This is a genomic window from Stenotrophomonas sp. CS3K5 (genome assembly GCF_059515225.1).
The window spans coordinates 505,989-556,833 of the sequence record NZ_JCAKRX010000001.1 but is presented as its reverse complement, the minus strand read 5'-3'; the positions used below and the strand labels follow the sequence as shown (position 1 = coordinate 556,833).

The following is a 50,845-nucleotide window of genomic DNA, read 5'->3' as shown; positions in this document are numbered from 1 at the left end:
CCCGGTGGCAATGGACGAAGGTCTGCGCTTCGCCATCCGCGAAGGCGGCCGTACCGTCGGCGCCGGCGTGGTCTCGAAGATCATCGAGTAATCTGGTAGTATCTGCGCCCCGATGTTGCCTGGGTAGGGCATCGGGGCGTATCAAATGGGAAAGCAGGCACAGGATGTGCCTTGTGTTCCCCGGACCAGGAAGGGTCAATGCCATTCAGGCGGCGTCAACAGGCGACTGTTGACAGCTGCCTTGCGTGCCATTATGCTTCTACGTCTGGGCAGGCCTGGGAACGGGTCTGCCTACGTTTTTGAGGTCTACGGATTGACCTTGTCGGCCTGCAGGAGTGTGGGCCGTCCGTATTCAGGAATTTCATGGGACAAAGCAACCCAGAGGCTTTGTCTGTCGCTCTTTTAACGAAGGAACCTACCGCCATGGCGGACCAAAAGATCCGGATCCGGCTGAAAGCGTTCGATCATCGTCTGATCGACCGTTCGGCCAGCGAGATCGTTGAAACGGCAAAGCGGACCGGCGCGCAAGTGCGTGGCCCGATCCCGCTGCCGACCAAGATCGAGCGTTACACCGTTCTCGTCTCCCCGCACGTCGACAAGGACGCGCGTGACCAGTACGAGACCCGCACGCACAAGCGCGTGCTCGATATCGTTGACCCGAATGACAAGACCGTGGACGCGCTGATGAAGCTCGAACTGGCTGCCGGCGTCGACGTTCAGATCAAGCTGACCTGAGGACTACGACCATGACGAAGAAGTATTCGTTGGGCTTCGTGGGCCGCAAGGCCGGCATGAGCCGCGTGTTCACCGAAGATGGTCGTTCCATCCCGGTGACCCTGATCGAAGCAACCCCGAACCGCATCGCGCAGATCAAGACCGTCGAAACCGACGGCTACAGCGCCGTGCAGGTGACCGTCGGCGCGCGTCGCGCTGCCCTGGTCAACAAGCCGGAAGCCGGCCACTTCGCCAAGGCGAAGGTGGAAGCGGGTCGTGGCCTGTGGGAATTCCGCGTTGAAGACGCGCAGCTCGGCGATTTCGCCGTTGGCGGCGAAGTCAAGGCGGACATCTTCGAAGTCGGCCAGATCGTCGACGTCCAGGGTGTCACCAAGGGTAAGGGCTTCCAGGGCACCATCAAGCGCCACAACTTCCGTATGGGCGATGCAACCCACGGTAACTCGCTGTCGCATCGCGCGCCGGGTTCGCTGGGTCAGCGCCAGACCCCGGGTCGCGTTTTCCCGGGCAAGAAGATGTCGGGCCACATGGGCGCGGTGCAGCAGAGCACCCAGAACCTGGAAGTGGTCAAGGTCGACGTCGAGCGCGGTCTGATCGCGGTTCGCGGCGCCGTTCCGGGCGCGGCGGGTGGCGATGTGATCGTCCGTCCGGCGAGCAAGGCATAAGGAGAGATGACGATGGAACTCGTTATCACGGGTAGCAACAACAAGGTCTCGGTCTCCGAAGCCGTGTTCGGTCGCGATTTCAGCGAAGATCTGGTCCACCAGGTCGTCGTTGCTTACCGCAACGCCGGTCGCGCCGGCACCAAGGCACAGAAGACTCGCTCCGAAGTGGCTGGTACCACCAAGAAGTCGAAGAAGCAGAAGGGCGGCGGCGCGCGTCATGGCGCACTGACGGCTCCGATCTTCGTCGGCGGCGGTGTCACCTTCGCGGCCAAGCCGCGCAGCTTCGAGCAGAAGGTCAATCGTAAGCAGTACCGTGCCGCCATGTGCGCGATCCTGTCCGAGCTGAACCGTCAGGGCCGTCTGACCATCGTGGAGGCCTTCGATGTCGAAGCCACCAGCACGAAGGGTCTGATTGCCAAGCTGGCCGGCCTGGAAGTGGGCAAGCGCCCGCTGATCGTCACCGAAGATGCCTCCGAGCACCTGTACCTGTCCGCCCGCAATCTGCCGTACGTGCAGGTGCGTGACGTCCAGGGCCTGGATCCGGTGTCGCTGGTCGGTGCCGACACGGTCGTCATCACCGCTGACGCGGTCAAGAAGGTCGAGGAGTGGCTGGCATGAACAGCAACGAAAAAATCTTCAGCGTGCTGCGTGCCCCGCGTGTCTCCGAAAAGACCGCGCGCCTGCAGGAACTCTCCAACCAGTATGTCTTCGAAGTTTCGAACGAAGCCACCAAGGCCGATGTAAAGGCCGCGGTTGAGCAGCTGTTCGACGTCAAGGTCGAAGCCGTCAACGTGGTCAACGTCAAGGGCAAGAACAAGTCCTTCCGTAACCGTGCTGGCCGCCGCGGCGATTGGCGCAAGGCGTACGTTCGCCTGGCCGACGGCCAGTCGATCGATGTAACGGCCAAGGCCTGAGGTACATCCCATGCCATTGATGAAATTCAAGCCCACTTCCCCCGGTCGTCGTTCGGCCGTGCGCGTGGTCACGCCCGACCTGCACAAGGGTGCTCCGCACGCCGCACTGGTCGAGTCGCAGAGCCGCTCGGGTGGTCGTAACCACCACGGCCGCATCACCGTGCGTCACGTCGGTGGTGGTGCCAAGCAGCACTACCGCATCATCGACTTCAAGCGCAACAAGCTGGGCATCCCGGCGCGCGTGGAACGCATCGAATACGATCCGAACCGCACCGCCCACATCGCCCTGCTGTGCTACGTCGACGGTGAGCGCCGCTACATCATCGCCCCGAAGGGTCTGAAGGCTGGTGATCAGGTGATCGCTGGTTCGGACGCCCCGATCAAGGCCGGCAACACCCTGCCGCTGCGCAACATCCCGGTCGGTACCACCATCCACTGCATCGAACTGAAGCCCGGCAAGGGCGCTCAGATCGCCCGCGCCGCTGGTGCGGCCGTGCAGCTGGTGGCCCGTGAAGGCATCTACGCCACCCTGCGCCTGCGCTCGGGTGAAATGCGTAAGGTTCCGGTCGAGTGCTGCGCCACCATCGGCGAAGTCGGCAACGACGAGCACAGCCTGGAAAAGCTGGGCAAGGCCGGTGCCAAGCGCTGGCGCGGCGTCCGCCCGACCGTTCGTGGTGCTGCCATGAACCCGGTTGACCACCCGCACGGTGGTGGTGAGGCGAAGGCCGGCCAGGGTAACCCGCATCCGGTCACCCCGTGGGGTGTCCCGACCAAGGGTTACAAGACGCGCCATAACAAGCGCACTCAGCAGTTCATCGTCCGCGATCGTAGGGGCTAATCGACCATGGCACGTTCACTCAAGAAGGGCCCGTTCGTCGATCACCACCTCGTCAAGAAGGTGGAGGCCGCTGCGGGCAGCAAGAAGCCGATCAAGACCTGGTCGCGCCGTTCGATGATCCTGCCTGACATGGTAGGCATCACCATTGCCGTGCATAACGGCAAGAACCACATCCCGGTTCTCGTCAACGAGAACATGGTCGGCCACAAGCTCGGCGAATTTGCCATCACCCGGACCTTCAAGGGTCACGGTGGTGACAAGAAGTCGGGCAAGTAAGGAGAGATGACAATGGAAGCGAAAGCCATCCTGCGCACTGCGCGCATCTCCCCGCAGAAGGCTCGTCTGGTCGCTGACCAGGTGCGCGGTCTGCCGGCCGAGCGTGCGGTCAACCTGCTGAAGTTCTCGGACAAGAAGGCTGCCCACCTGATCAAGAAGGTGGTGGAGTCGGCTATTGCCAACGCCGAGAACAACCAGGGCGCCGACGTCGACGAGCTGAAGGTTCAGACCATCATGGTTGATGAAGGTCCGACCCTGAAGCGTTTCATGGCGCGGGCGAAAGGCCGCGGTACCCGCATCCTCAAGCGCACCAGCCACATCACTGTGGTTGTGGGCGCCGGCAAGTAAGCGGATAAGGAAAAGACCATGGGTCATAAAGTTCATCCGATTGGTATCCGTCTCGGTATTTCCAAGGACTGGAACTCCAAGTGGTACGCCAACAAGGCCGAGTTCGCTGGTTACCTGGCAGCCGACCTGAAAGTGCGCGAAATGCTGCGCAAGAAGCTGGCTCAGGCCGGCATCAGCAAGATCCTGATCGAGCGTCCGGCCAAGACCGCTCGCGTGACGATCCACACCGCCCGTCCGGGCGTGGTGATCGGCAAGCGCGGTGAGGACATCGAGAAGCTGCGCAAGGAAGTGAGCGAGATGATGGGCGTCCCGGCGCACATCAACGTCACCGAAGTGCGCAAGCCGGAACTGGACGCGCAGCTCGTTGCCGAGTCGATCGCCCAGCAGCTGGAGCGTCGCATCATGTTCCGCCGCGCCATGAAGCGCTCGGTCGGCAACGCGATGCGCCTGGGTGCCCTGGGCATCAAGGTCAACGTGGGTGGCCGCCTCAACGGTGCAGAAATCGCCCGTTCGGAGTGGTACCGCGAAGGCCGCGTGCCGCTGCACACCCTGCGTGCCGACATCGACTATGGCTTCGCTGAAGCCAAGACGACCTACGGCATCATCGGCATCAAGGTCTGGATCTACAAGGGCGAAGTCTTCGATTTCTCCCAGGTTGGCCAGGAAAAGCAGGACGACACCCCGTCGCGCAACGATCGTCACGATCGCGGCGACCGTGGTGACCGTCAGCGCCCGGCTCGTGAAGCGAGGTAACGACAATGTTGCAACCCAAGCGAACCAAGTACCGCAAGGTACACAAGGGCCGTAACGAAGGCCTGAGCTGGAGCGCCAACGCTGTCAGCTTCGGCGAATACGGCCTGAAGGCAACCGCACACGGTCAGCTGACCGCGCGTCAGATCGAAGCGGCCCGCCGCTCGATCAGCCGCTACGTCAAGCGCGGCGGCAAGATGTGGATCCGCGTGTTCCCCGACAAGCCCATCACCAAGAAGCCCATCGAAGTTCGAATGGGTTCGGGTAAGGGCAACGTGGAATACTGGGTGGCCCAGATCCAGCCCGGCCGCATGATCTATGAAATCGAGGGTGTTACCGAAGAAGTGGCACGCGAGGCGTTCCGCCTGGCCGCCGCCAAGCTCTCGGTCACCACCACTTTCGTGACCCGTACGGTGCGCTGATGGATATCAAAACTCTCCGTGAAAAGTCGGCTGACGAACTGAAGGCCCACCTGATCGACCTGCGTAAGGAACAGTTCTCTGTCCGTATGCAGCAGGTCACCGGCCAGCTGCCGAAGACCCACGACATCCGCCGGGTCCGTCGCGAGATTGCTCGCGTCAAGACCCTGCTCGGCAGCACGAAGTAAGGATGGCCGCTATGAGCGACAATACTGAAAACAAGACGCTGCGCACGGTCGAAGGCCGTGTCGTCAGCAACAAGATGGACAAGACGGTTACCGTCCTGGTTGAGCGTCAGGTCAAGCACGCGCTGTACGGCAAGTACATCAAGCGCTCGACCAAGCTGCACGCCCACGATGCCGACAACGCCTGCAAGGAAGGCGATGTCGTCCGCGTGACCGAGATCGCTCCGATGTCCAAGACCAAGAACTGGCGCGTGGTGGAAGTCATCACGCGTGCGGCTGAATAAGGAGTCTGAATCATGATCCAGATGCAGAGCTACCTTGACGTCGCGGACAATTCGGGTGCCAAGCAGGTGATGTGCTTCAAGGTGCTGGGTGGTTCCAAGCGCCGTTACGCCGGCATCGGCGACATCATCAAGGTCACCGTGAAGGATGCGATTCCGCGCGGCAAGGTCAAGAAGGGTGAAGTGTATGACGCCGTCGTGGTGCGTACCCGCAAGGGTGTGCGTCGCGCCGACGGCTCGCTGATCCGCTTCGACGGCAACGCTGCCGTTCTGCTGAACAGCAAGCAGGAGCCGATCGGCACCCGTATCTTCGGGCCGGTGACCCGTGAACTTCGTTCGGAGAAGTTCATGAAGATCGTCTCGCTCGCTCCCGAAGTGCTGTGAGCGACAGGAGATAATCATGGCTAACCGTATCAAGAAGGGCGACCAGGTCGTCGTCAACACCGGCAAGGACAAGGGCAAGCAGGGCGAAGTCGTCCGCGTCGACGGCGACCGCGTGGTCGTCGCCAACGTGAACATCGTCAAGCGCCACACCAAGCCGAACCCGCAGGCAGGCGTTGCCGGCGGCGTGGTCGAGCGTGAAGCTTCGATCCATATCTCCAACGTGAATGTGCTGAACCCGGCTTCGGGCAAGGGCGAACGCGTTGGCTTCAAGGTGCTGGAGGATGGACGCAAACTGCGTGTGTTCCGCTCCAGCGGTGAGGCGCTCGACGCCTGAGGAATGTGAAGATGACTTCCCGTCTCGAAAAGTTCTACAAGGAAGAAGTGGTGCCGGCGCTGATGAAGCAGTTCGGCTACACCAATCCGATGGAAGTGCCGAAGCTCGTCAAGGTCACCCTGAACATGGGTGTCGGCGAAGCGGCCACCAACAAGAAGATCCTGGAAAACGCCGTCGGCGACATGACCAAGATTTCCGGCCAGAAGCCGGTTGTCACCAAGTCGCGTATCTCGGTTGCGTCGTTCAAGATCCGTGATGGCTGGCCGATCGGCTGCAAGACCACGCTGCGTCGCCACAAGATGTACGAGTTCCTGGACCGCCTGATCAACATCTCGCTGCCGCGCGTGCGCGACTTCCGTGGTGTTTCCGGTCGTTCCTTCGACGGTCGCGGCAACTTCAACATGGGTGTGAAGGAACAGATCATCTTCCCGGAAATCGACTTCGACGCCGTCGACGCGATCCGCGGTATGGATATCGCCATCACCACCACTGCGAAGACCGACGCGGAAGCGAAGGCGCTGCTGGCAGCGTTCAAGTTCCCGTTCCGTAACTGATCTGTCGAGGAAACCGAAATGGCAAAGACCTCCATGGTCAACCGCGACATCAAGCGGGAAAAGCTGGCCAAGAAGTACGCTGACAAGCGTGCGGCTCTGAAGAAGATCGTGTCCTCGGTGGACGCGAGCTACGACGAGAAGATCGAAGCCGCTACCAAGCTGGCCAAGCTGCCGCGCGACTCGTCGCCGAGCCGCCAGCGCAACCGCTGCGAGCTGTCCGGCCGTCCGCGTGGCGTTTACAGCAAGTTCGGCCTCGGCCGCAACAAGCTGCGTGAAGCCACCATGCGTGGCGACGTCCCGGGCCTGCGCAAGGCCAGCTGGTAATCCCAGCCGGCCCTGCGATCAGGAGCCCCCCGTGGGCTCCTGAACCGGGGAGGGGAGGCATTCAGCTTCCCTTCTGCGAAAAAACCCGAAGAGCCCGACGCAAGTCGGGCTCTTTTGGCGTATACTCCCGCGTCTTGCCCTGTGCAAACCGGGTTTTAGGGCGGGCCACTGGCCTGCCGCAAGAAGGGACCTGGCCCGTTTCCAGGAGACAACAGATTTTCGCGAAAGCGGATATCGGTGCACTCAAAGGTACTCATATGAGCATGACTGATCCCATCGCCGACCTGCTGGTCCGCATCAAGAATGCGGCTGCGGTTGGCAAGCAGACGGTGAAAGCCCCGTCGTCCAAGATCAAGGTTGCGATCGCCCAGGTCCTGAAGGACGAGGGTTACATCACCGACCTGCGCGTGACCCAGCTGGAAAACAACAAGTCCGAGCTGGAAATCGTGCTGAAGTATTTCGAAGGCAAGCCGGTCATCGCGACCCTGAAGCGCTTCTCGCGTTCGGGCCTGCGCCAGTACCGCGGCAAGAGCGAGCTGCCGAAGGTCATGAACGGCCTGGGTATCTCCATCATTTCCACCTCCAAGGGCATCATGACTGATGCGCAGGCGCGCCAGCTGGGCGTCGGCGGCGAAGTCCTGTGCTTCGTGGCCTAAGGCGAAAGGAGTAGAACTATGTCCCGCGTAGCCAAGAAGCCCGTCGACCTGGGTAAGGTTGAACTGAACGTCCAGTCCGAATCCGTCACCGTCAAGGGCCCGAAGGGCACCCTGTCGCTGGCCAAGCCGGCCGGCATTGCCATCAACGTCGACAACGGCGTTGCCACCCTGAGCACCGAGAATGCTGAGCTGGTCGCGCTGACCGGTACCGTGCGTGCGATCCTGTCCAACATGGTCAAGGGCGTGTCCGAAGGCTTCGAGCGCAAGCTGGAGCTGGTCGGCGTGGGTTACCGCGCCGCCATGCAGGGCAAGGACCTGAGCCTGTCGCTGGGCTTCTCGCACCCGGTCGTGTTCGTGGCGCCGGAAGGCATCACGCTGTCGACCCCGACCCAGACCGAGATCCTGGTCCAGGGCGCTGACAAGCAGGTCGTCGGTGAAGTCGCCGCCAAGATCCGTGCGTTCCGCAAGCCGGAACCGTACAAGGGCAAGGGCGTGAAGTACTCCGACGAAGTCATCATCCGTAAGGAAGCCAAGAAGGCCTAATTAGGTCCTTCCGCTTTCAAGGGAAAAACAAAATGAACAAGAACATCGCCCGCCTGCGTCGCGCCAAGTCGACCCGCGCCCACATCCGTGAGCTCGGCGTTGCCCGTCTGTCGGTGCTGCGCACCGGTCAGCACCTGTACGCCCAGGTCTTCACTGCCGACGGTTCCAAGGTGCTGGCTGCTGCCAACACCACCCAGGCCGACATCAAGGAAGGCCTGAAGAACGGCAAGAACGCTGACGCCGCTGCCAAGGTTGGCCGCATCGTCGCTGAGCGCGCCAAGGCCGCCGGCGTCGAGAAGGTTGCCTTCGATCGTTCGGGCTACCGCTACCACGGCCGCATCAAGGCCCTGGCAGAAGCCGCCCGCGAAGCCGGCCTGCAGTTCTAAGGGATAAGGGCAGGGGACTTCGCGTCCTCTGCCCGCCTGCTCGCCAGCCTGAGTGAGGCTGGACGGCGCCGCTCTTCTGCAGCGGCCCACCGGAACGACGCGTCACTCCACAACCATAAGCGGCCTCGAGCCGTACATACCCAAACAACCAAGGAATCAACATGGCAGAAGAGCGTCAGCAGCGGGGTCGCGATCGCGACCGTAACCGCGAAGAGAAGATCGACGACGGCATGATCGAAAAGCTGGTCGCGGTCAACCGCGTCAGCAAGACCGTCAAAGGTGGCCGCCAGTTCACCTTCACCGCCCTGACCGTGGTCGGCGACGGCGAAGGCAAGGTCGGTTTCGGCTATGGCAAGGCCCGCGAAGTGCCGGTCGCCATCCAGAAGTCGATGGAGCAGGCTCGCAAGAACCTGGTCAGCGTTGACCTGAACAACGGCACCCTGTGGCACACCATCAAGGATGGTCACGGCGCAGCCCGCGTATTCATGCAGCCGGCTTCGGAAGGTACCGGCGTCATTGCCGGCGGTGCCATGCGTGCCGTGCTGGAAGCGGTTGGCGTGAAGAACGTGCTGGCCAAGGCCACCGGCTCGCGCAACCCGATCAACCTGGTGCGTGCCACCGTGAAGGGCCTGACTGCAGCGCAGTCGCCGGCTCGCATCGCGGCCAAGCGCGGCAAGAAGGTGGAGGAACTCAACCATGGCTAATGAGTCCAACAAGACTGTGAAGGTGCGCCTGGTGCGCGGCCTGCGTGGTGCTCAGTCGCGTCACCGCCTGTCGGTGCGTGCTCTGGGTCTGAACAAGCTCAACGATGTGCGTGAACTGAAGGACAGCCCGCAGGTCCGCGGCCTGATCAACACCGTTCACTACCTCGTCAAGGTTGAGGAGTAATCGATCATGACTCTGCGTCTCAATGAACTGAGCCCGGCACCGGGCGCCCGCACCGAGCGCACCCGCGTCGGTCGCGGTATCGGCTCGGGCCTGGGCAAGACTGCCGGCCGCGGCCACAAGGGTTCGTTCGCCCGCAAGGGTGGCGGCAAGATCAAGGCTGGCTTCGAAGGCGGCCAGACCCCCATGCAGCGTCGTCTGCCGAAGATCGGCTTCCGTTCGCCGATCGCCAAGGACACCGCTGAAGTGCTGCTGTACGCGCTGGACAAGCTGCCGGCCGGTGAGATCGACTTCGCCGCCCTGCGTGCTGCCAAGCTGGTCCCGAGCACTGCCAAGAAGGCCAAGGTCGTCGTCAAGGGCGAAGTGACCAAGGCATTCACCCTGAAGGGTATTGCTGCCACGGCTGGTGCCAAGGCCGCGATCGAAGCTGCCGGCGGCAGCGTAACGGAGTAAGAAAATCATGGCGCAAGCTGGCATCGGTAACCTCGCGGGCGGAATGGGCAAGTTCACTGAACTTCGCCAACGTTTGCTGTTCGTCGTCGGGGCTTTGATCGTCTATCGCATCGGCTGCTACGTGCCGGTGCCGGGCGTCAATCCCGATGCCATGCTTGCCATGATGCAACAGCAGGGCGGCGGCATCGTGGACATGTTCAACATGTTCTCGGGCGGCGCCCTGCACCGTTTCAGCATCTTCGCGCTGAACGTGATGCCGTACATCTCGGCATCGATCGTGATGCAGCTGGCCGTGCACATCTTCCCCGCCCTGAAGGCGATGCAGAAGGAAGGTGAGTCCGGTCGCCGCAAGATCACCCAGTATTCGCGCATCGGCGCCGTGCTGCTGGCAGTGGTGCAGGGCGGTTCGATCGCGCTGGCCCTGCAGGGCCAGGTCTCGCCGTCGGGCGCTCCGGTCGTGTACGCACCGGGCATGGGCTTCGTGCTCACCGCCGTGGTCGCGCTGACCGCCGGCACCATGTTCCTGATGTGGGTCGGTGAGCAGGTCACCGAGCGCGGCATCGGCAACGGCGTGTCGCTGATCATCTTCGCCGGTATCGTGGCGGGCCTACCGGGTGCGGTCATCCACACCTTCGACGCCTACCGCGACGGCAACATCCAGTTCATCCAGCTGCTGCTGATCGCCATCGTCGTGCTCGCCTTCACCTTCTTCGTGGTGTTCGTCGAGCGTGGCCAGCGCCGGATCACGGTCAATTACGCGCGCCGCCAGGGCGGTCGCAACGCGTACATGAACCAGACCTCGTTCCTGCCGCTGAAGCTCAACATGGCCGGCGTCATCCCGGCGATCTTCGCCTCGAGCCTGCTGGCCTTCCCGGCCACCCTGGCCATGTGGTCCGGCCAGGCGGCCAACCAGAGCAGCTTCGGCCAGGTTCTGCAGAAGGTCGCCAATGCCCTGGGCCCGGGCGAACCGCTGCACATGATCGTGTTCGCCGCACTGATCACCGGCTTTGCGTTCTTCTACACCGCGCTGGTGTTCAACTCGCAGGAAACCGCCGACAACCTGAAGAAGTCCGGCGCGCTGATTCCGGGCATCCGTCCGGGCAAGGCCACCGCCGACTACATCGACGGCGTGCTGACCCGCCTGACCGCGGCCGGCTCGGCCTACCTGGTGATCGTCTGCCTGCTGCCGGAACTGATGCGCACGCAGCTGAACGCCTCGTTCTACTTCGGCGGTACTTCGCTGCTGATCGTGGTGGTGGTGGTGATGGACTTCATCGCCCAGGTGCAGGCGCACCTGATGTCCCACCAGTACGAGAGCCTGCTGAAGAAGGCCAACCTGAAGGGCGGCAACCGCGGCGGCTTTGCCCGCGGCTGATTGGCCTGTTATACTTTCGTCTTCCTGACGTGATGGTCCCTCCGCTTCGCGGACTCCGGCCACACAAACGAAGGGCGGCCCCCGCAGCGGTTCCGGGTGGGGGTGTGATGAGGTGGTCCCGCGCTGGAGTAGCGCGGGCGGCTCCGGGGGAAACCCCAGGTCCAACCCCATCCGGCGCCGGAGCCTGGGCACACTCCCCAGGCCGGGTTCATGAAACCAATGGTTTCACGGGCTTCCATGTAAACCGGAACCTTGTTAGTATCGCTAGTTCACTTTTTTGATCCATCCTGCCGGATTGGCGTGCCAGAGGCGCGCTGTCGGCCATCACTCAGCTGGAGAACCGCGTCATGGCGCGTATTGCAGGCGTCAACCTGCCAGCCCAGAAGCATGTCTGGGTCGGGTTGCAAAGCATTTACGGCATCGGCCGTACCCGTTCGAAGAAGGTCTGCGAAGTCGCAGGCGTTGCTTCGACCACCAAGATCCGCGATCTGTCGGAGCCGGAAATCGAGCGCCTGCGCGCCGAAGTCGGCAAGTACATCGTGGAAGGCGATCTGCGTCGTGAGATCGGCATCGCGATCAAGCGCCTGATGGACCTGGGCTGCTACCGCGGCCTGCGTCACCGTCGTGGCCTCCCGCTGCGTGGCCAGCGCACCCGTACCAACGCCCGCACCCGCAAGGGTCCGCGCAAGGCGATCAAGAAGTAAGGGACTGAGAAATGGCTAAGCCCGCTGCTAAGACCAAGAAGAAGATCAAGCGCGTCGTCACTGACGGCGTTGCCCACGTCCACGCTTCGTTCAACAACACCATCGTCACCATCACCGACCGCCAGGGCAACGCTCTGTCGTGGGCGACTTCCGGTGGCGCTGGCTTCCGCGGTTCGCGCAAGTCGACCCCGTTCGCTGCCCAGGTGGCTGCTGAAAAGGCCGGTCGTGCTGCGCTGGACTACGGCGTGAAGTCGCTGGAAGTCCGCATCAAGGGCCCGGGTCCGGGCCGTGAGTCGGCCGTGCGTTCGTTGAACAACGTCGGCTACAAGATCACCAACATCATCGACGTGACGCCTATCCCGCACAACGGGTGCCGTCCGCCGAAGAAGCGTCGCGTCTAAAGGGAGCGATAAGAAATGGCTCGTTATATCGGTCCTACCTGTAAGCTCGCCCGTCGCGAAGGCGCCGACCTGTCCCTGAAGAGCCCGGCGCGTGCGCTGGACTCCAAGTGCAAGCTGGAGCAGAAGCCCGGCCAGCACGGCGCCACTGCCCGCAAGGGCAAGCTGTCCGACTACGCCACCCAGCTGCGTGAAAAGCAGAAGGTCAAGCGTATCTACGGCCTGCTGGAGCGTCAGTTCCGCAACTACTACAAGAAGGCCTCGACCAAGAAGGGCAACACCGGCGAGAACCTGCTGCAGCTGCTGGAAACCCGCCTGGACAACGTCGTCTACCGCATGGGCTTCGCCGTGACCCGTCCGGCTGCCCGTCAGCTGGTGTCGCACCGCGGCGTCACCGTGAATGGCAAGTCGGTCAACCTGGCTTCGTACCAGGTCAAGGCTGGCGACGCCATCGCTCTGTCTGAGAAGGCTGCCAAGCAGCTGCGCGTCCAGGAAGCCCTGACCGTCGCCGCCCAGCATGACCTGAGCCCGTCGTGGGTTGAAGTGGATTCCGGCAAGTTCACCGGCATCTTCAAGGCTGTTCCGGATCGTTCGGATCTGCCTGCGGACATCAACGAAGCGCTGATCGTCGAGCTGTATTCGAAGTAATTCACATTGGAGAGCCCCCGGCGACGGCCGGGGGTTCACTAGGAGAACCCGCAACATGACGGTTACCGCCAACCAGGTTCTGCGTCCTCGCGGTCCGCAGATCGAACGCCTTACCGACACCCGTGCAAAGGTCGTTATCGAACCTTTGGAGCGGGGTTACGGGCATACGCTGGGCAATGCCCTGCGTCGCGTGCTGCTGTCGTCCATCCCGGGCTTCGCCATCACGGAAGTCGAAATCGACGGCGTGTTGCATGAGTACACCACGGTCGAAGGTCTGCAGGAGGACGTGCTGGAAGTCCTGCTCAACCTGAAGGACGTGGCCATCCGTATGCACTCCGGCGACAGCGCCACCCTGTCCCTGTCCAAGCAGGGCCCGGGCGTTGTCACCGCTGCCGACATCAAGGTTGACCACAATGTGGAAATCTTGAACGGCGACCATGTGATCTGCCACCTGACCAAGGACACGGCAGTTAACATGCGTCTGAAGATCGAACGTGGTTTCGGCTACCAGCCGGCTGCCGCGCGTCGTCGTCCGGACGAAGAAACCCGTGCCATCGGCCGTCTGGTCCTGGATGCCTCGTTCTCGCCGGTCCGCCGCGTCGCCTATGCCGTGGAAGCGGCTCGCGTCGAGCAGCGCACCGACCTGGACAAGCTGGTCATCGATATCGAGACCAACGGCACCATCGATGCCGAGGAAGCCGTGCGCACCGCCGCCGACATCCTCAGCGACCAGCTGTCGGTGTTCGGTGACTTCACCCACCGCGACCGCGGTGCGGCCAAGCCGGCCAACAACGGCGTGGATCCGGTGCTGCTGCGCCCGATCGACGATCTGGAGCTGACCGTGCGTTCGGCCAACTGCCTGAAGGCCGAGAGCATCTACTACATCGGCGATCTGATCCAGAAGACCGAAGTGGAGCTGCTGAAGACCCCGAACCTGGGCAAGAAGTCGCTCACCGAGATCAAGGAAGTGCTGGCTCAGCGCGGCCTGTCGCTCGGCATGAAGCTGGAGAACTGGCCGCCGGCCGGTGTCGCCAGCCACGGCATGCTGGGCTGATATCGGTATTGCTTGAGGGCTCCACCGGCAACGGTGGAGCCTTCAACCGGTTTACCAAACATGCCACGACGAACCCCAGGTTCGCGGGCAGGGCGTCCAGGACGGGCGACCAGGACCATCCGCAGTCCACGCAGCAACGCCAGGATGGCGACAACGATCCGCACAGTCTCATCATTAACCAAGGAATATCACCATGCGTCACCAGAAGTCTGGCCGTAAGTTCAGCCGCACCAGCGCCCACCGCGAAGCGATGTTCAAGAACATGGCCGCCTCGCTGTTCAAGCACGAGCTGATCAAGACCACCCTGCCGAAGGCCAAGGAACTGCGCCGCGTTGCCGAGCCGCTGATCACCCTGGCCAAGGTCGACTCCGTCGCCAACCGCCGTCTGGCCTTCGCCCGTCTGCGCGACAACGAAGCCGTGGGCAACCTGTTCACCATCCTGGGCCCGCGCTACGCGAACCGTCCGGGCGGCTACCTGCGTCTGCTGAAGTGCGGCTTCCGCGCCGGCGACAACGCACCGATGGCCTACGTCGAGCTTGTTGACCGTCCGGCCGTGGCCGAGGAAGTGGCCGAGTAATCGGACCGCTCCAACGCGACATAGTGAAAGCCCGGCATCCGCCGGGCTTTTGCGTTTCTGCAGGGTCGGAACGCGTGCCGCAGGTACGGGCTCTGACCCCGCAATGCTGGGCGCTGGGCCAGAGCCCATTGCATTCGCAAGGGGATCTGACCCTCACCGTTCCGACAGGCGTCACCTGTGGCGGTTCGAAAGGCGCGCGCTCTCGGTTACGCTTGGCGCCTGATCACTTGAGCGTTGACGATGAATCCACTGCGCTGGCCCTTCCGCGCCCAGTTCTTCCTGGGCTTCCTGATCTGCGCGGGCCTGCTGGGCTACGCGATCTTCCTGCAGCTGAAGATGGGCCTGGAGCCGTGCCCGTTGTGCATCTTCCAGCGCCTGGCGTTCGCCGCCCTGGGCCTGTTGTTCCTGATCGGTGCGTTGCACGGTCCGTCCAACCGCCCTGGCCGGGCGACCTACGGCATCCTCGCCTTCATCGCTGCGGCGGTGGGCGTGGGCATCGCGGCGCGCCACGTCTATGTGCAGATGCTGCCGCCGGAGATGGGCGCGACCTGCGGCCCGCCGTTGAGCTTCCTGCGCGAGACGATGGGCCCGCTGGAGGTGTTCCGCACGGTGCTGACCGGCACCGGCAACTGCGGCAACATCGACTGGACGTTCCTGGGCCTGACCATGCCGATGTGGTCGGGCGTGTGGTTCGTGCTGCTGGCGCTGTGGGCGCTGGTGGTGTCGCTGCGCAGGGTCAAGCGCTGAACGTAGCCACGCATGGCGTGGCTCTACTGGGTAGTGCCGGCCGCTGGCCGGCACACCGTGCTAATGCCGGCCATCGGCCGGCACTACCTCAGAAGTCCTGCTGCAGGCTCAGGTAGGCGCCGCGACGCGGTCCCCACTGCGGGGCAAATACACCGACGCCGCCACCGTCGCGCAGCTGGTAGCTGCGATCAAGCGCGTTGATCACGGCCACCTGCACGTGCAGCGGATGCCCACTGTCGGCGTTGAAGTCATGCCCGGCGCTGAAGTTCACCTGCAGGTACGACGGCAGCTCGCCGCCGTTGGGCACGCCCTCGATATCCGAACGCAGGCCGCTGCCGAACACGTAGTTCGCACCGATCCGGTTGTGGCCGGCGAAGGCATAGCTGAGGCCACCGGACGAGGTCAGTTTCTGGTCGTGGTCCAGGTGGATCCAGTGGTCGGCGACGTAGGCCAGGGCGTCCGGGTCGAGGTTGTACTGGCCGGTGATGACCTGGGTGCCGAGGGCCTTGTTGTATGCCGCATTGAAGTAGGCGCTGAACGGGCCGTTGCTGTAGTCGGCACTGAACTCCAGGCCACGGATGTGGCCGCGGCCATAGTTGAAGGTCGAGTAGATGTACGCGGCGCCGAACTGGCCTTCGTCCTGGAGGCGTGCGACGCGACGGTCGTATGCGTCCAGGCCCAGGGTCAGGTGTTCGCCCAGCTGCTGCGAGACGCCGATGTCGTAATAGTCACTGCGCTCGGCCAGGGGCGTGGTGTTGCCGCCGCTGGGCTGCCGGTTGGTGGTGCCGTCGTACAGGGCGATGTCGCTGCTGGCGATCAGTTCGCTGGCCGGCGGCGTGAAGTAGCGTGAGTAGCCGGCGTGGACGGTGGTGCTGTTGCCGACATTCCAGACCACGCCCACGCGCGGGCTGAGCTGGCCTTCGCTGTGGCCGAAGGCCTTGTAGCGGTCGCCACGCAGGCCGTAGTTCACCGTCCAGTCGTCGCCGATCTTCCATTCGTCCTGCACGTACAGCGCCAGCGTGCTGGCATGGAAGGCGCTGCGGTCGGGGATCAGCCGCGGCGTGGTACTGGACTGCTGGCCGCTGTCGTCCACCGGGAACACCCAGCTGTTGTTGCTGGCCTGTGCGTTTTCGTAATTGCCATACAGGCCATAACGCAGCGTGTGGTCGTTGCCCAGTGGCGTGGAGAAATCGGCCTGCAGGGTGTTGGCGCGGTTGCTGCGCTGCACCTGCGAGGCGACGCCGCTGAATACCAGGTCGCCGACGACATCCGGATTGAACGCCACATCGCTGTAGCGCTGCCCGGCCGAGAGCTGATAGGCGGTGGTGCCGAGCGTTCCCTGCAGCACCAGCATGCCGAAGCGGGTGGTCTCGCGCTGGGTCTCGTCCAGCTGGCTGGAATCGAAGGTAGTGGTGTCGAGATAGCCGAACTGCGGCGTCTGGCCCGGATTGACCGGAATCTGGAAGCGGTTGTTGGCGAAGCCGGCAAACACACTCAGGCGCGTGCTGTCGTTGACCAGGTAGGTGAGGTCGGCGAACGCCTTGCCCTGATGGGTATCGTCATGCAACGGCCTGCGCGTGTTGGTGGGGTTCTCCAGGCCAACTTCGTTCTGGTCGTAGTTGCCGGTCAGGAACCAGCTCCAGCGCCCTTGGCTGCCCCACCAGGAGGCATTCGGGTTGAGCTTGCCGAATGATCCGGCGGTCAATCCGGCACTGCCGCCGTTGCCAAGCTCGGCGCCGCTGCGGGTGGTGATGTCGACCACCGCCGCCGTACGCTCGCCGAACTGTGCCGGCAGCGCGCCGTCCATCAGGCGGATGCTCTTGATGGTGCGGGCGTCCAGGGTCTGGCCGAAGCCGGAAATCGACTCGGGCAGCAGGACGCCGTTGATGCGGTACTGCAGATTGGCGTGGTCACCGCGGACATGTACGCCGCCGTAGGAGTCCTGCACCACGCCAGGCGCCTGCAGCAGCACCTGGCTGAGCGGCGCGGAGGCGCCCAGCGGCTGCTTCTGGATGTCCTCGGCGGTGATCTGGTACTGGCTGGCGCCGATGTCCGGCGACAGTGCATTGCGGGCCTGGTCGAGCTGGGCGTGGACGGTGACCGCGTCCAACTGGGTGACCGGCGCGGCCACATCATTGGCGGCAGCAGCGAAGGCAGGGAGGCTGGCCACGGCCAGGACGAGGTTGATGCCGGTAGCGAGAGGCGAGGGCTTCATGGGGAGGGGCGGAGCCTGGGGCGTAGGAGGGGCCGGTCCGTGACGTGTCAGTGTTACTCCGTAACAAATCATGCGCCTATTGGAGCCGCCATGGACATGCCGTGTCTGGCCGCTCGCGGTGCCCTTTCCCCGCCGTTCAGGCTGCCGGACGCCGCCCTGGCCCTTTGCGACAGCGGCTGGCTCTGCGACCATGACCGCCCCCCACCCCGGAAGTCTGCAATGAGCCTGTCCGCCGTTCCGCCCGTGTCCGATCCTGCCGCAGCCGCCGTTGGCGCCGCCTGGTCGCCGGAGAGCTGGCGTGGCAAGACCGCGCTGCAGATGCCGACCTATCCCGATCCGGTGGCGCTGGACGCGGCGCTGCACGAACTGAAGCGGCTGCCGCCGCTGGTCACCTCCTGGGAGATCCTGGCGCTGAAGCAGCAGCTGGCCGAGGCCCAGGAGGGCAAGCGCTTCCTGTTGCAGGGTGGCGACTGTGCGGAGAATTTCAGTGACTGTGAATCGGGCACCATCTCCAACCGCCTGAAGGTGCTGCTGCAGATGAGCCTGGTGCTGGTGCACGGCCTGCGCCAGCCGGTGATCCGCGTGGGCCGTTTCGCCGGCCAGTACGCCAAGCCGCGCTCGGCCGACACCGAGACCCGTGACGGCGTGACCCTGCCCAGCTACCGCGGCGATGTGATCAATGCGCCGGCGTTCACCGAAGCGGCGCGCCTGCCGGACCCGAAGCGGATGCTGCAGGCCCACGCGCATTCGGCGATGACGATGAACTTCGTGCGGGCGCTGATCGACGGCGGCTTCGCCGACCTGCACCATCCCGAGTACTGGAACCTGGAGTGGGTGCGGCATTCGCCGCTGGCCGCCGAGTACCAGAAGATGGTGGCCTCCATTGGTGATGCGGTGCACTTCATGGAAACCCTGGCCGGGGCCCGCGTGCACAACCTCAACCGCATCGATTTCTACACCTCGCACGAAGCGCTGCTGCTGCCCTACGAGCAGGCGTTGACCCGGCAGGTGCCGCGCCAGCAGGGCTGGCTGAACCTGAGCACGCATTACCCGTGGATCGGCATGCGCACCGCCGCGCTGGACGGTGCCCACGTCGAGTACCTGCGGGGTGTGCGCAACCCGATTGCGATCAAGGTCGGGCCGTCGGTGTCGCCGGACCAGCTGCTGCGCCTGATCGACGTGCTCAACCCGCACGACGAACCGGGCCGCCTGAGCTTCATACACCGCATGGGCGCGGCACAGATTGCCGAAAAGCTGCCGCCGCTGCTGGATGCGGTCAAGCGCGACGGCCGCCGCGTGCTGTGGGTGTGCGATGCGATGCATGGCAATACCGAAAGCACGGCCAATGGCTTCAAGACGCGCCGCTTCGACAACGTGCGTGGCGAAGTGGAGATGTCGTTCGATCTGCATGCGGCCGCAGGCACGCGCCTGGGTGGCGTGCATCTGGAGCTGACCGGCGAGGACGTGACCGAATGCACCGGTGGTGCGCGCGAACTGACCGAGCGTGACCTGGAGCGTGCGTACCGCTCGACGGTGGACCCGCGGTTGAACTACGAGCAGTCGCTGGAGATTGCGATGGCGATCGTGCGCAAGCAGGAACAGGTGCGGTAAGTGTGTTGCGGCAGGGCTTGCAGCCCTGCACCTGCTGCAATCAACGGCAACGGCAACGGCAACGGCAACGACAAAAGCCGAAGCGGCATTCCGTGGGGTGGCGGGACGGTGTGGGTAGTCAGGACACGCCGTAAACCCATCCATGGGGGCTCGATGGCGCCATCCATGGCGCCAACGGTCCTGCCTACCCACACCGTCCCACCTCTGACGGATTCCTGCGGCTGTGGGTAGGTGTCGACCTTGGTCGACACGGTGGATCCACGCCTTGCATGGATGAATCTCCATCGACATCGAATATTTCGATTTCGGAACGATTTGAGTCGAGCGTGGCTCGGCTCTACAGAAGAGCGGGCAGATCGCGGAAAACTGTCGAAGGCGGGGTGGGTCCGGTCGCGGGGGCGTGAGCCGCATGGGTGCGGCGACCGAGCCTCCATGGAGGGATTCACGGCGTCCCCCGCAACCGGACCCATCTCGCCATCCCACAGGATGCACGCTGTTGCTGCTGAGGTTGCCGGCCAGCGGCCGGCACTACCGCGGGTGCAGGGCGCAGCCCTGCCGAGCCCCACCTACATTCTGCTTACGAACGTCTGACATTGTGCTCATCCGTGCTGGGCCACGCTGTATATCTGCATGCAGAGCGACGGAGGTGGCAGCGGTGCACTGGCAAAGCGCGCAGGCCTACGCATGGCCGTTGGGATTGGCAGCATTGGTCGGCGGCATCGGTGCGTGGTTGATCCTGTGGATCTACCATCGATTGAAGGGACGTGATCGTCGGCGTGCGCGCATCGGGCGTGTGCTGGGGTTGCCGATGGCGACCGCCTGGCCGCTGCTGCTGCTGATCCCTGCATTGCAGGCCACGCCCCTGCAGGATCCGTTGCTGGGCCACCTGCAGCATGTGCTGCACATCGCACTTACGGCCTGCTTCATCTGGTTGCTGGTGCGTGCGGTGGCGGCCGGCGAGCGGGCGATCCTGCGCAGCCATCCCATCGATGTCGCCGACAATCTGGAAGCGCGCCGCATCCAGACCCAGACGCGGGTGCTCAGTCGCGTGTTGATGGGCGGCATCATCGTGCTCGGCGCATCGCTGGTGCTGTTGACCTTCCCGATGGTGCAGAAGATCGGCACCGCGCTGCTGGCGTCGGCGGGCCTGATCGGCCTGGTGGCGGGTATCGCGGCCAAGCCGGTGTTCGGCAACCTCATCGCCGGTCTGCAGATCGCGCTGACCCAGCCAATCCGGCTGGATGACGTGGTGATCGTCGAAGGTGAGTGGGGGCGTGTCGAGGAAATCGGCAGCAGCTATGTGGTGGTGCGGGTCTGGGACGAGCGGCGCATGGTGGTGCCCCTGACCTGGTTCATCGAGAATCCATTCCAGAACTGGACGCGACGCAGCGCGGATCTGCTGGGGACGGCATTGCTGTGGTTGGATTATCGCGCACCTATCGCGGCGATCCGCAGTGAGCTGGAGCGCATCTGCCGGGGTGAAGCGCTGTGGGATGGACGCGTCTGCGTGACCCAGGTAACCGAGACCAGTGAACGCGCGATCCAGGTACGCCTGCTGGTCAGCGCGCGCAGTTCCGGTGATGCGTTCGATCTGCGCTGCCTGGTGCGCGAACGCATGCTCGATTTCCTTGCGCGTGAGCATCCACAGTCATTGCCGCAGATTCGCGCACGCGTGCAGCACGATGACGAGCAGGACATGCCGCGTGGGCCGCGGGCGCGTACCGCGGATGTGCGCTCGCCGGGTGCGGAGGATGGCGAGGCGGCGATCGTGCCGGTGGAGGCGTTTGATCGGTAGTGCCGGCCGCTGGCCGGCAACGTCGGGATGATCGAGCAGCCGGCCAGCGGCCGGCACTACCGGAGGTCACGGCTCGTCGGCGTCGATCAGGGTGTCGGTATCAAAGTGCGGTGGCCGCCGCGCGCGCGTGCGTTGTTCATAGGCGTAGGCCATTTCGATCAGCTTCGGTTCGCTCCAGGCGGCGCCCATGAACAACAGGCCCACGGGCAGGCCGTTGATCTGGCCCATCGGCACGCTGAGGCTGGGATAGCCGGCCACGGCGGCGGCGCCATAGCTCTCGCCGGGGAAGTCGTCCCCTTCGCTTCGGATCGGCCAGGCCACACCGGTGGTCGGCGCCACCAGTGCATCCAGCTGGTGGGCGGCGAGGGCGGCATCGATGCCTTCCGGGCCGGCCAGCCGGCGCGCATCGCTGCGTGCACGGATGTAGGCGGGATCGGCCAGGCCGGCGGTGGCGTCGGCCTCCACCAGCAGCTCCTGGCCGAACAGGCCCAGCTCCTGCTTGTGGTGCGCCTGGTTGAAGGCGATCAGGTCGGCCAGGCGTCGCAGCGGCGCCCGGTGCGTGTTGAGGTAGCGCTCCAGGCCGGCCTTGAACTCGTACAGCAGCACCGTGCGCTCGGCCTCGGCCCACGCACCCTGGTTGGGCAGTTCCACCGGCACCACCACCGCACCAGCGCGGCGCAGTTCGGTGGCCGCCTGTTCCATCAGCGGCGGCATGCCCCGATAGGTCAGCAGCGGCGTCTGCAGCAGGCCGATGCGCTTGCCACGCAGGCCCTGCGGGTCCAGGCGTGCGGTGTAGTCATAGACCGCGCGGCCGGGCATGGTCGCGGTGGCCGGGTCGGCGTCGTCGCGGCCGGCGATCGCGGTCAGCACGGCCGCCGCGTCGGCCACGCTGCGCGTCATCGGCCCGGCGGTGTCCTGGCTGAAGGAGATCGGGATGATGCCGTCGCGGCTGACCAGCCCGACGGTGGGCTTCAGGCCAACAACCCCATTGATTGCGGCCGGGCAGACGATGCTGCCGTCGGTTTCGGTGCCGATGGCCACGCTGGCCAGGTTGGCCGCCATCGCCACCGCGCTGCCGCTGCTGGAGCCGCACGGGGAGTGGCTGAGGCGGTAGGGGTTACGGGTCTGGCCGCCGCGCGCACTCCAGCCGGAGATCGAGTCGTTGCCGCGGAAGTTGGCCCACTCGCTGAGATTGGTCTTGCCCAGCACCACGGCGCCGGCCTCGCGCAGGCGTCGCACCAGGTAGGCATCGTCAGGACGGAAGCCCTGCAGTGCCAGCGAGCCGGCCGTGGTGCTCATCGGGGCGGCGTTGATGTTGTCCTTCAGCAGCACGGGAATGCCGTGCAGGGCACCGCGCACGCGGCCGTCGCGGCGCTCGCGGTCGCGTGCGGCGGCTTCCTTCAGGGCATCGGGATTGAGTTCGATCACCGCGCGCAGGCGTGGCCCGGCACGGTCCAGGGTGGCGATGCGCTGCAGGTAGGCCTGGGTGAGGGTGGTGCTGTCCAGTTCGCCGGCGGTCATCCGCGCCTGCAAGTCGGCCACATCGGTTTCGGCATAGGGGAAGGGCACGTTGCGGCTCGCAGGTTCGGCGGCGTGCGCGCTGGACGCGGCCGGGCTGCAGCCAGCCGAAAACAGCGCAGGCAGCGCGCTGAGCAGGCAGATCAGCAGAGGCGGCAAGGACGGGCGCATGGGGCGGCTTGGTCGGCTCCAATCCCCAGTGTAGCCGGTGCTCAGCGGTGACGCTTGCGCAGGTCGCGGGCCAGCACGTAGACCACGATCAGGTTGATCGCCAGGATCGTCCAGGAGGGCCAGCCGGGGTGGCGGATGATCGCGAAGATATCGAAAGGCAGGTACAGCGAGGCGGTCAGGCAGCCCAGCCAGGAGGCCCAGGCCTTGGCCCGCCACAGGCCCCAGGCTTCGACCAGGTGCAGCAGGCCGTAGCCGATCATCCCCGCCGCGGCCAGGTGCACCGCGTCGGGGCTGATCATGTGCAGCAACGAGGGCAGGGTGCCATGGTCCGGATCCAGGCTGAAACGCCGGATCAGGACCATGATGCCGTGCCGTAGCGGCTGCGGTCCGAGCACTTCCAGCCCGGTGGCAGCCAACAGCGCCAGCATCGCCTTGCTCGCTTCGAGCAGGGCGATGACGTGGAGACCCGGATGCCGGTGCGGATCCGGGTTGTAACCGCTCGGGTTCACGGGGTGCTGGCTCAGCCGCCGCGCGAAGCCTTCTTGCGGTCGCTTTCGGTCAGGAACTTCTTGCGCAGGCGGATCTCCTTCGGGGTGATCTCGACCAGCTCGTCGTCTTCGATGAAGTCCAGGGCCTGCTCCAGCGAGTACTTGATCGCCGGGGTCAGCTGGATCGCATCGTCCTTGCCCGAAGCGCGCATGTTGGTCAGCGGCTTGGTCTTGATCGCGTTGACGGTCAGGTCGTTGTCCTTGGAGTGGATGCCGACCAGCTGACCTTCATACACATTGTCGCCTTCAGCAGCGAAGAGCTTGCCGCGCTCCTGCAGCGGGCCCAGCGAGTAGGCCGGCGTGGCACCCGGCGCATTGGCGATCATCACGCCGTTGATGCGCTTGGCGATCGCGCCCTGTTCCTTCGGACCGTAATGGTCGAACACGTGGAACAGCAGGCCCGAACCCTGGGTGAGGGTCTTGAACTCGTTCTGGAAGCCGATCAGGCCACGGGCCGGGATCTGGTATTCCAGGCGCACACGGCCCTTGCCGTCCGGCTCCATGTTCTTCAGCTGGCCCTTGCGGGTACCCAGCTTTTCCATCACGCCGCCCTGGTGCACTTCTTCGATGTCCACCACCAGCTGCTCGATCGGCTCCATCAGCTGGCCGTCGATTTCCTTGATGATCACTTCCGGGCGCGACACGGCCAGCTCGTAGCCTTCGCGACGCATGTTCTCGATCAGCACCGACAGGTGCAGTTCGCCACGGCCGGAGACCAGGAACTTGTCGGCGTCTTCCAGCTGTTCGACCTTCAGGGCCACGTTGTGGACCTTTTCACGGTCCAGGCGGTCCTTGATCTGGCGGCTGGTCAGGAACTTGCCACCGGACAGGTCCTTGTTGCCGGCGAACGGCGAGTTGTTGACCTGGAAGGTCATCGAGATGGTCGGCTCGTCGACGGTCAGCGCCGGCAGTGCTTCCGGGGTGTCCGGGGCGCAGAGGGTGTCGGAGATGGTCAGCTCCTGGATGCCGGAGATGGCCACGATGTCGCCGGCTTCGGCCGAGTCCTGCTCGATGCGCTCCAGGCCCAGGAAGCCCAGCACCTGCAGCACCTTGCCGTTGCGCTTCTTGCCTTCACGGTCGATGACCGCGACCTGCATGTTCTTCTTCAGGGTGCCGCGCTGGATGCGGCCGATGCCGATGACGCCCACGAAGTTGTTGTAGTCCAGCTGGCTGATGCGCATCTGGAACGCGCCTTCCGGGTCCACTTCCGGCTTCGGCGCGTGCTGCATGATCGCTTCGTACAGCGGGGTCATGTCGCCGTCGCGCACGGTGTCTTCCAGGCCGGCGTAGCCGTTCAGGGCCGAGGCGTAGACGATCGGGAAGTCCAGCTGCTCATTGGTCGCGCCGAGCTTGTCGAACAGGTCGAAGACCTGGTCGATCACCCACTCCGGACGCGCGCCCGGACGGTCGATCTTGTTGACCACCACGATCGGCTTGAAGCCCATCGCGAAGGCCTTCTGGGTGACGAAGCGGGTCTGCGGCATCGGGCCGTCCATCGCGTCGACCAGGATCAGCACGGTGTCGACCATCGACAGCACGCGCTCGACCTCACCGCCGAAGTCGGCGTGGCCGGGGGTGTCGACGATGTTGATGCGGTTCTTGACGCCGGTCCGCTTGTCTTCCCAGGTGATGGCCGTGTTCTTGGCCAGGATGGTGATGCCGCGTTCCTTTTCCTGGTCGTTGCTGTCCATCACGCGCTCGGCGAGGACGGTGCGCTCGGACAGGGTGCCGGACTGCTTCAGCAGCTGGTCGACCAGGGTGGTCTTGCCATGGTCGACGTGGGCGACGATGGCGATGTTGCGAAGATTTTCGATGGACATACGAAAGGGGGCCAGTCGGCGCCGGATTTGGAAAAAGAAGTCCAACATTATACGTCGAACTTGACGATTCGCGAAAAGGTGGATTTCACGCCCGGGCTGGCACCCATTCAGCTGGCTGCCCGCCGCTCCGGCCGAGGCCGCCAGGAGCCGTCGGCGCCGCTCCCCGTCCGGGGGCTGAAGCCGGGCTCTTCACCGATGGTCGAAGCCGCCGCCGACACGAGGCGGGTGTAAACTAGGTGGCTAGACGCATTCCCCTTTGTATCAAGGATCTTCATGTCCCTCATCGCCACTTTCGACACCACCCAGGGCCCGATCAAGGTCGAGCTGTTCGCCGACAAGGCGCCGCTGACCGTGGCCAACTTCGTGAACCTGGTCAAGCACGGCTTCTATGACGGCCTGATCTTCCACCGCGTGATCGCCGACTTCATGATCCAGGGCGGCTGCCCGCAGGGTCGTGGCACCGGCGGCCCGGGCTACAAGTTCGAAGACGAGAAGAATGGCGTGAAGCACGAGGTCGGCTCGCTGTCGATGGCCAACGCCGGCCCGAACACCAACGGCAGCCAGTTCTTCATCACCCACATCAAGACCGACTGGCTGGACGGCCGCCACACCGTCTTCGGCAAGGTCCTGGAAGGCCAGGCCATCGTCGATTCGGTCAAGCAGGGCGACGTGATCCACTCGATCACCCTGGAAGGCGACGTCGACGCCGTGCTGGCCGCCCAGGCCGACCGCGTCGCGGAGTGGAACAAGCACCTCGCCGCCTGATCCCCCTTCGAAACGGCCACCCACGGGTGGCCGTTTCCCTGTTCCCCGCCGCCCGCCAGGCCTGCGTGGCTCCGCCCGCGGCGTCCCATCAAACGCTTGCAAGCAAGAGGAAACCCCCATGAAAGCACCCGTTCGTGTTGCCGTGACCGGCGCCGCCGGCCAGATCGGTTATGCCCTGCTGTTCCGCATCGCCTCCGGCGAAATGCTGGGCAAGGACCAGCCGGTCATCCTGCAGCTGCTGGAACTGCCGGTGGACAAGGCCCAGGCCGCCCTGAAGGGCGTGATGATGGAGCTGGAAGACTGCGCCTTCCCGCTGCTGGCCGGCATGGTCGGCACCGATGACGCCGAAGTCGCGTTCAAGGACGCCGACATCGCCCTGCTGGTCGGCGCACGTCCGCGTGGCCCGGGCATGGAGCGCAAGGACCTGCTGCTGGAAAACGCCAAGATCTTCACCGCCCAGGGCGCGGCGCTGAACAAGGTCGCCAGTCGTGACGTGAAGGTGCTGGTGGTCGGCAACCCGGCCAACACCAATGCCTACATCGCCATGAAGTCGGCCCCGGACCTGAAGCCGGAGAACTTCACCGCCATGCTGCGCCTGGATCACAACCGCGCGCTGAGCCAGCTGTCGACCAAGCTCGGCAAGCCGGTCGGTGGCATGGAGAAGCTGGTGGTGTGGGGCAACCACAGCCCGACCATGTACCCGGACTACCGTTTTGCCACCGCCGATGGTGCGTCGATTGCCGATGCGATCAACGACCAGGAGTGGAACGCCAACACCTTCATCCCGACCGTGGGCAAGCGCGGCGCGGCGATCATCGAAGCCCGCGGCTCGTCCTCGGCGGCTTCGGCGGCCAACGCTGCCATCGACCACGTGCGTGACTGGGTGCTGGGCAGCAACGGCAAGTGGGTCACCATGGGCGTGCCGTCCGACGGTTCCTACGGCATTCCGGAAGGCGTGATCTTCGGTTTCGCGGTGACCACCGAGAACGGCAAGTACACCCTGGTGAAGGATCTGCCGATCGACGACTTCAGCCAGAAGTACATCGACAAGACCCTGGCCGAGCTGGAAGAAGAGCGCGCCGGCGTCGCCCACCTGCTGGGCTGATGCAGGCGGTACCGGCCTCGACCGGTACCTCCACCGCCACGGTGGGTACCGATCGTTGGTCGGTACGCTCACTGCAGAAGACGGGGAAGCTTCGGCTTCCCCGTTTTCGTTTGAACGGATACGCAAACCGATGATCCATCTGCACTACATCGACGACGCGCTGCTGGTGGCCGAGAAGCCGGCCGGCCTGCTGTCCGTGCCCGGCCGCAGCGAGGAAAACCAGGACTGCGTGGTCACACGCCTGCAGGCGGTGTACCCGGACGCGTTGACCGTGCACCGGCTGGATCAGGTGACCTCCGGCCTGTTGCTGCACGCGCGCGGCAAAGAGATGCAGGCCGCATTGTCGATGCAGTTCGAGCGGCGCCAGGTCGGCAAGTGCTACGAGGCCATCGTGCAGGGTTTGATCGAAGGCGAGGCCGGCGAAGTGGACCTGCCGCTGATCGTGGATTGGCCGAACCGACCGAAGCAGGTGGTCGACCGTGAGCGCGGCAAACCTGCTCTGACGCGCTGGCGCGTGATGGCACGTGATGTTGAAGCGCAGCGCACCCGCGTGGCGCTGGAACCGATCACTGGCCGCAGCCATCAGCTGCGCCTGCACATGGCCAGCCTCGGCCATCCCATTGTCGGTGACGTGCTGTACGACGCGGCACCGGCGCAGCGCGTGCACCTGCATGCACGCAGCCTGCGGTTTACCCACCCGGTGACGGGCGAAGCGCTCGCGTTCGAGTCTGCGGCTCCGTTCTAGGGGGTCGGCAGGGCTTGCAGCCCTGCACCTGCAGAATCAACGTCAACATCAACGTCAAAAGCGGGCTGTCCGTGGGTTGGCGGGGCGGTATGGGTAGGCAGGACACGCCGTAAACCCATCCATGGGGGCTCGATGGCGCCATCCATGGCGCCAACGGTCCTGCCCACCCACACCGCCCCGCCTCTGACAGATTCCCGCGGCTGTTGGCAACTGTGGCCGTTGTTCCGCACCGCTGTTGGTAGATGTCGACCTTGGTCGACACGATTTTTCTTTCAGATATCGAATGAGTCATCCGCGCATGGCGTGGATCAAGCGTGTCGACCAAGGTCGACACCTACCAGCGCAATCCGCCGTTCCGACAGATGGCAGGAAACTGTCGAAGGCGGGGTGGGTCCGGTGGCGGGAGTGTCCGCGGCATGGATGCCGCGGCCAAGCCCCCATGGACGGGTTTACGGCGTCTCCCGCCATCGGACACACCCCGCCAACCCTCAGGGAACCCGCTTCTGCTGTTGCTTCGGCTTCTGCAGGTGCAGGGCTGCAAGCCCTGCCGAACAAACCCACCCCCTACCAAGGTAGGGCGGCCCGCGCGGCAGCGCCGGACTATCCTCGAATCCATGACTTTGTCTGGGAGGGCTGCGTCATGAACTACGAGGAAACCTACCGTCGCTCGATCGACGAGCCCGAGGCCTTCTGGGGCGAGGAAGCCAAGCGCATCCATTGGCACAAGCCGCCACAGCAGGTGCTCGACTACAGCAATCCGCCGTTCCGGCGCTGGTTCGTCGGCGGTGAAACCAATCTCTGCTACAACGCTGTCGACCGCCATCTGGCCGACCGTTCCGACCAGCTCGCGCTGGTGGCCATCTCGACCGAAACCAACAGCACCCGCGAAATCACCTATCGCCAGCTGTATCGCGAAGTGAATGATTTCGCTGCCGTGCTCACGCATCTCGGCGTTGGCCACGGCGACCGCGTGGTGATCTACATGCCGAACATGGCCGAGGCCGTGTTCGCGATGCTCGCCTGTGCACGCATCGGTGCGGTGCATTCGGTGGTATTCGGCGGCTTTGCCGCACACAACCTGGCGCTGCGCATCGACGATGCCAGGCCCAAGCTGCTGATCGCCGCCGATGCCGGCATGCGCGGTGGCAAGCTGATTCCGTACAAGCCGATGGTCGATGCAGCCTGTGCAGAAGCCAGCGCGCCGCCACCGCACGTGTTGATCGTGTCGCGCGGACTGGATGCGGCCGAGCCGCGCGTGCCGGGCCGTGATGTGGAGTACGCCGCGCTGCGTGCGCAGATCGGGCAGGTCGATGTGCCGGTGCAGTGGCTGGAAGCCAGCGAGCCTAGCTACCTGCTGTACACCTCCGGCACCACCGGCAAGCCCAAGGGCGTGCAGCGCGATGTCGGCGGCTATGCGGTGGCGATGGCACAGTCGATGGAAACCGTTTTCGACTGCAGGCCCGGGCAGGTGATGTTCTCCACCTCCGATGTCGGCTGGGCCGTGGGCCATTCGTACAACGTGTACGGGCCGCTGATCGGGGGTTGCACCTCGCTGCTGTATGAAGGGCTGCCGACCAACCCCGATCCGGGCATCTGGTGGGCGCTGTGCGAACAGTACAACGTGCGCACGATGTTCTCTTCGCCCACCGCGATCCGCGTGCTGAAGAAGCATGATGCCGACTTCATCCATCGCCACGACCTGCGCGCGCTGAAGTACCTGTTCCTGGCCGGCGAGCCGCTGGACGAGCCGACTGCGCACTGGATCAATGAGGCACTGGGCAAGCCGATCATCGACAACTACTGGCAGACCGAAACCGGTTGGCCGGCGCTGACCCTGCTGCCCGGCCTGGAGATGAAGCCGGTGCGCTTCGGCTCGCCCGGCTTTCCCAACCTCGGTTACCGGATGAAGGTGATTGACGAGAACACCGGCGAAGAAGTCGCGCCGGGACAGAAGGGCGTGCTGGTGGTGTCGCCGCCGCTGCCGCCGGGCTGCATGAGCACGGTATGGAACGACGACAACCGTTTCCTGCAGAGCTACTTCAGCCACTTCAAGGAACTGCTGTACAGCTCGCTGGACTGGGCGATCCGCGACGACGATGGCTATACCTTCATCCTCGGCCGTACCGATGATGTGATCAACGTGGCCGGGCACCGCTTGGGCACGCGCGAGATCGAGGAGGCCATTTCCAGCCACCCGCGCGTGGCCGAGGCCGCCGTGATAGGGGTCAAGGACGAGCTGAAGGGGCAGGTGCCACTGGTGTTCGTCACCCTCAAGCAGGGTCTCAACGGTGAGGACCCGGCGCCGGTGGTGGCGGAGATGATGGCCACGGTGACCACCTCGCTCGGCGCGGTGGCGCGCCCGGCGCATGTGCATGTGGTCAACGCACTGCCCAAGACGCGGTCCGGCAAGCTGCTGCGGCGCTCGTTGCAGGCGCTGGCCGAGCAGCGCGACCCGGGTGATCTGTCGACCCTGGATGACCCCAGCGCACTGGAAGAGATCCGCCGCGCGCTGGGCCGCTGACCCGGTAGTGCCGGCCGCTGGCCGGCAATCCCGTCAATCCGGAGGTTGCCGGCCAGCGGCCGGCACTACCTGCGGTTCTTGCGCTAAGCTCGGCCTGTCATCGACCTGCAACACGCGGTGCGCGCCGGGGAATGCGTGTGCCGTCCGGGGATGACAGACAGGGGGCGTGCCCGCCAGGGCACGCAGGCATGGTGCATCAAGGGAGGGGGATGCAATGGCATTGCTGCACGCCAAGACGGCTGCTGGCCGTCAGGAAATCGAAGACCGTGGCCGGCGTCTGCCGGCGGCATTGCGATCGATCCTGCTGATGGTCGACGGCCATCGCGACGATACCGAACTGCGCGGCCTGTTCGAAGGCCTGCGCGCACCGCACGATGCGCTGGAGCAGCTGGCAGCGCAGGGCCTGATCGAGGTGATCGGTGGCAGCGCCGAGACGGTGCCGATGCGCGGCATCAGCAGCGGCCGCGAACAGGACCCGGCGTTGTACCAGCAGCTGTACGAGGCGATGAGCGACGCCGTGCGGCGTCATCTCGGCCTGAAGGGCTATTTCATGCAGTTGAAGATCGAGCGCTGTACCGACGCGCAGGCGCTGGAACGCCTGTGCCCGGAACTGCTGGCTGCCGTGGGCAAGGCACGCAGCCCGGCGCTGGCGCAGCGCTGGTGGCAGGAAACCCAGGCGGCGATGGCGATCGACGGTGGCCAGGTCGTGCAGGCCTGAGCCAGCGCGTAAAGTGACCGGTTCACTTTCCCACAAGGAGTCCCGCGTGCAGGACGACCACCATGACAGCGACACCCCGGGCTGGGACGCGATCAACGCCGCGCTGGCGCCGCTGTACGCCGGCCAGGAACCGCGCCATTTCGGCACCGCGCTGCCGTACACGCTGGGTGGCCAGGATCCACTGGACGGCATCAGTGTGTACTGGTCGGATGCGCCGCTGCCGCACTGGCACTACATCACCTACGGATTCTCCGAGCTGTACACCAAGGAAAGCAGTGACGCTGCCGCCAGCGGCTATGGATTTGAACTGACCTTCCGTCTGGCCGCCGCAGCCGATGAACGCGCCGACGGCACGCCGCCGGTGTGGCCGATGAACCTGTTGCAGAACCTGGCGCGCTACGTGTTCGGCAGTGGCAATGTGTTCGAGGATGGCCACCATCTGGATGCCAACGGCCCGATTGCGCTGGAGACCGACACGCGGCTGCGCCATCTGGCCTTCATCGCCGACCCGCAGTTGCCGGCGCGCGACACCGCCAATGGCCACCTGCAGTTCCTGCAGCTGGTCGGGCTGACCGACGAAGAGATGGCGGCGGTCAAGCGCTGGTCCACGCGCGGCGTGCTGCAGGCGCTGCAGCCGGCGATGCCGCTGTGGATCACCGATCTGCACCGCGGCAACCTGCTGGAGGATCCGGTATTGGCCGCACGCGTGCGTGCCGGGAGCGAGCAGGAGGGCTCCAGCACCGGCATGTTGTTCATCGAGACCCTGGACTGGCGCCAGCAGGAGGGCGTGACCACGCTGGTGCTGGGCGCAGGGCAGGTGCCCAGTGTCTGCGAGCTGCTGCCGTTGCGCCTGCGCCATGGCATGTCGCTGGAACTGGTGAGCCGCCAGCGGCAGTGGGAGTTCAGCCCCGGCGCCGAGGGCGCAAGCGGCGAGCTGGGGCCGCACAGCGCGCGCTGGCCGTTGGACGAGCACGGGCTGCAGGCGCTGGCCGAGGTGCGTGCCGAGCGTGGCATCTACCCACTGGGCGCTGCACTACAGATCGAAGTGGTGCCGACCCTGTTGCGTGACGCTCAGGGTGAGGTGATCCGCCAGATCGGCTGACCACGCCGATCGCAGCGGTGGGGGCAGAGCCGCCTGCGGTGCAGGCGGATCCGACCCCGGGGGTGCCTCAGGCCAGGCCTTCGGCCTTCAGCGCGGCCTGCACGCCGGCATCGGCGTCCATGCGCGCCTTGTAGGCGGCCAGGTTGTCCAGGCCGGACAGGTCGACCTTGGTGCCGGCGGCCCAGCGCAGGGTGATGTAGAAGTACGGGTCGGCGAAGCTGCGGAAGCCGGCCAGCCACGGCTTGTCGGCCAGCTGCCGGTCGGCGGTCTCGAACAGGCCGCGCAGGCGCTTGTGCGCGGCAGCGCGGATGGCGTCGTACTGGCCTTCGTCGGCAATGAACTTGCCCGGCGCGAACAGCGGCGAGAAGGCCGGGTGCACGTCGGAATTGACGAAGGCCAGCCAGCGGGTGGCTTCGGCGCGCTGGCGCGCGCTGCCGTCGCCGCCGAGGCCGGCCTGCGGGAAGCGGTCGGCGATGTAGCCCATGATCGCGGCGTTCTGCAGCAGCACGAAATCGCCGTCGACCAGCGCGGGTACCGCGCCGGCCGGGTTGATCTTGAGGAATTCCGGACCCTTCAGGGTGTCCTTGTTCAGCAGTTCAACCTCGAACGGCTGGCCGGTCCACTGCAGGGCGATGTGGTCGGCGGTGGAACAGGCACCGGGCTTGCTGTACAGCTTCATGGGAACTCCAGGTGATGCGGGCGGGAAACGCCCACTATCCCAGAGCCTGGCGGCGGGCGGCAACGCTGCCGCCGGCACGGATCGTTACGACTGTCGCGGCTTGAGGTTCTGCACCTTATAGAAGGTGTGATCGCCGATGGTGGCCACCTGGTAGGCATTGCGCCAGTTCGGGCTGGCGATGGACAGCGCGGCGAAATGGCTGGCACCGGGCACGATCTCGCGGCGCTCGCCGGCCGGCAGCGCCCAGTTGCGCTCGGCGTCGAAGGCGACGTTCATCGCCTCGCTCCAGGCCGCGTCATTGCCCAGCTGGGTGCCGGGGGAAACGATGGTCGGTGCGAACTGCTTGCGCGCGGTGACCACCTGGCACATCGAGTCGCCCCACAGGCCGCTGTCGAGGCGGCGCAGGGCGACCTCGGCGACGGCCTGCTGGCCGCGCAGGGTCTGGTCGCGGGCTTCCAGGTACACGGTGGTGCTCAAACACAGTGAATCGGCGGCCGGCTGCGGCAACAACTGCGACAGCCAGAGAATCCAGGCCAGTTTCATATAACTCCTTGCTCCGTATGGGCCGCACTCTCCGGTTCCGGCCGCAGGGGCGACGGGAAGCGGGGCACGACTTGGCGTCATGGGGAGGCGGCCATCGGGGCCGCCCCGTGGGCAGCCCCAAAAGAAACGATCAGTACCGATCGAGGGGGCTGCGCCGGCTCACCGGAAACTGGCTGGTGAGCGGAAAGATGGCGCAAGGTAGGGGGGCATAGCCGAACGCATCGTGAACCGCTCGGCTTGACATTCAGCTTCAACAGCGGTGACGGAAATCACATTCCGTCCCCCATTCAGGTGCTCATCAGAGCGCGGCGGCGACCCGGCTGCCCTGGTCGATGGCGCGTTTCGCATCGAGTTCGGCGGCCACATCAGCACCACCGATCAGCTGCGCATTGATGCCGGCCGCCTGCAGTTCGGCCTGCAGCGCGCGGTTCGGTTCCTGCCCGGCGCAGATCACCACGTGGTCGACCGGCAACAGTTGTTCGCTGCCCTCCACGCGGATGCGCAGGCCTTCGTCGTCCACGCCCAGGTACTCGACGCCACCGAGCATGCGCACGCCCTTGGCCTTCAGCGTGGCCCGGTGGATCCAGCCGGTGGTCTTGCCCAGCCGCGCGCCGGGCTTGCCCGGGCTGCGCTGCAGCAGCCACAGCCGTCGCGGCGATGCCTCGGCCTGCGGTTTTGCCAGCGAGCCACGCGCTTCGAAGCTGGCGTCCACGCCCCATTCGGCCATCCAGCGCTGCGGGTCCAGCGACGGCGACTGGCCGGCGTGGCTGAGGAATTCGCCGACGTCGAAGCCGATGCCACCGGCGCCGATGATCGCCGCATTGGCGCCCACCTCGACCCGGCCCAGCAGCACGTCCAGGTAGCTCACCACCTTGGCATGGTCGGCGCCGGGGAAGTCGACCTTGCGCGGGGTGATGCCGGTGGCCAGCACCACCTCGTCGAATCCGGCCAGGCTGGCCGCGTCGGCACGGGTGCCCAGGCGCAGCTGCACGCCGGTTTCAGCCAGCTTGTGGCGGAAGTAGCGCAGGGTTTCGTGGAACTCTTCCTTGCCGGGGATTCGTTTGGCCACGTTGAACTGGCCACCGATCTCCTCGTTGGCATCGAACAGGGTGACCCGGTGGCCGCGCTCGGCGGCCACCGTGGCGCAGGCCAGCCCGGCCGGACCGGCGCCGACCACGGCGATCTTCTTCGGCGCGGGGGTGGGGCGGTAGACCAGCTCGGTCTCGTGCGCGGCGCGCGGGTTGACCAGGCAGCTGGCCAGCTTGTTCTCGAACACGTGGTCCAGGCAGGCCTGGTTGCAGGCGATGCAGGTGTTGATCGCCTCGGCGCGGCCGGCGCGGGCCTTGTTGGGCCACTGCGGGTCGGCCAGCAGCGGGCGCGCCAGCGACACCATGTCGGCGCCGCCGTCGGCCAGGATGCGCTCGGCCACCTCGGGCATGTTGATGCGGTTGGTCGCCACCAGAGGCACCTTCACATGCGGCTTGAGCTTGGCGGTGACCCCGGCGAACGCAGCACGTGGCACCGAGGTGGCGATGGTCGGAATGCGCGCTTCGTGCCAGCCGATGCCGGAGTTGATGATCGTCGCACCGGCGGCCTCGATGGCCTGCGCCTGCTGCACGATCTCTTCCCAGTTGCTGCCGTCTTCCACCAGGTCCACCAGCGAAAGGCGGTAGATGATGATGAAGTCCGGTCCGCAGGCTTCGCGGATGCGGCGCACGATCTCCACCGCAAAGCGCATGCGCTGGCGGGCGTCACCGCCCCAGGCATCGGTGCGTTTGTTGGTGCGCGGGGCGATGAACTCGTTGATGAGGTAGCCCTCCGAGCCCATCACTTCCACGCCGTCGTAGCCGGCCTCGCGGGCCAGCTTCGCGCTGCGTGCATAGTCGGCGATATGGCGCTCGACACCCCCGGCCGACAGTGCGCGCGGGGTGAACGGGTTGATCGGCGCCTTCAGCTTCGACGGCGCCACCGACAGTGGATGGTAGGCATAGCGGCCGGCATGCAGCAGCTGCAGGCAGATCTTCGCGCCGTGCTGGTGCGCGGCGGCGGTCAGCTGCCGGTGCGGGCGCACTTCCCATGGCCAGGACAGCTTGCCGCCGAACGGCTTCAGCCAGCCCACCACGTTCGGCGCGAATCCGCCGGTGACGATCAGGCCGACGCCGCCTGCGGCGCGCTCGGCGAAGTAGGCTGCCAGGCGCGGGAAATCACGGGCGCGGTCTTCCAGCCCGGTATGCATCGAGCCCATCAGGACGCGGTTGCGCAGCTGGGTGAAGCCCAGGTCCAGCGGGGCGAACAGGTTCGGGTAGGCGGCTTCGTTGGCTGGCGACATGATCGATACGCTTGCGTACGGAAGCGCGAAGCGTGCCGGGAAACGGCCGCCGGGGCAAGGGCCGCGGGGGTAGTGCCGGCCGTTGGCCGACATTCCAGTCAGCTCAGGGCGATTGCGGTTGCCGACCAGCGGTCGGCACCACCGGCAGCGGCCGGCCGATCCCGAACCAGCCCAGGGTCACCCCGCACAGCGGGCCGATCAGCAGGGCAAAGACCAAAGTGCCGATGCCGACGTTGCCGCCCAGCCACCAGCCCAGCAGCAGCACGCTGCCTTCGATCAGGCTGCGCACCTTCCAGATCGGCCAACCGGTGCGGGCATGCAGCCCGGTCATCAGGCCGTCGCGCGGGCCAGGGCCCAGGCGCGCGCCGATGTACAGGCCGGTGGCCAGCGCGACCAGCAGCATACCGGTGCAGAACAGTGCCAACTGCCAGCCCAGGCCATCCGCTGGCGGCAGCAGCCACAGGCCGAACTGCGCCGAGGGACCGATCAGCAGCACATTGAGAACCGTGCCCACCCCCGGCTTCTGCCGCAGCGGCCACCACAGCAGCAGTACCAGCGCACCGATCACGTTGGTCGCCAGGCCGAACGACAGCGGCGTCTGCGCGGCGATGCCCTGCGACAGTACATCCCAGGGCGCTACGCCGATCGCTGCACGGATCATCAGCGAGGCGCCGAACCCGTACAGGAACAGGCCGGTGATCAGTTGCAGCAGGCGCAGGGGCAGGGCGGTGGGCATGGCGGGCTCGGGGGGAGGGGGGTCTGTTTCCAACGTAGATCCGAATCAGCCGTCAGCATAGATACAGATGCTGGCCAATCCGCTGCCACAGGCAGAATCTGTAGAGCCGAGCCCATGCTCGGCTGCGTTGCCTGGCATCCTCAGCCGAGCATGGGCTCGGCTCTACATGACGCTTCAGTCATTCCCAGCCGGCCAGCGCCAGCTTGCCCACCGTGCGTCCGCTGGCCAGGCGCTGATGGGCGATGTCCAGGTTGGCGGCGTTGATCGTGCCCAGCGTCTCGCTGAGCGTGCCGCGCAGCTGTCCGGCGTCGATCATGCTGGCCGCGCGGCTGAGGATGCGGTGCTGTTCGATGCGGTCGGCGGTGGCAAAGCGCGCACGCGCGAACATGAATTCCCAGTGGATGCCGATGCACTTGGCCTTGTACGGATCACCGATCCGCAGCGCGCCGCGGGGTTCGACGATCAGGCCGACATGGCCCTGCGGTGCCAGCAGCTGGCCCAGCTCATCCCAGTAGTGGTCGGTGTCGGCCAGGTTCAGCGCGACCTGCACCTCGGCGATGCCCAGCGCCTGCAGCTGGGGGTGCAGGCGCTGCCGATGATCGATCACATGGCGGGCGCCCATCTGCCGGCACCAGTCGACCGATGCGTCACGCGAGGCGGTGGCGATCACCTCGAAGCCCGCATGGCGGGCGAGCTGGATCGCCATCGATCCCACACCGCCGGCCCCGCCGATCACCAGCAGGTGCTGCCCGGCATGACGACGGTCATCGAGCTGCAGGGGCATGCGCTGGAACAGCAGTTCCCAGGCGGTGAGCGTGGTCAGCGGCAGTGCGGCAGCCTCGGCAAAATCCAGCGTAGTGGGCTTGCGAGCCACCAGCCGTTCGTCCACCCGTTGGTACTGCGCGTTGCAGCCCGGTCGGGTGACATCCCCGGCGTAATAGACCTCGTCTCCCGAGGCGAACAGGGTGACCTCATCACCGATCGCCTCGACCACGCCGGCGGCGTCCCAGCCCAGCACGCGCGGGGTGTCGAGTGTGGCCGGATCGGTGGCGGCACGCTGCTTGCCATCGACCGGATTGACCGACACCGCTTCGACCCGGATCAGCAGGTCGCGGCCACCCGGCGGCAGCGGCGGAGGCAGATGGACATCGTGCAGGAGGGGGGCGGATTCACGACTCAGGGCGACAGCTTTCATTGCGGCTCCGGCTGGGTGCGTCCCCTCATCATAAGGTTCCTCACGTTTGCCGAAATGCGCTGAACACGGTCATCCGTGGTGTTGCGCAGTATGTCTTTTTTCGCACTTAAACTCCGTCAAACCCTTGCAGAGTGAGGGTCTTGCGGATTTTCATCATCCTGTATAGGGTTTCAACGTCGGACCGGTGGACGGTCGGGCGCAACACTTCACATGTTACGGGACTGTTAACATGACCTTCACCCGCCTGAGCATAATGTTCGCGGCGGTGGCGTGCTGAATCGGCTGTCGAGCTTCGACGCAGTAGTGCTGGCCCATGCCTCTACCGGTTTCATACCCCCGAAATAGGAGCTGTACTCAATGAACAAGAAGATCCTTACTGCAGCGCTGCTGGGCGGCCTGGCTTTTGCCCAGGCAGCTTCTGCGCAGGAGTTCGATGACCGCTGGTACCTGACCGGTTCGGCCGGCTTCAACTTCCAGGACAGCGACCGTCTGACCAATGACGCTCCGTTCGTGACCCTGGGCCTGGGTAAGTTCATCAGCCCGAACTGGTCGCTGGACGGTGAGCTGAACTACCAGAACCCGAACTTCGACAGCAACCAGGACCTGAACTGGTCGCAGTACGGCATCTCGCTGGACCTGCGTCGCCACTTCATCAAGGAAGGCCGCGGCTGGAACCCGTACATCGTCGGTGGCCTGGGCTACCAGAAGTCGGAAGAAGAGTACGCCGCGCTGGACAACAACGGTCCGCGTGAGCGCAAGGACGGCAACGTTGCCGCCAAGCTGGGCGTCGGCCTGCAGACCACCTTCGACAAGCGCGTTGCTGTCCGCGCCGAAGTGGCCTACCGCGCTGACTTCGACGACCAGAGCGTTGCCGCCCGCAACGAAAGCTGGTTCGGCGACGTGCTGGCTTCGGTCGGCGTCGTGATCCCGCTGGGCCCGGCTCCGGTCGCGGCTGCTCCGGCTCCGGCTCCGGTTGCCCCGAGCTGCGCCGACCTGGACGACGACGGTGACGGCGTCAACAACTGCGACGACAAGTGCCCGAACTCGCAGCCGGGTCAGACCATCGGTCCGGACGGTTGCCCGGTGCCGGTCTCCATCGACCTGAAGGGCGTGAACTTCGACTTCGACAAGTCGAACCTGCGTCCGGACGCCGTGGCGATCCTGAGCGAAGCCACCGAGATCCTGAAGCGTTACCCGGATCTGCGCGTTGAAGTTGCCGGTCACACCGACTCGAAGGGTACCGACGCTTACAACCAGAAGCTGTCGGAGCGTCGCGCCACCGCCGTGTACAACTACCTGACCAAGAACGGCGTTGACGCCGGTCGCCTGGTCGGCCCGATCGGCTACGGCGAGAGCCGTCCGATTGCTCCGAACACCAACCCGGATGGTTCGGACAACCCGGAAGGTCGCGCCAAGAACCGTCGTACCGAGCTGAACGTCCAGAACTAAGTTCTGACGCTCTGCCCGTAAGACACTGCAGGACCCGGCTTCGGCCGGGTCTTGTTGTTTGTGCGGCCCGGATGCTGGCCGCACGCCGATCGGGCAGACCGTTCGTCGGCAATTTGTCCATGAAACCAATGAGTTGGCGTATTCATTGAAAGTGGCGCTTGAAAGCTGTCGCGGCATTGCTACACTCGCCGCGTCACTTCCTTCCGTGGATGCCCCTCATGCTGCGCTCTGCATCGGCCGCCGTCCTGGCGCTGGCCCTGGTTCCCGCCGCCCATGCTGCGGTTGATTGCTCGGTCAACACCAGCGCTACGCCGCTGCCGTTGCCGGCCACGACCATCGCACCGGTGGCCGACGAGCTGTACATCCGTGGCAATCAGCTGGGCATGCCGGCCGGCGTGCTGAGCAGCAGCTATGACCCCTCGCAGTCGCTGGACCAGGTGCTGCAGCGTCTGCGCATCGATGGTTGCCAGAACATCGCCAAGGCCATCCCGAGCGCACCGGCGGTGAAGCCGAACGATCCGGCGGCGTACAAGCCGCAGACCGAATTCGACAACACGCCCTGGCGCTTTGACATGAGCCAGAACGGCAAGCGCATGACCGCCGAGGAGTTCGACGCCTGGATGAAGGCGCGCGGCGTGCGTGTGGTCAAGGCGCGTCCGGCACCGGCGGCCGCCCCGGCCGCCGCCGAAGCACCGGCTGAGACCAAGCCGGGCGAGAAGAAGTAAGGCGCGCGGGGAGCAGAGGCTTGCGCACGCGCCGCCCCCCTGCTGCCCCCGCTGCCCGCTCCCACGCACCGCGTGGGCGTGCGACGCCCGCTGCCATGCCGGCCGGTGTCCGTCATGGCCTGGCGCGTGTGTTGTCCAAGGCCGGTGTGTGCTCGCGCAGCGAGGCCGCGCGCTGGATCGCCGATGGCCGCGTACGCGTGTCCGGCCGCATCGTGCGCGATCCGGAATTCCCGATTGGCCAGCCGGCGCCGCCGATCGAGGTCGACGGCCAGCCGATGGGCGCGCCGCAGCGTTTGTACCTGATGCTCAACAAGCCGCGCGGGGTGGTGACCACCGCGCAGGACGAGCGTGGGCGCGACACCGTGTACCGCTGTTTCGATGGTGCCGGTCTACCCTGGATCGCCCCGGTCGGACGCCTGGACAAGGCCAGCGAAGGGTTGCTGCTGTTCAGCAACGACCCGCAATGGGCGGCGCGGCTGACCGACCCGCAGACCGGGCCGGACAAGACCTACCACGTGCAGGTCGACCATCTGCCCGATGAGGCGACGCTGGCGGCCCTGCAGGCCGGCGTGCAGGACGATGGCGAGTTCCTGGTGGCCCAGGCCGTGCGCGTGCTGCGCAGCGGCGACAAGACTGCGTGGCTGGAGGTGGTCCTCGACGAGGGCCGCAACCGCCACATCCGCCGCCTGCTGGCGGCCTTCGACCTGCAGGTGCTGCGCCTGGTCCGGGTCGCGATCGGCGGGCTGGCGCTCGGTGATCTCGGCAAGGGCCAATGGCGGGTGTTGCAGGTCAGCGACCAGCAGCGGCTGGGGGCCGCTGCAGCGGGCTGATCATCGCCCGCGGCCGGCAGCTGCCGGCCACCGTTCCAGGCGTAGGGGGCGCCTGGTTTTCGATCTACTTGAACGGAGCGTGCCCATGTACCTGACCCTCAACCGAACCCTGCGCTGCGCCGGCCTGCTGTTGCCGATCGCATTGCTGGCCGCCTGTGGCGGCCACAAGAAGGTGGCCAAGGCGGAAACGCCGGCCGAGACCCCGGTGGTGGAAGTGAAGACCCCGGAGCTGGATGGTCGCGGCAGTTACCGCTTCATGATGAGCAACGGCGACCAGAAGATGACCGCCGACCAGTTCGATGCCTGGATGAAGGCCAACGGCATCCGCGTGGCCAAGGGCAACGCGCAGGATGCTGCCGCCAAGCCGGTGGTGGTGGCCAGCAAGGACGAGCCGAAGGGCAAGAAGAAAAAGAAATGACGTCGACAGGTGCCGACCCTGGCCGGCACGCCACCCGGCTCTGGTAGGTGCCGACCTTGGTCGGCACGTTCTGCCTGGTGGGGTCAGAGCCCTTTCCTGCGGAAAGGGATCCGACCCCTGACCTGATCAGGCCTTGATCACGCCCAGCTCGACGCCGATGCGGGTGAACGCATCGATCGCGCGATCCAGATGCTCGCGGCTGTGCGCCGCGCTGATCTGGGTGCGGATGCGCGCCTGACCCTTGGGTACCACCGGGAAGAAGAAGCCGATCGCATAGATGCCTTCTTCCAGCAGGCGCTCGGCGAACTTCTGCGCCAGCGGGGCGTCGTACAGCATCACCGGGCTGATCGGGTGCACGCCGGGCTTCACGTCGAAGCCGGCCGCGGTCATCTTCTCGCGGAAGTAGGCGGTGTTCTCGGCCAGCGTGCTGCGCAGGTCATCGGCGGCGGCCAGCATTTCGAACGCCTTGATGCCGGCGGCGACCACGTGCGGCGGCAGCGAGTTGGAGAACAGGTACGGGCGCGAGCGCTGGCGCAGCAGCTCGATCACCTCGGCGCTGGCGCAGGTGAATCCGCCCAGCGCGCCGCCCATGGCCTTGCCCAGGGTGCCGGTGATGATGTCGATCTTCTCCAGCACGCCCTTGACCTCGGCCGAGCCGCGGCCGGTGGCGCCGAGGAAGCCGGTGGCATGGCACTCATCGATATGCACCAGCGCGTTGTACTTCTTCGCCAGCGCGGTGATCTCGTCCAGCGGGGCGATGAAGCCGTCCATCGAGAACACGCCGTCGGTGGTGATCAGCTTGGTCTTGCAGCCGGCGGCGTCGGCGGCCTGCAGCTGCGCCTCCAGGTCGGCCATGTCGCAGTTGGCATAGCGGAATCGCTTGGCCTTGCACAGGCGCACGCCATCGATGATCGAGGCGTGGTTCAGCGCATCGGAGATGATCGCGTCGTTCTCGCCGAGCAGCGGTTCGAACAGGCCGCCGTTGGCATCGAAGCAGGCCGCATACAAGATGGTGTCCTGCTTGCCGAAGAAATCGGCGATCTGCTTTTCCAGCTGCTTGTGCAGGTCCTGGGTGCCGCAGATGAAGCGCACCGAGGCCATGCCGAAGCCGTGGCTGTCCAGCGCATCCTTGGCCGCCTGGATCAGGTCCGGGTGGTCGGCCAGGCCCAGGTAGTTGTTGGCGCAGAAATTCAGCACCGTGCGGCCGTCGTCGAGGGTGATCTCGGCGGACTGCGGGCTGGTGATGATCCGCTCGGACTTGAACAGGCCCTGGGCGCGGATGGCGTCCAGTTCGTCTGCATAGTGGCGGGTCAGGGCGGAGGAGGCGTCGGTCATGGCGTGGGCACGGCTCAGCACGGGAAACCGCCGATTCTACCGGGCATCGGTGACCCCGGACCGGGTGATCGGCGGCGCCGCCATGGCCGGCACATGTTGCATCGCAATAGCAAACGGGTTAAAAATTCGTGAACCGGACCTGTCTGGCTCCGGTTCCCGCATCCGCCTTCCACGCCACCGCCCCCACCGGAGACGCCCATGAAGCACGCCCGTGCCTGCCTCGCCATTGCCGCCGCCCTGACCCTTGCGCCGTTCGCGGCCAGCGCCCAGGACAACGAATCGCCGTACAGCTGGAACGTCACCGCCGTGTCGGACTACCTGTTCCGTGGTGTGTCGCAGACCGATGAGGATCCGACCCTGCAGGCCGGATTCACCTACACCAGCCCGGTTGGCCTGTACGCCGGCGTGTGGGGTTCGGGTGTGGATTTTGGCCCGGGTGACCCGAAGACCGAGGTTGACTACCTGATCGGCTACGGCGTGGACGTCACCGAGCGCGTCAACTTCGACGTGCTGCTGAACCGTTACACCTACCTGAAGTCCAGCCACCAGAACTACAACGAGCTGATCACCACCACCACGCTCGATGACACCTACAAGCTGACGGTGGCCTACACCAACGATGTATGGAACAGCAGCACCGATGGCTGGTACTTCGGCCTGGGCGGCAGTTGGGGCCTGCCGAAGGACTTCACCCTGAATGCCAACGTCGGGCGCAGCACCTTCGAGGACGGCATTGCCAAGGACTACACCGACTGGAACGTCGGCGTCGCCCGCCAGTTCGGCCTGTTCAATGTCGGCCTGGGCTACTACGGCACCGACGGCAACGGCCGCGACAATTCGGGCAAGCTGGCCCACAGCCGCGTCATGCTGAGCGTGGCCGTGGGCAAGTAACCCTTGCTTCGGCAGGGGCCAGGCTTGCCTGGCACGCTTTGCGAAAAAGGCGCCCATCGGGCGCCTTTTTCAGTTCCGCAGCGTTCCTGATCCCGACGTGAGGAGAGCCCCCTTGATGTTCAATGGGGCGCGCCAGCGGCGCGGGGATTGGGAGACATGCGGGGGAATTGACCCCAAGGGTCAATTCCAGCTCAATACCACCTTGCCGGCCTTGCCTTCTTCCATCAGGTCAAAGCCCTTCTGGAACTCGTCGATCGGCAGCTGGTGGGTCATCACCTTGCCGAGCGGGAAACCGGACAGCACCAGCTGGGTCATCTTGTACCAGGTCTCGTACATCTTGCGGCCGTAGATGCCCTGCACGGTCAGGCCCTTGAAGATGATCTTGTCCCAGTCGCAGCCGGCACCCTTGGGCATGATGCCGAGCATGGCGATCTTGCCGCCGTGGTACATGCAGTCGAGCATGTCGTTGAACGCACGCGGGTTGCCGCTCATTTCCAGGCCCACGTCGAAGCCCTCCATGTGCAGTTCCTTCATCACGTCCTTCAGCGACTGGTTGGCGACGTTGACCACGCGGGTGGCGCCCATGTCGGCGGCCAGCTTCAGGCGGAAGTCGTTGACGTCGGTCACCACCACGTTGCGCGCACCGATGTGCTTGCAGATGCCCGCAGCGATGATGCCGATCGGGCCGGCGCCGGTGATCAGCACGTCTTCGCCGATCACATCGAACTCCAGCGCACAGTGCGCGGCGTTGCCGTACGGATCGAAGAACGCGGCCAGTTCCGACGGAATCTGATCGGGGATCGGCCACAGGTTGCTGGCCGGCATCACCATGTATTCGGCGAACGCGCCGTTGACGTTGACGCCGATGCCGACGGTGTTCGGGCACAGGTGCGGGCGGCCGCCACGGCAGTTGCGGCAATGGCCGCAGACGATGTGGCCTTCGGCCGAGACCCGCTGGCCGATCTCGTAGCCGGTCACCGCCGAGCCGAGCGCGGCGACGCGGCCGACGAACTCGTGGCCGATGGTCAGGCCCGGCTTGATGGTGCGCTGGCTCCACTCGTCCCACAGGTAGATGTGCAGGTCGGTGCCGCAGATCGCGGTCTTCTCCAGCTTGATCAGGACCTCGTTGGGGCCCGGGGTCGGCACCGGAACTTCTTCCAGCCAGATGCCCTTGGCCGCTTCGCGCTTGACCAGGGCCTTCATCGTTTGCTGCGCCATCGGGGTGGAACTCATCAGGGGGAAAGCGCGGATTATAGGGTGCTGCGCGGATTTCCCATGTTGCGCTGCGGGTGCTTTGGCGGAACGAAAGGCGTGCGCCGGCGGGCGTTTCGAACGTCCTGCAAACAGCAGCGCCTCCCTGATCAGGAGGGAGGGGGCGTGGTCACCCTGGCCGGGACACGCAAAAGCCCTTCCATGGTGCTCGATGGCGCCATCCATGGCGCCAACGGTCCCGGCCAGGGTGACCACGCCCCCTCTGGACGATTCCCGTGTGCGCGGCCGACGCGCGTGGCAGAGCAAGAGGTGGCCCATGACTTCCGGGGTTCGGGCCGGGGCAGGGCGGCGGGCTACAATCGAGGGTTCCACTACCAGGGGCCGCTCCATGCGCTCGAACCTGCTTGCATTCTCCATCGTCGCCAGCCTCGGGCTGGCCCAGGTCGCCCATGCCGCTGAAGGCATGTGGGTGCCGCAGCAGCTGCCGGAAATCGCCGGCCCGCTGCAGAAGGCCGGCCTGAAGCTGTCCCCGGAGCAGCTGTCCAACCTGACCGGCGACCCGATGGGCGCGGTCGTTGCCCTCGGCGGCTGCACCGCCAGCTTCGTCTCGCCGCAGGGCCTGGTGGTCACCAACCACCACTGTGCCTATGGCGCCATCCAGCTCAATTCGACCGCGCAGAAGAACCTGATCAAGGACGGCTTCAACGCGCCGAAGCACAGCGATGAACTGAGCGCCGGCCCCAACGCCCGCGTCTACGTGCTGGACCAGATCACCGACGTCACCGCGCAGGCCAAGGCCGCCATTGCCGCGGCCGGCAACGATCCGCTGGCCCGCAGCCGTGCGCTGGATGCCTTCGACAAGGCCCAGGTCGCCGCCTGTGAAGCCGAGGACGGCTTCCGCTGCCGCCTGTACACCTTCTCCGGCGGGAACACCTACCGCCTGTTCCGCAACATGGAAATCAAGGACGTGCGCCTGGTCTACGCGCCCCCGGGCAGCGTCGGCAAGTACGGCGGCGACGTCGACAACTGGATGTGGCCGCGCCACACCGGCGACTTCTCGTTCTACCGCGCCTACGTCGGCAAGGATGGCAAGCCGGCCGCGTTCTCGGCCGACAACGTGCCCTACCAGCCCAAGCACTTCCTGAAGTTCACCGACCAGCCGCTGGGCGCCGGTGACTTCGTGATGGTGGCTGGCTATCCGGGCCGTACCAACCGCTACGCACTGGCCGGCGAGTTCAATGAAACCGCCAACTGGACCTACCCGACCATTGCCAAGCACTACAACGCGGTACTGAAGATGATCGACGAGGCCGGCAAGGCCGACGCCGACGTCAAGGTGAAGTACGCCGCCACCGCCGCCAGCATGAACAACGTGGCCAAGAACTATTCGGGCCAGCTGGAAGGCTTCAAGCGCATCGACGCCGCAGGCCAGAAGCAGGCCGAGGAAGCGGCCGTGCTGGCCTGGCTGAAGAAGCAGGGCGCCGCCGGCAAGCCGGCCCTGGCCGCGCACGCGCAGCTGGTCAAGCACCTGGACACCAGCAAGGCCACCCGTGAGCGTGACCTGTTCGTCGGCCAGTTCAACAACACCCAGGCGGTCAGCGCCGCCATCGGCCTGTACCGCCTGTCGATCGAGCGTGCCAAGCCGGATGCCGAGCGTGAAGTCGGCTACCAGCAGCGCGACCTGCCGACCCTGGAAGGCGGTCTGAAGCAGATGGATCGCCGCTACGTGGCGAAGATGGACCAGCAGCTGCAGACCTACTGGCTGGACCAGTACGTCGCCCTGCCGGCCGCGCAGCGCAACAACGAGGTGCTGAACAGCTGGCTGGGCGGCAGCGATGCCAACGCGGTCAAGGCGCTGGTCAGCAAGCTGTCGGGCACCGAGCTGGGCAGCCTGGACGCGCGCCTGAAGTGGTTCAAGGCCGACCGCGCCGCGTTCGAGGCCAGCAGCGATCCGGCCATCCAGTACGCGGTGGCGGTCATGCCCTCGCTGCTGAAGCAGGAAGAGCAGAAGAAGATCCGCGAAGGTGAATCGCTGACCGCCCGTCCGCTGTACCTGCAGGCACTGGCCGACTACAAGAAGAGCCAGGGCGAGTTCGTCTACCCCGATGCCAACCTGTCGCTGCGCATCACCTTCGGCAACGTGATGGGCTATGAGCCCAAGGACGGCGTGGCCTACACCCCGTTCACCACGCTGGAAGGCATCGTTGCCAAGGACACCGGCGTGGATCCGTTCGATGCGCCCAAGGCGCTGCTCGATGCGGTCAAGGCCAAGCGTTACGGCGGCCTGGAAGACAAGCGCATCGGCTCGGTGCCGGTGAACTTCCTGTCCAACCTGGACATCACCGGTGGCAATTCCGGTTCGCCGGTGCTGGACGCCAACGGCAAGCTGGTCGGCCTGGCCTTCGACGGCAACTGGGAATCGGTCAGCTCCAACTGGGTGTTCGACCCGGTGATGACCCGCATGATCTCGGTCGACAGCCGCTACATGCAGTGGATCATGCAGGAAGTGGCGCCGGCGCCGCAGCTGCTGAAGGAACTGAACCTGGTGAAATGATCCGTTTGCGGTCGCTGGCGGTCCATCCACGCATGGCGTGGATCTACCGGCCGCCTTCGGCAGCGCCGGGCCATGCCCGGCGGAATCGGTAGGAAACCTGAAACCCCGCGATCGACGTCGCGGGGTTTTTTCATGCCCGGTCCGGCCCAGTGCGCCGAACAGGTATCATCCCTGTTCCGCGTACTTCACAGGATGTGAACGAAACGCGGAAACCTCCTCCCCCCAGGACCCCTTGTTCGCATGCGCATCCTGCTTGCCCGTCACGGTGAAACGCCGTGGAACGCCGAAGGCCGCTACCAGGGCCAGATTGATATTCCGCTTTCGCCGATCGGTGAAGCCCAGGCCCAGGCACTGGGTGCCCGCCTGGCCTCGGTCGACATCACCCGTGCCGTCGCCTCGCCGTTGTCGCGCGCGCAGCGCACCGCGCAGCTGGCGCTGGGCGCCGCCCGTGCCGACATGCTGCTGACCGAGCCGGAACTGCAGGAAATCGCCCACGGCGAATGGGAAGGGTTGCTGGCCAGCGAGATCCACGAGAAGGATCCGTCGCGCCTGCAGGCCTGGCGCGAGGAGCCGGACACTGTGCTGATGCCCGGTGGTGAATCGCTGCGCCTGGTACTGGAACGCAGCTGGCGTGGCCTGGCCCGTGCCACCGAAGGCCTCGGCGAGCACGACACCCTGCTGGTGGTCGCCCACGACGCGGTCAACCGGGTGATCCTGTGCAAGGTGCTGGGCCTGCCGATTTCCCGCCTGTGGACCTTCCGCCAGGCGCCAACCACGCTCAACCTGCTCGAAGGCGCCGACCTGGACAGCCTGGAAGTGGTGCGCCTGAACGACTGCGCCCACCACACGCCGTTCTTCGGTGAAGCCAAGCATCGCGCTCTCTGATCCATCCCCTCGCATCAACTGCTTCTGCTGGAACCGCTGCCGTGACGAACATCCCGACCACCCTGGCCGACTGGCTGGACTACATTGAACGCCAGCACCCGGCGACCATCGACATGGGCCTGGAGCGCGTACGCGCCGTGGCCACGGCGATGGGGCTGGGCGCGCCGGCCAAGCGCACCATCGTGGTCGGTGGCACCAACGGCAAGGGCTCCACGGTGGCCTTCATCGAGGCCATCGCGCGGGCCGCCGGCTGGAAGGTCGGCGCCTACACCTCGCCGCACCTGCTGCGCTACAACGAGCGCGTGCGCATCGACGGCCAGGACGTGGACGATGCTGCGCTGGTGGCCGCTTTCAACACCATCGAGGCCGCCCGCGGTGACACCACGCTGACCTACTTCGAGTACGGCACGCTGGCGGCGCTGCAGCTGTTCGCCGACGCCGGGCTGGACCTGGCAGTGCTGGAAGTGGGGCTCGGCGGCCGCCTGGACGCGGTGAACATCGTCGACGCCGACGTCTCGGTGATCACCACCGTGGACATCGACCATGCCGAGTGGCTGGGCGAAGACCGCGAGACGATCGGGGCCGAGAAGGCCGGCATCATCCGTGGCTGGAAGCCGGTGATCCTCGGCGAGACCGATCCGCCCTCCAGCGTGCTGGCGCGCGCCTACCTGCTGGGGGCCAACGCGATCCGTGGCGGCAGCGATTATTTCTACGAGCCGATCGATGCCCAGCGCTGGCGCTGGCGCGACGTTGGCCTGCGCATGGAGCTGCCGACCCCGGCGATGGCCGGTCCGATCCAGCTGGCCAACGCCGGCGCCGCCGTGGCCGCGCTGCGCGCGCTGGACAAGCCGGTGCCGCGTGCCGCGTGGGCGGCGGGTATCGCGGCGGCGCGCATCGCCGGCCGCCTGCAGGCCTTCGAGCGTGATGGCGTGCAGATCCGCGTCGATGTCGGCCACAACCCGCAGGCTGCCGGCCAGCTGGCCCGTGCACTGAAGGCCGAGGTGTGCAGCGGCCGCACGCTGGCGGTGTACGCCGCGCTGCAGGACAAGGACGCGGTGGGCGTGGTGCAGGCACTGCAGGAGGTGGTGGGGGCGTGGACCCTGGCCGGCCTGGACGGCCCGCGCGGGCAGAGCGCGGGCCAGCTGCAGGATCGGCTGGCCGATACCGCAGCCGCCAGCGCGGCCCTGGCCGGCACCGTCGAGCAGGCGCTGGCGCAGGTGCTGGCGAAGGCCGAGCGGGGCGACCGGGTGCTGGTGTTCGGTTCCTTCCATACCGCCGCCGCTGCCCTGCAATGGCTGCAGGACCCGGCCTGATCCACGTTCAGCCAACGCCGACGCCGCCCGGTCCGGCACCCGTATAATCGACCGCAACCTCCGGACAGTTGCCTGCCTCACGTGGATACGCCTCTGAAACAGCGTCTGATTGGTGCCATCGTGCTGGTGGCACTGGCCGTGATTTTCCTGCCGATGCTGGTCAAGGGACCGGCGCCGGACAGCGGTGTCGCCAATGTGCCGATTGCCGCGCCGGATGCGCCGGCCGATGGCCAGTTCGAAACCCGTGAGCTGCCGCTGGTCGCGCCGGCCGGTGGCGCTACCGGCCTGCAGAGCGGCCAGGCCAGGCCACTGGCCGATGCCGCCGCGCCGGCCACGCCGCCGACGGTGGATACCTCGCCGGCCGTGGCCGCCGGCAACTATGCAGTCACCTTCGGTGCCTACGGCAGCAAGGCCGACGCCGACGCGGTGATCGCCCACCTGCAGCGCTCGCAGCTGCCCGGCTTCAGTGAAACCACCACCCTCAATGGCCGCCAGGCCTGGCGTGTGCGCGTCGGGCCGTATGCCGACCGCGCGCAGGCCGAAGCCGGCCGGCTGCAGGCGGTGAAGATCCGTTCCGACGTGAAGGCCGAGGTCATCACGCTGGATGCGGCCACCGGCAGCACGGCCGCTGCGACCCCGGCGCCGGCCGCGCCGAGCGCCAGCACCCCTGCCGCAGCCACCGCACCGTCGGCCAATGGCAACCCGGTGCGCAGTGAAACCCTGCCGCCGAGCACGACGGCCGCCACCACCGCGCCGGCGGCCAAGCCGGAACCGCCCAAGCCGGCACCGAAACCGGAAGCCCCCAAGCCGGAAGCCACCGCCAGCAAGCCGGCGGCCGCGCCGGTCACCCCGGCCGCACCGGCCGCGGCAGGCGTCGGCTTCGCCGTGCAGCTGGGCGCCTTTGGCCAGGCCAACGATGCCAACGCGTTGCGTGACAAGGTCCGCGCCGCCGGATTCAGCGCCTTCGTCGAACAGGTGCGCACTGAAAAGGGCACCCTGCATCGGGTCCGTGTCGGACCGGTGGCCAACCGTGCCGACGCCGAACAGCTGAAGGCGCAGGTCGCCGCCAAGGTCGGCGTGGCCGGCATGGTCCGCCCGCACCCGTGACCGGACGCGCACTCCGCCGCTGTCGAAGGCAGGAGCGGGTCGCGTGATCGACATCGTGCTGGGCGTGCTGATCGGCGCGTCCGCTCTGTTCGGCTTCATCCGTGGGTTCGTCGGTACGGTGGTGGCGCTGGTGTCCTGGCTGCTGGCCGGCTGGGCGGCGTTCACCTTCGGCAACCAGGCATCCCATTGGTGGGCGGCGCCGCAGTCTCCGGGCAGCGGCCATTACCTGGCCGGCTATCTGGGCGTGTTCGTGGCCACCGTGGTGCTGGTAGGCCTGGTGGGCCTGCTGCTGAAGGCGGTGATCAAACTGACCCTGCTCGGTGGCGTCGATCGTCTGCTGGGCGGGGCGCTGGGTGCGGTCCGCGGTGCGTTCTTCGCCTGCGTCCTGCTGTTGCTGGCCGGCTTCACCACGCTGCCGGGTGAGCCGGCGTGGCAGCAGTCGCAGCTGCGCCCGATGCTGCAACCGGCGGTGGCGTGGATGCAGGCGCAACTGCCACAGCTGGACGAGGTATTGCCGCAGGCGTTGCCGCTGCAGGCCCTGCTGCCGGCGCGGCTGCCCTTGCCTCTGGCCGAGGACGCC

58 protein-coding genes (1 of these 58 running past the window's edge) are annotated in these 50,845 nt (G+C 65.8%); 47 read left to right on the top strand and 11 right to left on the bottom strand.

The features are described from left to right. The 29 genes from AC5YGJ_RS02635 to AC5YGJ_RS02495 form a co-directional block, all read left to right on the top strand. A partial coding sequence (locus tag AC5YGJ_RS02635; RefSeq protein ID WP_488349877.1) for an EF-Tu C-terminal domain-related protein occupies positions 1-91 on the top strand: 91 nt, incomplete at its 5' end. Positions 92-423: 332 nt separating this feature from the next. Next, the gene (rpsJ, locus tag AC5YGJ_RS02630) at positions 424-735 is read left to right on the top strand and encodes a 30S ribosomal protein S10 (RefSeq protein ID WP_005408208.1); all 312 of its coding nucleotides are present in this window, start codon (positions 424-426) and stop codon (positions 733-735) included. 11 nt (positions 736-746) lie between these two features. Continuing rightward, complete coding sequence (gene rplC / locus AC5YGJ_RS02625) at positions 747-1,397, top strand: 50S ribosomal protein L3 (protein WP_004145336.1); 651 nt, start codon at positions 747-749, stop codon at positions 1,395-1,397. Positions 1,398-1,409: 12 nt separating this feature from the next. After that, the gene (gene rplD, locus AC5YGJ_RS02620) at positions 1,410-2,015 is read left to right on the top strand and encodes a 50S ribosomal protein L4 (protein WP_057497304.1); all 606 of its coding nucleotides are present in this window, start codon (positions 1,410-1,412) and stop codon (positions 2,013-2,015) included. Next, on the top strand, positions 2,012-2,311 hold the full coding sequence (gene rplW / locus AC5YGJ_RS02615; RefSeq protein WP_004145338.1) for a 50S ribosomal protein L23: 300 nt from the start codon (positions 2,012-2,014) through the stop codon (positions 2,309-2,311). The genes rplD and rplW overlap by 4 nt, the downstream gene beginning before the upstream one ends. A 10-nt stretch (positions 2,312-2,321) precedes the next feature. Continuing rightward, complete coding sequence (gene rplB, locus AC5YGJ_RS02610) at positions 2,322-3,149, top strand: 50S ribosomal protein L2 (protein ID WP_004145339.1); 828 nt, start codon at positions 2,322-2,324, stop codon at positions 3,147-3,149. A 6-nt stretch (positions 3,150-3,155) separates the two neighbouring features. Then, positions 3,156-3,425 carry a 30S ribosomal protein S19 gene (gene rpsS, locus AC5YGJ_RS02605; protein ID WP_005415413.1) on the top strand — a complete coding sequence of 90 codons (270 nt, stop codon included), beginning with the start codon at positions 3,156-3,158 and terminating at the stop codon, positions 3,423-3,425. 12 nt (positions 3,426-3,437) lie between these two features. After that, positions 3,438-3,773, top strand: a complete 336-nt coding sequence (rplV, locus tag AC5YGJ_RS02600) for a 50S ribosomal protein L22 (protein ID WP_080375339.1) — start codon at positions 3,438-3,440, stop codon at positions 3,771-3,773. An 18-nt stretch (positions 3,774-3,791) separates the two neighbouring features. Then, a complete protein-coding gene (gene rpsC, locus AC5YGJ_RS02595; protein ID WP_004145350.1) occupies positions 3,792-4,526 on the top strand; it encodes a 30S ribosomal protein S3 in 735 nt (244 codons plus the stop codon). Positions 4,527-4,531: 5 nt separating this feature from the next. Then, complete coding sequence (gene rplP / locus AC5YGJ_RS02590; protein WP_025879305.1) at positions 4,532-4,945, top strand: 50S ribosomal protein L16; 414 nt, start codon at positions 4,532-4,534, stop codon at positions 4,943-4,945. Further along, on the top strand, positions 4,945-5,130 hold the full coding sequence (gene rpmC, locus AC5YGJ_RS02585; protein ID WP_004154487.1) for a 50S ribosomal protein L29: 186 nt from the start codon (positions 4,945-4,947) through the stop codon (positions 5,128-5,130). The genes rplP and rpmC overlap by 1 nt, the downstream gene beginning before the upstream one ends. An 11-nt stretch (positions 5,131-5,141) precedes the next feature. Further along, complete coding sequence (gene rpsQ / locus AC5YGJ_RS02580) at positions 5,142-5,411, top strand: 30S ribosomal protein S17 (protein ID WP_053519744.1); 270 nt, start codon at positions 5,142-5,144, stop codon at positions 5,409-5,411. A 12-nt stretch (positions 5,412-5,423) separates the two neighbouring features. Continuing rightward, positions 5,424-5,792: a 50S ribosomal protein L14 gene (gene rplN / locus AC5YGJ_RS02575; protein ID WP_004145357.1), complete on the top strand. Its 369-nt coding sequence runs from the start codon at positions 5,424-5,426 to the stop codon at positions 5,790-5,792. A gap of 16 nt (positions 5,793-5,808) precedes the next feature. Then, positions 5,809-6,126, top strand: a complete 318-nt coding sequence (gene rplX / locus AC5YGJ_RS02570; RefSeq protein WP_053519745.1) for a 50S ribosomal protein L24 — start codon at positions 5,809-5,811, stop codon at positions 6,124-6,126. Between the two features lie 11 nt (positions 6,127-6,137). Beyond that, positions 6,138-6,680: a 50S ribosomal protein L5 gene (gene rplE / locus AC5YGJ_RS02565; protein WP_004145361.1), complete on the top strand. Its 543-nt coding sequence runs from the start codon at positions 6,138-6,140 to the stop codon at positions 6,678-6,680. Positions 6,681-6,698: 18 nt separating this feature from the next. After that, the gene (rpsN, locus tag AC5YGJ_RS02560; RefSeq protein WP_107229957.1) at positions 6,699-7,004 is read left to right on the top strand and encodes a 30S ribosomal protein S14; all 306 of its coding nucleotides are present in this window, start codon (positions 6,699-6,701) and stop codon (positions 7,002-7,004) included. 257 nt (positions 7,005-7,261) lie between these two features. Further along, positions 7,262-7,660, top strand: a complete 399-nt coding sequence (gene rpsH / locus AC5YGJ_RS02555) for a 30S ribosomal protein S8 (RefSeq protein WP_005408210.1) — start codon at positions 7,262-7,264, stop codon at positions 7,658-7,660. An 18-nt stretch (positions 7,661-7,678) separates the two neighbouring features. After that, the gene (gene rplF / locus AC5YGJ_RS02550) at positions 7,679-8,203 is read left to right on the top strand and encodes a 50S ribosomal protein L6 (protein WP_107229958.1); all 525 of its coding nucleotides are present in this window, start codon (positions 7,679-7,681) and stop codon (positions 8,201-8,203) included. A 32-nt stretch (positions 8,204-8,235) separates the two neighbouring features. Then, a complete protein-coding gene (gene rplR, locus AC5YGJ_RS02545) occupies positions 8,236-8,589 on the top strand; it encodes a 50S ribosomal protein L18 (RefSeq protein WP_107229959.1) in 354 nt (117 codons plus the stop codon). A 161-nt stretch (positions 8,590-8,750) separates the two neighbouring features. After that, positions 8,751-9,293, top strand: coding sequence for a 30S ribosomal protein S5 (gene rpsE / locus AC5YGJ_RS02540; protein WP_005415419.1), 543 nt, complete (start codon positions 8,751-8,753; stop codon positions 9,291-9,293). Then, a complete protein-coding gene (rpmD, locus tag AC5YGJ_RS02535; RefSeq protein WP_004145412.1) occupies positions 9,286-9,477 on the top strand; it encodes a 50S ribosomal protein L30 in 192 nt (63 codons plus the stop codon). Before rpsE ends, rpmD begins: the two co-directional genes overlap by 8 nt. Before the next feature lie 6 nt (positions 9,478-9,483). Further along, on the top strand, positions 9,484-9,927 hold the full coding sequence (rplO, locus tag AC5YGJ_RS02530) for a 50S ribosomal protein L15 (RefSeq protein ID WP_004154498.1): 444 nt from the start codon (positions 9,484-9,486) through the stop codon (positions 9,925-9,927). Positions 9,928-9,934: 7 nt separating this feature from the next. Beyond that, the gene (gene secY, locus AC5YGJ_RS02525; RefSeq protein WP_005415420.1) at positions 9,935-11,302 is read left to right on the top strand and encodes a preprotein translocase subunit SecY; all 1,368 of its coding nucleotides are present in this window, start codon (positions 9,935-9,937) and stop codon (positions 11,300-11,302) included. 347 nt (positions 11,303-11,649) lie between these two features. Next, the gene (gene rpsM, locus AC5YGJ_RS02520; RefSeq protein ID WP_004154500.1) at positions 11,650-12,006 is read left to right on the top strand and encodes a 30S ribosomal protein S13; all 357 of its coding nucleotides are present in this window, start codon (positions 11,650-11,652) and stop codon (positions 12,004-12,006) included. Between the two features lie 11 nt (positions 12,007-12,017). Beyond that, positions 12,018-12,407 carry a 30S ribosomal protein S11 gene (gene rpsK / locus AC5YGJ_RS02515; protein ID WP_004145443.1) on the top strand — a complete coding sequence of 130 codons (390 nt, stop codon included), beginning with the start codon at positions 12,018-12,020 and terminating at the stop codon, positions 12,405-12,407. Between the two features lie 15 nt (positions 12,408-12,422). After that, positions 12,423-13,052: a 30S ribosomal protein S4 gene (gene rpsD / locus AC5YGJ_RS02510; RefSeq protein WP_004145446.1), complete on the top strand. Its 630-nt coding sequence runs from the start codon at positions 12,423-12,425 to the stop codon at positions 13,050-13,052. 55 nt (positions 13,053-13,107) lie between these two features. Then, positions 13,108-14,106 (top strand): DNA-directed RNA polymerase subunit alpha, encoded by a 999-nt coding sequence (locus AC5YGJ_RS02505; protein ID WP_004145453.1) that lies wholly within the window; start codon positions 13,108-13,110, stop codon positions 14,104-14,106. 193 nt (positions 14,107-14,299) lie between these two features. Then, positions 14,300-14,683 carry a 50S ribosomal protein L17 gene (gene rplQ / locus AC5YGJ_RS02500; RefSeq protein WP_053519752.1) on the top strand — a complete coding sequence of 128 codons (384 nt, stop codon included), beginning with the start codon at positions 14,300-14,302 and terminating at the stop codon, positions 14,681-14,683. A gap of 240 nt (positions 14,684-14,923) precedes the next feature. Beyond that, entirely contained in the window at positions 14,924-15,430 is a 507-nt protein-coding gene (locus AC5YGJ_RS02495; RefSeq protein WP_058980348.1) for a disulfide bond formation protein B, read from the top strand. Between the two features lie 88 nt (positions 15,431-15,518). Here the strand turns inward: AC5YGJ_RS02495 and AC5YGJ_RS02490 are convergent, their stop codons facing one another. Next, positions 15,519-17,645 carry a TonB-dependent receptor gene (locus AC5YGJ_RS02490; protein ID WP_496185602.1) on the bottom strand — a complete coding sequence of 709 codons (2,127 nt, stop codon included), beginning with the start codon at positions 17,643-17,645 and terminating at the stop codon, positions 15,519-15,521. Between the two features lie 219 nt (positions 17,646-17,864). Here AC5YGJ_RS02490 and AC5YGJ_RS02485 point away from each other — a divergent pair, with 219 nt between their 5' ends. Together AC5YGJ_RS02485 and AC5YGJ_RS02480 are read left to right on the top strand one after the other, a co-directional pair. Then, positions 17,865-19,256 (top strand): class II 3-deoxy-7-phosphoheptulonate synthase, encoded by a 1,392-nt coding sequence (locus AC5YGJ_RS02485; protein WP_249841829.1) that lies wholly within the window; start codon positions 17,865-17,867, stop codon positions 19,254-19,256. 655 nt (positions 19,257-19,911) lie between these two features. Further along, positions 19,912-21,051 (top strand): mechanosensitive ion channel family protein, encoded by a 1,140-nt coding sequence (locus tag AC5YGJ_RS02480; RefSeq protein WP_496185601.1) that lies wholly within the window; start codon positions 19,912-19,914, stop codon positions 21,049-21,051. Between the two features lie 66 nt (positions 21,052-21,117). On the opposite strand, the gene AC5YGJ_RS02475 is transcribed toward AC5YGJ_RS02480, so the two are convergent. From AC5YGJ_RS02475 to typA, 3 genes are read right to left on the bottom strand one after another with little or no spacing between them, the layout of a single operon-like run. After that, positions 21,118-22,740, bottom strand: coding sequence for an amidase (locus AC5YGJ_RS02475; RefSeq protein ID WP_496185600.1), 1,623 nt, complete (start codon positions 22,738-22,740; stop codon positions 21,118-21,120). 41 nt (positions 22,741-22,781) lie between these two features. Then, a complete protein-coding gene (locus AC5YGJ_RS02470; RefSeq protein ID WP_049467554.1) occupies positions 22,782-23,249 on the bottom strand; it encodes a DUF2127 domain-containing protein in 468 nt (155 codons plus the stop codon). An 11-nt stretch (positions 23,250-23,260) separates the two neighbouring features. After that, on the bottom strand, positions 23,261-25,108 hold the full coding sequence (gene typA / locus AC5YGJ_RS02465) for a translational GTPase TypA (protein WP_107229964.1): 1,848 nt from the start codon (positions 25,106-25,108) through the stop codon (positions 23,261-23,263). Between the two features lie 273 nt (positions 25,109-25,381). Here typA and AC5YGJ_RS02460 point away from each other — a divergent pair, with 273 nt between their 5' ends. The 6 genes from AC5YGJ_RS02460 (at position 25,382) to AC5YGJ_RS02435 (ending at position 32,064) form a co-directional block, all read left to right on the top strand. Then, positions 25,382-25,873 carry a peptidylprolyl isomerase gene (locus AC5YGJ_RS02460; protein WP_005408225.1) on the top strand — a complete coding sequence of 164 codons (492 nt, stop codon included), beginning with the start codon at positions 25,382-25,384 and terminating at the stop codon, positions 25,871-25,873. A gap of 118 nt (positions 25,874-25,991) precedes the next feature. Beyond that, positions 25,992-26,978, top strand: a complete 987-nt coding sequence (locus tag AC5YGJ_RS02455; RefSeq protein WP_004153634.1) for a malate dehydrogenase — start codon at positions 25,992-25,994, stop codon at positions 26,976-26,978. Positions 26,979-27,108: 130 nt separating this feature from the next. Further along, on the top strand, positions 27,109-27,723 hold the full coding sequence (locus tag AC5YGJ_RS02450) for an RluA family pseudouridine synthase (protein WP_249841826.1): 615 nt from the start codon (positions 27,109-27,111) through the stop codon (positions 27,721-27,723). 640 nt (positions 27,724-28,363) lie between these two features. Beyond that, on the top strand, positions 28,364-30,244 hold the full coding sequence (gene prpE, locus AC5YGJ_RS02445) for a propionate--CoA ligase (RefSeq protein WP_496185599.1): 1,881 nt from the start codon (positions 28,364-28,366) through the stop codon (positions 30,242-30,244). 214 nt (positions 30,245-30,458) lie between these two features. Further along, positions 30,459-30,962, top strand: coding sequence for a hypothetical protein (locus tag AC5YGJ_RS02440; protein WP_496185598.1), 504 nt, complete (start codon positions 30,459-30,461; stop codon positions 30,960-30,962). 46 nt (positions 30,963-31,008) lie between these two features. After that, positions 31,009-32,064 carry a suppressor of fused domain protein gene (locus AC5YGJ_RS02435; RefSeq protein WP_249841823.1) on the top strand — a complete coding sequence of 352 codons (1,056 nt, stop codon included), beginning with the start codon at positions 31,009-31,011 and terminating at the stop codon, positions 32,062-32,064. Between the two features lie 67 nt (positions 32,065-32,131). Here the strand turns inward: AC5YGJ_RS02435 and AC5YGJ_RS02430 are convergent, their stop codons facing one another. The 5 genes from AC5YGJ_RS02430 to AC5YGJ_RS02410 all read right to left on the bottom strand — a co-directional run bounded on the left by AC5YGJ_RS02430 (position 32,132) and on the right by AC5YGJ_RS02410 (position 37,546). Then, positions 32,132-32,743 (bottom strand): glutathione S-transferase N-terminal domain-containing protein, encoded by a 612-nt coding sequence (locus AC5YGJ_RS02430; RefSeq protein WP_249841822.1) that lies wholly within the window; start codon positions 32,741-32,743, stop codon positions 32,132-32,134. A gap of 84 nt (positions 32,744-32,827) precedes the next feature. Then, the gene (locus AC5YGJ_RS02425) at positions 32,828-33,286 is read right to left on the bottom strand and encodes a cell wall hydrolase (protein WP_004154513.1); all 459 of its coding nucleotides are present in this window, start codon (positions 33,284-33,286) and stop codon (positions 32,828-32,830) included. A 298-nt stretch (positions 33,287-33,584) separates the two neighbouring features. Beyond that, entirely contained in the window at positions 33,585-35,615 is a 2,031-nt protein-coding gene (locus AC5YGJ_RS02420; RefSeq protein WP_496185597.1) for an FAD-dependent oxidoreductase, read from the bottom strand. Between the two features lie 103 nt (positions 35,616-35,718). Further along, positions 35,719-36,351, bottom strand: a complete 633-nt coding sequence (gene yczE / locus AC5YGJ_RS02415) for a membrane protein YczE (RefSeq protein WP_249841820.1) — start codon at positions 36,349-36,351, stop codon at positions 35,719-35,721. Positions 36,352-36,529: 178 nt separating this feature from the next. Continuing rightward, a complete protein-coding gene (locus AC5YGJ_RS02410) occupies positions 36,530-37,546 on the bottom strand; it encodes a zinc-binding alcohol dehydrogenase family protein (protein WP_496185596.1) in 1,017 nt (338 codons plus the stop codon). Positions 37,547-37,903: 357 nt separating this feature from the next. On the opposite strand from AC5YGJ_RS02410, the gene AC5YGJ_RS02405 reads away from it, so the two are divergent. From AC5YGJ_RS02405 to AC5YGJ_RS02390, 4 genes are all read left to right on the top strand, one after another. After that, positions 37,904-38,995, top strand: coding sequence for an OmpA family protein (locus AC5YGJ_RS02405; RefSeq protein WP_107229974.1), 1,092 nt, complete (start codon positions 37,904-37,906; stop codon positions 38,993-38,995). A 218-nt stretch (positions 38,996-39,213) separates the two neighbouring features. Continuing rightward, a complete protein-coding gene (locus AC5YGJ_RS02400) occupies positions 39,214-39,720 on the top strand; it encodes a hypothetical protein (protein ID WP_249841818.1) in 507 nt (168 codons plus the stop codon). 20 nt (positions 39,721-39,740) lie between these two features. Continuing rightward, positions 39,741-40,550, top strand: coding sequence for a pseudouridine synthase (locus AC5YGJ_RS02395; RefSeq protein WP_423172551.1), 810 nt, complete (start codon positions 39,741-39,743; stop codon positions 40,548-40,550). Between the two features lie 85 nt (positions 40,551-40,635). Further along, complete coding sequence (locus AC5YGJ_RS02390; RefSeq protein ID WP_107229977.1) at positions 40,636-40,968, top strand: hypothetical protein; 333 nt, start codon at positions 40,636-40,638, stop codon at positions 40,966-40,968. 126 nt (positions 40,969-41,094) lie between these two features. On the opposite strand, the gene kbl is transcribed toward AC5YGJ_RS02390, so the two are convergent. Then, on the bottom strand, positions 41,095-42,303 hold the full coding sequence (gene kbl / locus AC5YGJ_RS02385) for a glycine C-acetyltransferase (RefSeq protein ID WP_249841816.1): 1,209 nt from the start codon (positions 42,301-42,303) through the stop codon (positions 41,095-41,097). A 198-nt stretch (positions 42,304-42,501) separates the two neighbouring features. On the opposite strand from kbl, the gene AC5YGJ_RS02380 reads away from it, so the two are divergent. Then, positions 42,502-43,194: a TorF family putative porin gene (locus AC5YGJ_RS02380; RefSeq protein WP_106551236.1), complete on the top strand. Its 693-nt coding sequence runs from the start codon at positions 42,502-42,504 to the stop codon at positions 43,192-43,194. A 180-nt stretch (positions 43,195-43,374) separates the two neighbouring features. Here the strand turns inward: AC5YGJ_RS02380 and tdh are convergent, their stop codons facing one another. Continuing rightward, positions 43,375-44,397 (bottom strand): L-threonine 3-dehydrogenase, encoded by a 1,023-nt coding sequence (gene tdh, locus AC5YGJ_RS02375; RefSeq protein ID WP_249844903.1) that lies wholly within the window; start codon positions 44,395-44,397, stop codon positions 43,375-43,377. Positions 44,398-44,794: 397 nt separating this feature from the next. Here tdh and AC5YGJ_RS02370 point away from each other — a divergent pair, with 397 nt between their 5' ends. From AC5YGJ_RS02370 to AC5YGJ_RS02350, 5 genes are all read left to right on the top strand, one after another. Next, entirely contained in the window at positions 44,795-46,960 is a 2,166-nt protein-coding gene (locus AC5YGJ_RS02370) for a S46 family peptidase (protein WP_309333411.1), read from the top strand. Positions 46,961-47,200: 240 nt separating this feature from the next. After that, positions 47,201-47,845 carry a histidine phosphatase family protein gene (locus AC5YGJ_RS02365; protein WP_008268389.1) on the top strand — a complete coding sequence of 215 codons (645 nt, stop codon included), beginning with the start codon at positions 47,201-47,203 and terminating at the stop codon, positions 47,843-47,845. 41 nt (positions 47,846-47,886) lie between these two features. Next, positions 47,887-49,158, top strand: a complete 1,272-nt coding sequence (folC, locus tag AC5YGJ_RS02360; protein WP_496185595.1) for a bifunctional tetrahydrofolate synthase/dihydrofolate synthase — start codon at positions 47,887-47,889, stop codon at positions 49,156-49,158. 81 nt (positions 49,159-49,239) lie between these two features. Next, complete coding sequence (locus tag AC5YGJ_RS02355; RefSeq protein ID WP_496185594.1) at positions 49,240-50,265, top strand: SPOR domain-containing protein; 1,026 nt, start codon at positions 49,240-49,242, stop codon at positions 50,263-50,265. A 43-nt stretch (positions 50,266-50,308) separates the two neighbouring features. Then, positions 50,309-50,845: the 5' portion of a CvpA family protein gene (locus AC5YGJ_RS02350; RefSeq protein ID WP_496185593.1), read on the top strand. It continues 225 nt past the right edge of the window; only the first 537 of its 762 coding nucleotides appear in the window; the start codon lies at positions 50,309-50,311; its stop codon lies off the right edge, out of view.

What these genes read in the sequence shown, in the direction of transcription:
- rplX (WP_053519745.1), top strand. Translation starts at nt 5,809, where the DNA reads ATGGCTAACCGTATCAAGAAGGGCGACCAGGTCGTCGTCAACACCGGC.
- rplO (WP_004154498.1), top strand. Translation starts at nt 9,484, where the DNA reads ATGACTCTGCGTCTCAATGAACTGAGCCCGGCACCGGGCGCCCGCACC.
- rpsC (WP_004145350.1), top strand. Translation starts at nt 3,792, where the DNA reads ATGGGTCATAAAGTTCATCCGATTGGTATCCGTCTCGGTATTTCCAAG.
- rplD (WP_057497304.1), top strand. Translation starts at nt 1,410, where the DNA reads ATGGAACTCGTTATCACGGGTAGCAACAACAAGGTCTCGGTCTCCGAA.
- rpsE (WP_005415419.1), top strand. Translation starts at nt 8,751, where the DNA reads ATGGCAGAAGAGCGTCAGCAGCGGGGTCGCGATCGCGACCGTAACCGC.
- rpsN (WP_107229957.1), top strand. Translation starts at nt 6,699, where the DNA reads ATGGCAAAGACCTCCATGGTCAACCGCGACATCAAGCGGGAAAAGCTG.
- rpsM (WP_004154500.1), top strand. Translation starts at nt 11,650, where the DNA reads ATGGCGCGTATTGCAGGCGTCAACCTGCCAGCCCAGAAGCATGTCTGG.
- AC5YGJ_RS02440 (WP_496185598.1), top strand. Translation starts at nt 30,459, where the DNA reads ATGGCATTGCTGCACGCCAAGACGGCTGCTGGCCGTCAGGAAATCGAA.
- kbl (WP_249841816.1), bottom strand. Translation starts at nt 42,303, where the DNA reads ATGACCGACGCCTCCTCCGCCCTGACCCGCCACTATGCAGACGAACTG.
- rpsD (WP_004145446.1), top strand. Translation starts at nt 12,423, where the DNA reads ATGGCTCGTTATATCGGTCCTACCTGTAAGCTCGCCCGTCGCGAAGGC.
- rpmC (WP_004154487.1), top strand. Translation starts at nt 4,945, where the DNA reads ATGGATATCAAAACTCTCCGTGAAAAGTCGGCTGACGAACTGAAGGCC.
- AC5YGJ_RS02425 (WP_004154513.1), bottom strand. Translation starts at nt 33,286, where the DNA reads ATGAAACTGGCCTGGATTCTCTGGCTGTCGCAGTTGTTGCCGCAGCCG.
- rpsQ (WP_053519744.1), top strand. Translation starts at nt 5,142, where the DNA reads ATGAGCGACAATACTGAAAACAAGACGCTGCGCACGGTCGAAGGCCGT.
- AC5YGJ_RS02490 (WP_496185602.1), bottom strand. Translation starts at nt 17,645, where the DNA reads ATGAAGCCCTCGCCTCTCGCTACCGGCATCAACCTCGTCCTGGCCGTG.
- rplF (WP_107229958.1), top strand. Translation starts at nt 7,679, where the DNA reads ATGTCCCGCGTAGCCAAGAAGCCCGTCGACCTGGGTAAGGTTGAACTG.
- AC5YGJ_RS02420 (WP_496185597.1), bottom strand. Translation starts at nt 35,615, where the DNA reads ATGTCGCCAGCCAACGAAGCCGCCTACCCGAACCTGTTCGCCCCGCTG.
- AC5YGJ_RS02450 (WP_249841826.1), top strand. Translation starts at nt 27,109, where the DNA reads ATGATCCATCTGCACTACATCGACGACGCGCTGCTGGTGGCCGAGAAG.
- rplW (WP_004145338.1), top strand. Translation starts at nt 2,012, where the DNA reads ATGAACAGCAACGAAAAAATCTTCAGCGTGCTGCGTGCCCCGCGTGTC.
- rplC (WP_004145336.1), top strand. Translation starts at nt 747, where the DNA reads ATGACGAAGAAGTATTCGTTGGGCTTCGTGGGCCGCAAGGCCGGCATG.
- AC5YGJ_RS02380 (WP_106551236.1), top strand. Translation starts at nt 42,502, where the DNA reads ATGAAGCACGCCCGTGCCTGCCTCGCCATTGCCGCCGCCCTGACCCTT.
- rplV (WP_080375339.1), top strand. Translation starts at nt 3,438, where the DNA reads ATGGAAGCGAAAGCCATCCTGCGCACTGCGCGCATCTCCCCGCAGAAG.
- tdh (WP_249844903.1), bottom strand. Translation starts at nt 44,397, where the DNA reads ATGAAGGCCCTGGTCAAGCGCGAAGCGGCCAAGGGCATCTGGCTGGAA.
- AC5YGJ_RS02495 (WP_058980348.1), top strand. Translation starts at nt 14,924, where the DNA reads ATGAATCCACTGCGCTGGCCCTTCCGCGCCCAGTTCTTCCTGGGCTTC.
- rpsH (WP_005408210.1), top strand. Translation starts at nt 7,262, where the DNA reads ATGAGCATGACTGATCCCATCGCCGACCTGCTGGTCCGCATCAAGAAT.
- rplR (WP_107229959.1), top strand. Translation starts at nt 8,236, where the DNA reads ATGAACAAGAACATCGCCCGCCTGCGTCGCGCCAAGTCGACCCGCGCC.
- AC5YGJ_RS02370 (WP_309333411.1), top strand. Translation starts at nt 44,795, where the DNA reads ATGCGCTCGAACCTGCTTGCATTCTCCATCGTCGCCAGCCTCGGGCTG.
- AC5YGJ_RS02485 (WP_249841829.1), top strand. Translation starts at nt 17,865, where the DNA reads ATGAGCCTGTCCGCCGTTCCGCCCGTGTCCGATCCTGCCGCAGCCGCC.
- AC5YGJ_RS02475 (WP_496185600.1), bottom strand. Translation starts at nt 22,740, where the DNA reads ATGCGCCCGTCCTTGCCGCCTCTGCTGATCTGCCTGCTCAGCGCGCTG.
- rpsK (WP_004145443.1), top strand. Translation starts at nt 12,018, where the DNA reads ATGGCTAAGCCCGCTGCTAAGACCAAGAAGAAGATCAAGCGCGTCGTC.
- rplQ (WP_053519752.1), top strand. Translation starts at nt 14,300, where the DNA reads ATGCGTCACCAGAAGTCTGGCCGTAAGTTCAGCCGCACCAGCGCCCAC.
- AC5YGJ_RS02400 (WP_249841818.1), top strand. Translation starts at nt 39,214, where the DNA reads ATGCTGCGCTCTGCATCGGCCGCCGTCCTGGCGCTGGCCCTGGTTCCC.
- AC5YGJ_RS02410 (WP_496185596.1), bottom strand. Translation starts at nt 37,546, where the DNA reads ATGAAAGCTGTCGCCCTGAGTCGTGAATCCGCCCCCCTCCTGCACGAT.
- secY (WP_005415420.1), top strand. Translation starts at nt 9,935, where the DNA reads ATGGCGCAAGCTGGCATCGGTAACCTCGCGGGCGGAATGGGCAAGTTC.
- rplN (WP_004145357.1), top strand. Translation starts at nt 5,424, where the DNA reads ATGATCCAGATGCAGAGCTACCTTGACGTCGCGGACAATTCGGGTGCC.
- AC5YGJ_RS02365 (WP_008268389.1), top strand. Translation starts at nt 47,201, where the DNA reads ATGCGCATCCTGCTTGCCCGTCACGGTGAAACGCCGTGGAACGCCGAA.
- prpE (WP_496185599.1), top strand. Translation starts at nt 28,364, where the DNA reads ATGAACTACGAGGAAACCTACCGTCGCTCGATCGACGAGCCCGAGGCC.
- AC5YGJ_RS02390 (WP_107229977.1), top strand. Translation starts at nt 40,636, where the DNA reads ATGTACCTGACCCTCAACCGAACCCTGCGCTGCGCCGGCCTGCTGTTG.
- AC5YGJ_RS02505 (WP_004145453.1), top strand. Translation starts at nt 13,108, where the DNA reads ATGACGGTTACCGCCAACCAGGTTCTGCGTCCTCGCGGTCCGCAGATC.
- rpsJ (WP_005408208.1), top strand. Translation starts at nt 424, where the DNA reads ATGGCGGACCAAAAGATCCGGATCCGGCTGAAAGCGTTCGATCATCGT.
- rplB (WP_004145339.1), top strand. Translation starts at nt 2,322, where the DNA reads ATGCCATTGATGAAATTCAAGCCCACTTCCCCCGGTCGTCGTTCGGCC.
- rplE (WP_004145361.1), top strand. Translation starts at nt 6,138, where the DNA reads ATGACTTCCCGTCTCGAAAAGTTCTACAAGGAAGAAGTGGTGCCGGCG.
- rpsS (WP_005415413.1), top strand. Translation starts at nt 3,156, where the DNA reads ATGGCACGTTCACTCAAGAAGGGCCCGTTCGTCGATCACCACCTCGTC.
- yczE (WP_249841820.1), bottom strand. Translation starts at nt 36,351, where the DNA reads ATGCCCACCGCCCTGCCCCTGCGCCTGCTGCAACTGATCACCGGCCTG.
- AC5YGJ_RS02460 (WP_005408225.1), top strand. Translation starts at nt 25,382, where the DNA reads ATGTCCCTCATCGCCACTTTCGACACCACCCAGGGCCCGATCAAGGTC.
- AC5YGJ_RS02430 (WP_249841822.1), bottom strand. Translation starts at nt 32,743, where the DNA reads ATGAAGCTGTACAGCAAGCCCGGTGCCTGTTCCACCGCCGACCACATC.
- rplP (WP_025879305.1), top strand. Translation starts at nt 4,532, where the DNA reads ATGTTGCAACCCAAGCGAACCAAGTACCGCAAGGTACACAAGGGCCGT.
- AC5YGJ_RS02455 (WP_004153634.1), top strand. Translation starts at nt 25,992, where the DNA reads ATGAAAGCACCCGTTCGTGTTGCCGTGACCGGCGCCGCCGGCCAGATC.
- AC5YGJ_RS02405 (WP_107229974.1), top strand. Translation starts at nt 37,904, where the DNA reads ATGAACAAGAAGATCCTTACTGCAGCGCTGCTGGGCGGCCTGGCTTTT.
- typA (WP_107229964.1), bottom strand. Translation starts at nt 25,108, where the DNA reads ATGTCCATCGAAAATCTTCGCAACATCGCCATCGTCGCCCACGTCGAC.
- rpmD (WP_004145412.1), top strand. Translation starts at nt 9,286, where the DNA reads ATGGCTAATGAGTCCAACAAGACTGTGAAGGTGCGCCTGGTGCGCGGC.